This is a genomic window from Streptomyces sp. NPDC104831 (assembly GCF_055583025.1).
Window position 1 is genome coordinate 31,742 of record NZ_JBVJOT010000018.1, and the last position, 56,914, is coordinate 88,655.

Genomic DNA, 56,914 nt, shown 5'->3' on the forward strand with positions numbered 1-56,914 from the left:
GCGAGGGCGACTTGCGTGTCGGTGTGGTCGGCGGCTTCTACGGCGGCGCCACCCCCCCCCCCCCCCCCCCCCCCCGGCACATACCCGAGGGGTACTCGGGAGGTCTTCCGGGTTACGCGGTGACCTGTGCGGTCACCAGGTCCGAGAAGGTGGTCAGCCGGGTGTAGACACCCGGGTAACCGGCCTCCGCGCACCCCTCGCCCCAGGAAGTGATCCCTGCCAGGACGCCCCCGATGAGCAGGGGACCGCCGCTGTCGCCCTGGCAGGTGTCCACGCCGCCGGACGTGTATCCGGCGCACACCATGTCGGACTGGACGAAGTCCGCACCGTAGGAGGAACGGCAGCTGGAGTCGGACACGACCGGCACGGTCGCGGTCCGCAGCTGGTTGGAGGAGCTGCCGTTCTCCGAGGTGGTCCCCCAGCCGAGGATCCGGGCCGTGGTCCCGGCCGCGTAGACGCTCGTCTGGGCGGAGGTGACGTACTTGGCCGTGGTGTACGGCATCGACGTCGACAAGGTCAGCACGGCCACGTCGTCACCGTTGGTGGCGTCCGTGTAGCCGGGGTTGATCCAGATCCTGCTGACCCGGCTCACCGTGCCGTTGGTGCCGTTGAGATAGGTCCGGCCCCCGACCACGCGGACGCTGCCCGTGGTCTCGCCGACCATGCAGTGCGCGGCCGTCACGACCTTCGTGGGCGCCACCAGGGTGCCGCCGCAGAACTGGTTCTGGGACGCGTCCGTGATCTGCATCGTGAACGGGTACGCGGTCGTCGTGGTGGTCGTACCGCCGACGATGGGCTGGGGCGCGGCGCTCGCCGTGGGGGAGGCGAGCAGCGCGGTCGCCGCGGCGGCGGCGGTGGCCACCAGGGTCGCGGCGGTCTTTCTCACACGTCTGGGCCCGAACATGAGTCTCCTCAGTGGGGGTTGCACCGGTGGGGGGTCGCGCGGGTGTCGGTGGGCGGTGTGCACGGGGAGGTCGCAGGACCGACCCCGTGTGCCCGGGCGAGCGGCACGCCCTTTACGCTAGGACCCGGAACCCACGGCCCCCAATGAGGGAACCCCCTAAGGGGCTGGGTGAGGGAAAACCCTCGGTCCGGTTCAGTTAACTAGGGGCCCGCTCAGCGCGCCCGTCGAGCCGCCGCCAATCGGACGATGTCGACCCGCGACCGGATCCCCAGTTTGCGGTACACCCGGGTCAGGGTCGCCTCCACCGTCTTCACGCTGATGAACAGCCGGGCCGCGATCTCCCGGTTGGTGGCCCCCTCCATGACCAGCGCGGCGACCTGACGCTCCATCGCGGCCAGCACCTCCAGCGCGGCCGGTGCCTCCGGCCGGTCCGGCACCGGGTCCGGCTCGGGAGCGGCGAGCGTGTCCTCCACCTGGCGCAGCCAGGGCAGCGCCCGGCAGCGCCGGAACATCCGGCCGGCCTCGTCGAAGGCCGCCGCCCCGGGCCCCCGGCCGCGCAGCCGGGCCAGCGCGAACGCGGCCCGCGCCTCCTCCAGTCCGTAGCCGAGCTTGCCCAGCCGGTCCTGAGCGGACGTCAGCTGGGCGACGGCGGCCTCCCGGTCGCCCCGGGCGGCGCGCACCAGCGCCTCGGACCGGTCCAGCACGGCGAGCACGCTCTCCCGGCCGAGCCGGAGCGCGTGCTCCCGGCTCACGTCGATGACGTCCTGCGCCTCGGCCACCTCACCGGTGCGGACCAGCGCCTCGGCCAGGTCCCCCTGCCAGCGGCCCCGGGCCGGGTCGGTGATGCCGAGGCCCAGCTCCAGGCTGCGCACCCGGCGCAGCGCGCGCACGGTGCCCGCCGGGTCCCCGGCCACCAGCTGCGCGTACCCGAGGGCGCCCAGCGCCCGGGAGAGGTACATCTGGTCGCCGTCCTCCTCGGCGTGCTGCACCGCCTCCCGGGCCAGCACCAGCGCGCGGTCCACGTCACCGCCGGAGGCCTCCGCGAGGGAGGTGAGCATCGCGGAGGCGGTCTCGCCGATGCCCGAGTCCCGGGCCAGCCGCAGGCTGTCGCGGGCCAGGTCCAGGGCGCGCCCGCAGTGCCCGGCGCGCAGCTCGGTCTCGGCGAGGCCGCGCAGGAAGTGCACCTCGCTCTCCACCGAGCCGCGCCGGCGCACCTCGCGCAGCAGCGCCGTCACGGTGGCCCGGGCCTCGGCGAGCTGGTCGCCCATCACCAGCCAGCGGAACCGGGCGCTGCCCGCCCCGTTGTGATGGCACGCCACCCGGGGGTCCTGGGGCTCGCGCAGGGCCCGCTTGATGGTGCGGGGTGCCTCCGGATGGCCCATCAGGGTCTCGGTCTGCGCCTGGAAGGCGAGGGCGAGCAGCTCGGTGCGCCGGTCCCGGCCGCGCGCGGCCAGCCCGGCGGCGTGCGCGGCGGCCTGCCGGGCCTCGGTGAAGTCGCCCTCCACGATCAGCGCCCGCCAGGCCAGCTGGTAGTGGACCAGGGCCAGCAGCCGGGGATCGTCGCCGGCGTCGGCGAGGGCCTGCGGGAAGACGGCGTCGACCTCGGTCATGGTGTGGCCGGCGGTGTCGATGACGATGATCCAGGCCCGTACCCGGTCGGCGGGCACACTCGCCCGGGTGAGCACCTCCCGGGCGATGTCCCGGGCCAGGTCGACCTCGCCGGCGGTGATCGCGTCCTCGGCGGCGGCGAGCCGGCGCTCCTCCGGGCCGGGGCTGCCGTCGGCGGGGGTGTGCCGGGCGGCGAGCAGCCCGAGCTGGGCGGCGACCGAAGGCGCCCCCCGGTCCCGGGCGAGGGCCGCGGCCCCGGCGAGCCGGGCGGCGACCTGCGGATCGGTGCCGGTGGTGGCCAGGGCGAGGTGCCGGGCCCGCTCTATCGGGTCGGAGGCGGCGGTGGACAGCGCCGCGTGCGCCGCCCGCCGCTCGTGCGCGGGTGCCTCCGCGTACAGCGCGGCGGAGATCAGCGGGTGCGCGAACCGTACGGCGGGCGCGTCGGGCTCGGTGGCCAGCAGCCCGAGTTCGGCGGCCTGGGCGCACTCGGCCTCGGCGTTCTCCCGGCCGGCCGCGCGCAGCAGCGCCGGGGTGGGACGGGCGCCGGCACTGGCCACCAGCAGGGTGCGGCGGGCCTCGACCGAGAGCAGGTCCAGTCGGCTGAGGACCAGGGCGCGCAGCGAGGTCGGCACCGGCAGCGGCTCGCCGGGCCGGGGCGGGGTGGGGCTGTCGGCGAGGGCGCGGCCCAGTTCCAGCGCGAACAGCGGGTTGCCGCCGCTGGTGCGGTGGATCTCGCGGACCGTGGAGCGGGGCAGTCCGCCGTGGCCGCGGTGGTCGAGCAGCTGGGCGACCTGGGCGCGGGTGAGCGGGCCGAGCCGGACGGCCAGGGTGCCCGGCGGACAGGAGCGCAGCTGACGGTCGTACTCCTGGCTCTCCTGGCCCTCCGTGCGCACCGCGCACAGCAGTTGCACCGGCGTGCCCTCCAGGCGCCGGGCGGCGAAGCCGAGGAGTTCGGCGCTGGCCGGGTCCAGCCACTGCAGGTCGTCGGCGACTATCAGGACCGGGCCGTCGGCGGCGAGCGCGCGCAGCGCGGAGAGCACCGCCAGGCGCAGCGCGAGACCGTCGCGCTGGAGGCTGGACTCGCCGCGGCCGGTGAGCGCCGACTCCAGGGCGGTGCGCTGGGCGGCGGGCAGCCGGGGGGAGACCTCGTCGAGGACCAGTCCGAGCAGATCGGCGAGGGCGAGGAACGGAAGATGGGATTCGGACTCCGTCGCCGAGCACCGCAACACCGTGCGCGCGGTGGCGCCGTATTCCTCGGCCAATGCCCGCAGCGCGGTCGATTTCCCTATTCCGGCGGGACCGTGGAGCAGCACACTGCCCCCCGAGGCGAGTTGCCCGTGGGCGCCGGCGAACAGCTCCTCGCGGCCGATGACCAGGTCGGGGCGGCACCTGGCAGACTCCTGGAAGTCCCGTCGCACGGTCACCGCTCCCCTCCTGTGTCGTGTCCGGGCCAAATTCTAGGCAACGATCCCTGAAATTCGGACGGAAGCCGTGGTGAGGGAAATAACAAACGGTCAAGTGGAGGGAAATGCAAAGCGGCGCCGGAGGAATGGGCGGGTTTCCCCGCCGTCTTCGGGCTAGGGCAGCAGTCCCGCCCCGCGGGCCGCGCTCACCGCCTCTCCTCGTGTGTGGGCGCCCAGCTTCCGCATCGCCGAACGCAGATAGCTCTTGACGGTTTCCGGGCCGATGCCCAGCCGCTCGGCCACCGCCGCGTTGGTGGCTCCCGCCGCCACCCAGGACAGCACGTCCAGCTCGCGTGGCGCCAGGGTCACGCCCCCGGCTCGCGGCGGCGTGGTGAGCAGCCCGCAGGCGGCGAGCAGTTCGGCCCGCAGCGCCGGGTCGGGGATCCGGGGCGCCAGCGCCCGCAGCGCCGCGTGCGCCTCGCGCACCTGTTCCCCGGCGGCGCCCGGACCGGCCGGGGCGGGCCCGGTCCGGGCCGCGGCCAGCAGGCCGCGCGCCTCGTCCCGCACCACCAGCGCCTGCTCCACGTCCCGCGCCGCCGACACCGCCGCGTCCAGCGTCCGGTCGCCCAGCGGCCGGGGCGAGCGCAGCGCGCCGTAGAGCACCCCGCGCACCCGGCGCCGCACCACCACCGGCACCGCGAGCACCGCGCGGATGCCCTCGGCGGCCACCGGGGCGTCGTACTCGTGGCTGATCTGCCGGGAACGCGAGTAGTCCGGCACCGCGCACGGCCGGGCCAGCGCCACCGCCTTGCCGCCCAGCCCGGTGCCGGAGGTCACCGCGAGCGAGCGCAGCGCCGGCGTGGCCGTGCCGCTCAGCTCGCTGATGCGGATGTGCGGCCGGCCGGGCTCGACCAGGCCGCCGAAGGCGACGGGCAGCCCCGTGGCGCGCCGCAGCCGGGCCAGCGCGCCGTGTATCTCCGCCGCCGCCACGGCCTCTGCTGCCACCTCGTCGCTCCTTCGGTGCGGTCCACCCCGTTCGGGGGTAGTGAGACCCGCATCACGGATTAGACGATGCCGGGGAGCCGCCCGGCAATGGTCCGGTACCGAGGAGGACGTGGATGACGCAGACCGAGACGTTCCGCAGGGCCCGGGACTTCCTGCTGGAGCACCGCGAGGACTACGCCACCGCCTACGAGGGCTTCCGCTGGCCCCGGCCCGGACACTTCAACTGGGCGCTGGACTGGTTCGACGTCATCGCCGAGGGCAACGACCGCACGGCGCTGCACATCGTCGAGGAGGACGGCAGCGAGACCCGGCTCTCCTTCGCCGAACTGTCCGAGCGCTCGAGCCGGGTGGCCCGGTGGCTGCGCGAGCGCGGGGTCGCCGCGGAGGACCGGATCCTCGTCATGCTCGGCAACCAGGCGGAGCTGTGGGAGACCGCGCTGGCCGCGATGAAGCTGCGCGCGGTCGTCATCCCGGCCACCCCGCTGCTCGGCCCGGCCGATCTGCGCGACCGGGTGGAGCGGGGCCGGGTGCGGCACGTGATCGTCCGGGCGGAGGACACCGCCAAGTTCGACGGCGTGCCCGGCACCTACACCCGGATCAGCGTCGGGGGCCTGCCGGAGGAGGGCTGGGAGCCGTACGAGGACGCCCGCGCGGCCCCCGCCGACTTCGTCCCGGACGGCCCGACCCTGGCCGACGACCCGCTGATGCTGTATTTCACCTCGGGCACGACCGCCCGCCCCAAGCTGGTCGAGCACACCCACACCTCGTACCCGATCGGCCACCTGGCCACCATGTACTGGATCGGGCTCCGGCCCGGCGACGTGCACCTGAACATCTCCTCGCCCGGCTGGGCCAAGCACGCCTGGTCCAACCTGTTCGCCCCGTGGAACGCCGAGGCGACCGTCTTCGTCGTCAACTACACCCGCTTCGACGCCACCCGGCTGATGGCCGAGATGGACCGCGCCGGCGTCACCACCTTCTGCGCCCCGCCGACCGTGTGGCGGATGCTCATCCAGGCAGACCTCACCCGGCTGCAGAACCCGCCCCGCGAGGCCGTGGCCGCCGGTGAACCGCTCAACCCCGAGGTCATCGAGCGGGTCCGGGGGGCCTGGGGGGTGACCATCCGGGACGGCTTCGGCCAGACCGAGACCGCCGTACAGGTCGCCAACACCCCCGGCCAGCCGCTGAAGACCGGTTCCATGGGCCGCCCCAGCCCCGGCTTCCGGGTGGAGCTCCTCGACCCGGTCTCCGGCGCGCCCGGGGCCGCCGAGGGCGAGATCGCCCTGGACCTGGCCGAGCGCCCGGCCGGCCTGATGACCGGCTACCACGGCGACCCGGACCGCACGGCCGAGGCCATGGCGGGCGGCTACTACCGCACGGGGGACATCGCGACCCGGGACGAGGAGGGGTACCTCACGTACATCGGGCGCAGCGACGACGTGTTCAAGTCCTCCGACTACAAGGTGAGTCCGTTCGAGCTGGAGAGCGCGCTGCTGGAGCACGAGGCGGTGGCCGAGGCGGCCGTGGTGCCCGCCCCGGACGAGCTGCGGCTCGCCGTGCCCAAGGCGTACGTCGTGCTCGCCGAGGGCTGGGAGCCCGGTCCCGGCACCGCGAAGGCCCTCTTCGAGCACTCCCGCGAGGTGCTCGCCCCCTACAAGCGCATCCGCAGGCTGGAGTTCGGCGCCCTGCCCAAGACCGTCTCCGGCAAGATCCGCCGGATCGAGCTGCGCGAGGCCACGGCCGCGGGCTCGTCCGCCGAGTACCGCGAGGAGGACTTCCGGTGACCGCGCCCGCCCAGGCCCCCGGGGCCGGGTCCCCGCACACCCACGGGCCCCGGCTCTCGTACGCCCACGGGACGGGGACCACCCCGCTGCTCGGCGACACCATCGGCGCCAACCTGGACCGGGCCGTCGCCGCCTGGCCGGACCGCGAGGCGCTCGTCGACGTGCCGTCGGGCCGGCGCTGGACCTACGCCGAGTTCGGCGCCGACGTCGACCGGCTGGCGCACGCGCTGCGCGCGAGCGGGGTCGCCAAGGGGGACCGGGTGGGCATCTGGGCGGTCAACCGCCCGGAGTGGGTGCTGGTCCAGTACGCCACCGCGCGGCTCGGCGCGATCATGGTGAACATCAATCCCGCGTACCGCACCCACGAGGTCGCCTACGTCCTCGAACAGGCCGGTGTGTCCTTCCTGTTCGCCTCCCTCGCACACAAGACGAGCGACTACCGCGCGATGGTCGAGGAGGTGCGGCCCGGGCTGCCCGGGCTGCGGGAGACGGTCTACTTCGGCGACCCGGGCTGGGACGCGCTGCTCGCGCGCGCCACCCCCGGGGCCGCGGCGGAGCCGTTCGAGGAGCCGTCCTGCGACGACCCCGTCAACATCCAGTACACGTCGGGCACCACGGGCTTCCCCAAGGGGGCCACCCTCTCCCACCACAACATCCTCAACAACGGCTACTTCGTGGGGGAGATGATCGCGTACACCGAACGGGACAGGATCTGCGTCCCGGTCCCCTTCTACCACTGTTTCGGCATGGTCATGGCCAATCTGGCCGCCACCTCCCACGGCGCGTGCCTGGTCATCCCGGGCCCCTCCTTCGACGCGAGGGCCACGCTGGAGGCGGTCGAGCGGGAGCGGTGCACGTCCCTGTACGGCGTCCCGACCATGTTCATCGCCGAACTGAACCTGCCGGACTTCGCGGACCACGACCTGTCCTCCCTGCGCACCGGCATCATGGCGGGCTCGCCCTGCCCGGTGGAGGTGATGAAACGGGTGGTCGCCGAGATGCACATGGAGCAGGTCTCCATCTGCTACGGCATGACGGAGACGTCACCGGTGTCGCTGCAGACGCGGATCGAGGACGACCTGGAGCACCGCACCGCCACCGTCGGCCGGGTGCTGCCCCACCTGGAGGTCAAGGTCGTCGACCCCGCCACCGGGGTGACCCTGCCCCGGGGGGCGGCGGGGGAGCTGTGCACCCGCGGGTACAGCGTGATGCTCGGTTACTGGAACGCGCCGGAGAAGACGGCCGAGGCGGTCGACGCCGGCCGCTGGATGCACACGGGGGACCTCGCGGTGATGCGCGAGGACGGGTACGTGGAGATCGTCGGCCGGATCAAGGACCTGATCATCCGGGGCGGCGAGAACGTCTACCCGCGCGAGGTCGAGGAGTTCCTCCACGCCCACCCCGGGATCCGGGACGTCCAGGTGGTCGGGGTGCCGCACGAGCGGTACGGCGAGGAGGTCCTCGCCTGCGTCGTCCCGAGCGACCCCGCGCGGCCGCTCACCCTCGCCGAGCTGAGGGACTTCTGTGCGGGCCGCCTCGCCCACTACAAGATCCCCAGCCGGCTCGAACTGCTCGACTCCTTCCCGATGACGGTGTCCGGGAAGGTGCGCAAGGTCGAGCTGCGGGAGACCTACGGAACCTGAGACGCCCCGCACCCCTCGGAGGGCCGCCCGTGCCGCACGGGCGGCCCTCCCGTGCTTTCCGGTGGCCGGACCGCTCTTGACGACCTTCCTCCACCCCCTTACATTGCTTCCAGATAGTAGAAGTTATATTCCGCAATACGGAAAAGATTGCGGAGATCGACATTCGGGAGACTGTGCTCACCGCGGGGCGCGACGGGAGTACGCATCCGAGAGGCCGAAGCAGGAGTACTCGATGGCTCGTATGACCGCTGCCCGTGCGGCAGTTGAGATCCTCAAGCGCGAGGGCGTCACCGACGCCTTCGGTGTGCCGGGCGCGGCGATCAACCCGTTCTACAAGGCCCTCCAGCAGGGCGGCGGCATCCACCACACCCTCGCCCGCCACGTCGAGGGCGCCTCGCACATGGCCGAGGGCTACACCCGTACCAAGCCGGGCAACATCGGCGTGTGCATCGGCACCTCCGGTCCGGCCGGCACCGACATGATCACCGGCCTGTACTCGGCCATCGGCGACTCCATCCCGATCCTGTGCATCACGGGCCAGGCGCCGACCAGCGTGATCCACAAAGAGGACTTCCAGGCCGTCGACATCGCCTCGATCGCCAAGCCGGTCACGAAGATGGCGGTGACCGTCCTGGAGGCCGCCCAGGTCCCCGGCGTCTTCCAGCAGGCCTTCCACCTGATGCGCTCCGGCCGGCCCGGCCCGGTCCTGATCGACCTGCCGATCGACGTGCAGCTCACCGAGATCGAGTTCGACCCGGAGACCTACGAGCCGCTGCCGGTCTACAAGCCCACCGCGACCCGCGCCCAGATCGAGAAGGCCCTCACCTTCCTCCTGGAGTCCGAGCGCCCGGTCATCGTGGCCGGCGGCGGCATCATCGGCGCCGACGCCAGCGACCTCTTGGTCGAGTTCGCCGAACTGACCCAGACCCCGGTCGTGCCGACCCTGATGGGCTGGGGCACGCTGCCCGACGACCACGAGCTGAACGCCGGCATGGTCGGCGTGCAGACCTCGCACCGGTACGGGAACGCCAACTTCCTGGCGTCCGACTTCGTCCTCGGCATCGGCAACCGCTGGGCCAACCGCCACACCGGCTACAAGCTCGACGTCTACCGCGAGGGCCGCAAGTTCGTCCACGTCGACATCGAGCCCACCCAGATCGGCAAGATCTTCCCGCCGGACTACGGCGTCGTCTCCGACGCGAAGGCCGCCCTGGAGCTGTTCGTCGAGGTGGCCAAGGAGCTGAAGGCGGCCGGCAGGCTGCCCGACCGCGGCGACTGGGTGGCCTCCACCCAGGAGCGCAAGGCCACCCTGCTGCGCCGTACGCACTTCGACAACGTGCCGATGAAGCCGCAGCGCGTGTACGAGGAGATGAACAAGGCCTTCGGCCCCGACACGCGCTACGTCACCACCATCGGCCTGTCCCAGATCGCCGGCGCGCAGATGCTGCACGTGTACAAGCCGCGCCACTGGATCAACTGCGGCCAGGCCGGCCCGCTCGGCTGGACCATCCCGGCCGCGATCGGCGTCGCCAAGGCCGACCCGGACTCCCCGGTCGTCGCGCTCTCCGGCGACTACGACTTCCAGTTCCTGATCGAGGAGCTGGCGGTCGCCGCGCAGCACAGGATCCCCTACGTCCACGTCCTGGTGAACAACGCCTACCTGGGCCTGATCCGCCAGGCGCAGATCGGCCTGGACATCAACTTCCAGGTCAACCTGGAGTTCGAGAACATCAACACGCCCGAGATCGGCGTCTACGGCGTGGACCACGTCAAGGTCGCCGAGGGGCTCGGCTGCAAGGCGATCCGGGTCACCGAGCCGGACCAGCTGGGCGCCGCCTTCGAGCAGGCCAAGAAGCTGGCCGCCGAGTACCGGGTGCCGGTCGTCGTCGAGGCGATCCTGGAGCGGATCACCAACATCTCGATGAGCCGCACCATGGACATCAGCGACATCAGCGAGTTCGAGGACCTGGCCACCGAGCCGGGCCACGCGCCGACCTCGATCAAGACGCTGAAGGTCTGACGCACGCAGCCAGGGGCGGCCCGCCCGGGGGGACGGGCCGCCCCTTCGCCATGCCCTCAGTCGAATCCGCCGCCCCCGGATCCCCCGCCGTAGTCGTGGCCGCCGCCGTGTTCGTACTCGGTGGACGAACCGCCGCCCTGGCCCCGGTCGTCGTCGTCCCAGCCGACCGGGGCCTCGCCGTACACGCCGTAAGTGTCGTACTCGTCATCGAAGTACCGGCGGTGCCCGGGCGCCCGGCCGAACGGGAAGCGGCCTTCGTCGGCGAGCGCGCCGCGGCCGGTGAGTCCGCCCCGGCGGGCGAAGTCCGGTGCGAGGACGGTCAGGGCCCGTTCGCCGTACAGCGCGACGGCGAGCAGCAGCTCCTCCTCGGGCAGGTCCCCGGGGCCCTGCGGCAGCGGCCGGCGCTCGCGCAGGACCGCCAGGGCCCGGCGGGCGGCCCGGGTGCGGCGGGGTGGCAGCGGGCGCAGCAGCCCCTCGGCCGTCAGCCCGGCCCGCAGCCGGGCGAGGGCCCGGCGCACCACGGCCCGGCCGGGCAGCTCCGACGGTCCGGCCGGGCGGTACAGGCCGGTGCGGACCGCCTTCTCCAGCGGGTGCCGGTACGGCCCCGCGCCGCCCGCCGCGGTCTTGCGCAGCGTGCCGGGCCGGCCCGCCTCGACGGCGCCGCGCAGGTGCAGGGCGAACACGGCGACGCTCACGGCGGCGCGGTCGCCCCCGCGCAGCAGCGCGACCGCGTACGGATCGGACGGAACGGCGACCGGCGTCGTGCGGCCCATGAGACACCCCCGAACGGGGCCCGCCGCCCCCGTGCAGGCGGGCCCCGTGTGCCGATACTGTGCCCGTCGCGAGCGGCCGTCGCGACCTCGTCGGCGCTGTTCAGAGCTTGATTTGAGGGTTGCGTAGCCCGTCTACGCCCCCTGTCGTAGACGGCGTGGCTAGAAGTCGTGTCCACTCATCCCGGGCCAGTCGTCCGGGCCGCCGCCCTGCCATTCGACCAGGTCGCTCACCTCCACCTCGATCCGGTCCAGGTCGGCCAGCCGGAGGATCTCCACCACGTCGTCCAGGTGCGAGGCGATCCCCAGCGTCACGTCCCCCTCGGTGACCCGCCGGGAGCCGTCCAGGGCGGGGGAGTGGACCACGATGTGCGGGTGCTGTGTCGGGTTGCCCATGCCTTCAGCGTGCTGCGGACACCGGGGAGGCGCACGCCGGGGACCGGCCCCGGACAGCGCGAAGCGCCCCCTCCGGACCGGAGGGGGCGCTTCGTTCCACCACGTGGTGGCCGTCCGACGGCGCGAGGCTGGGCGCGACAGGTCGATCGCGCCGCCGGACGGGGCCTGGGTTCCTCCGGCGGTGCGGCCGGAGGATGGGGCTGGGACCGCGGTGACGGCGACGGAGGCGGGCGTCCCCTCCCTCTGGTCGAGAGGGGAGCCCGGGTCTCCTTCACCACCGCACTGGCTCGCACGCCACCGCGGTCCTCGCCCTGCCCGCCGTACCCGGGTGATCACCCCTCATCCGGATCACCCGGGGCGGCGGGGTCTTCGCGTCCGGGGCACGACCTCCCCGTCACGTCCCGGACGCAGCCTTGGGACTCAGTCCTCGCGCAGGGCGCGGACCGCCTCCGCCACGCGCTTGCCGTACTCGGGGTCGGCGGCGTGGAAGTGGGCCAGGTTCTTCTCGATCACGTCGTCGCGGGAGACCTGCGAGAGGCCGCCGGCGATGTTCGCGACCAGGCGGGACTTCTCCTCGTCCGACATCAGCCGGTACAGCTCGCCGGCCTGGAAGAAGTCGTCGTCCTTGGTGTGCAGCGGAGCCACGTGGTTGCCCGTGTGACCGGCCACCGCGAGCGGGGCGGACAGCGGGCGGCCGGTCTCCACCGGGCCGTCGTAGGAGTTCGGCTCGTAGTTCTTGGCGTGCCGGCCCTGGCCGTTGACCGCCATGAAGCCGTCGCGGCCGTAGTTCTGCGCACCGCCCGGAACCGCCTTCGGGGCGTTCACGGCGAGCAGGGTGTGGTTGACGCCGAGGCGGTAGCGGTGGGCGTCCGCGTAGGCGAACAGCCGGCCCTGGAGCATCTTGTCCGGGGACGGGCCGATGCCGGGCACGAAGTTGTTCGGGGAGAACGCGGCCTGCTCGACCTCGGCGAACACGTTGTCCGGGTTGCGGTCGAGGACCAGGCGGCCCACGCGCTGGAGCGGGTAGTCCTTGTGCGGCCAGACCTTGGTCAGGTCGAACGGGTTGAAGCGGTAGTCCGCCGCCTCGGCCGCCGGCATGATCTGCACGTGCAGCGTCCAGGACGGGTGCACGCCCCGCTCGATCGCCTGGAGCAGGTCGGTCTGGTGCGAGTTGGGGTCCTTGCCCGCCAGCTCCTGCGCCTGCTCGGCGGACAGGCAGCGGATGCCCTGGTTCGTCTTGAAGTGGTACTTGACGAAGAAGGCCTCGCCCTTGGCGTTCGTCCACTGGTAGGTGTGCGAGCCGAAGCCGTCCATGTGGCGGTACGACGCCGGGATGCCGCGGTCGCCCATCAGCCAGGTCACCTGGTGCGTGGCCTCGGGGGAGTGCGCCCAGAAGTCCCAGACGTTGTCCGGCTCCTGCTTGCCGGTGAACGGGTCGCGCTTCTGCGAGTGGATGAAGTCGGGGAACTTCAGCGGGTCCTTGATGAAGAACACCGGGGTGTTGTTGCCGACGAGGTCGTAGTTGCCCTCCTCGGTGTAGAACTTCACCGCGAAGCCGCGCGGGTCGCGGACCGCGTCGGCACCGCCGAGGGAGTCGGCGACCGTGGAGAAGCGCACGAACACCTCGGTGCGCTTGCCGATCTCGGCGAGGAAGTCGGCGTGGGTGAAGCCGGTGACGTCGTCGGTCACCTCGAAGTGGCCGTAGGCGCCGGAACCGCGGGCGTGCACGACACGCTCCGGGATCCGCTCGCGGTTGAAGCGCGCGAGCTTCTCCAGGAGGTGCTGGTCCTGGATCAGGAGCGGGCCGCCGACGCCGGCGGAGGCGGAATTCTGGTTGTCGGCGACCGGTGCGCCGGACTCTGTCGTGAGCACGCGCTTCGACATCGTGGACCTTCCGTGCGGGTGTCAGCGGAAAACTGTTTCCGCTTTGTGGAGCCTAGGAGTGGGGTGAACTGAGCGTCAACACTTTGTTGAATTCGATTCCGGGCCGCGGCGCCGCCTGGGCGCGACAGGACAGGTGTCGGCGGCGCCGCGGCCCGGAAGTGCGAGGGGTCGTCAGACCTGGGCGCCGGACAGGCGCTCGACGGCCCGCAGCAGGGCCGAGTGGTCCAGGCCGCCGTCGCCCTGGGCGCGCAGGCTGGCGACCAGCTGGGCGACCACGGCGCCGACCGGCAGGGCCGCGCCGACGTTGCGGGCGGCGTCGGTGACGATGCCCATGTCCTTGTGGTGCAGGTCGATGCGGAACCCGGGCTTGAAGTCGCGGTTGAGGAAGTTGTCCTTCTTGCGCGTCAGCACGGTGGAGCCGGCCAGGCCGCCGTTGAGGACGTCCAGGGCGGCCTGGAGGTCCACGCCCGACTTCTCCAGGAAGACCACGGCCTCGGCGCACGCCTGGATGTTCACGGCGACGATCAGCTGGTTGGCGGCCTTCACGGTCTGGCCCGAGCCGTGCGGACCGCACAGCACGATGGTCTTGCCGAGGGCCTCGAAGACCGGCTTGGCCTCGTCGAAGTCGGCCCGCTCGCCGCCGACCATGATGGACAGCACCGCTTCGACGGCGCCGGCCTCACCGCCGGACACCGGGGCGTCCAGCACCCGGATGCCCTTGTCCTTGGCGGCCTTGGCGAGGTCCACCGAGGTCTGCGGGGTGATCGAGGACATGTCGATCAGCAGGGTGCCGGGCCGGGCGTTCTCCAGGATGCCGTCCGGGCCGTAGGCGATGGCCTCGACCTGCGGGGAGGCGGGCACCATCGTGATGACCACGTCGGCGTCGCGCACGGCCTCGGCGATCGAGCCGGCCGCGGCGCCGCCGGCGGCGGCCAGGCGGTCCAGCTTCTCCTTCTCCAGGGTGTAGCCGGTGACCTGGTAACCCGCCTTGATCAGGTTCTCGGACATGGGGGAGCCCATGATGCCGAGGCCGATCCACGCGATCTTGGGAAGGTTGCTCATGTTCAGGGTGCCTCTCTTGCTGCGGCGTACGTCTGTGAAGGGCGGCCGGTGCCGGGGGCCGACGGCTCAGCGGGCCGCGCGGGCCTCGCGCGGGAGCCAGTCGAACGCCTCGGCGCTCGGGCGGTCGCCCGGCTTGTACTCCAGGCCGACCCAGCCGTCGTAACCGGCCTTCCGCAGCCGGCCGAGCAGCTCCTCCAGGGGGAGCGAGCCGGTGCCGGGGGCGCCGCGGCCGGGGTTGTCGGCGATCTGCACGTGCCCGGTCTTCGCCGCGTGGGCGTCGATGACCGCGGGCAGGTCCTCACCGTTCATGGACAGGTGGTACAGGTCCATCAGGAACTTGGCGTTGCCGAGACCCGTCGCCGCGTTCACCTTGTCGACGACCTCGATCGCGGCCGGCGCCGACACCAGCGGGTACAGCGGCGATTCGGGCTTGTTCAGCGCCTCGATCAGCAGGATCGCGCCGATCCGGTGGGCCGCCCGGGCCGCGAGGACCAGGTTCTCCAGGGCGAGCGCGTCCTGCTCGGCCGGGTCCACGCCCTCGACCCGGTTGCCGTACAGCGCGTTGAGCGCCGTGCAGCCGAGGGAGGCCGCGAAGTCGGCGGCCACGTCGATGTTGGCGCGGAACCTCTCCGACTCCTCGCCCGGCAGCGACAGGGCGCCGCGGTCGGGGCCCGGCAGCTGACCGGCGTAGAAGTTCAGGCCCGTGAGCTTGACCCCCGCGTCCTCGATCGCCTTCTTCAGGGCGTCCAGCTCGGACCGGGGCGGGGTGGGGGAGTCGATCCAGGGCCACCACAGCTCGACCGCGGTGAAGCCCGCCGCGGCGGCGGCCGCGGGGCGCTCCAGGAGCGGGAGTTCCGTGAAGAGGATCGACAGGTTGACGTTGAAGCGCTGGTCTGCGGCGGTGCTCCACTCGAAACCTGGCATTCGGGCCGCGCTCCCTTCCGTGGGTCGAGATTCCGTATTACGGAAGTTCGTTTCTGCGTAATGGAAGATTGCCGTCGTGTGTCGCCGCTTGTCAAGGGGGGTCCGCGAGAGCCGTCCCCCGCGGCCGCCCCGCGCGTTAGGTTGAGCGCGTGCGATTGAGAGTGGAGTTCACGACCGAGCCCTTCGACCTGGAGGAGGCACCCGCGCACGCCCTGGTGGCGCGCGAGGTCATAGAGACGGCCGAGCTGGACGCCGTGGACGTCGGGCCCTTCGGCAACACCGCCGAGGGTGGCGCCGACCGCGTGCTCGGCGCGGTGGACACGCTGCTGCGCAAGGCCCTGCAGGCCGGTGCCACCCGGGTCTCGCTCCAGGTCAACGTGATCGGTGACGGAACCGGGGAGGGTGATAGGTGACCGGGGACGAGCCCTTCATCGCGGCGGTGAAGCCGCTGGTCGACGCCATGGGCGGGACGATGCTCCCGCCCGACGAGGCGGGCCCCGAGGACGTCGTCCTCGCCTGGGAGGGTGCCGACGTCGTCGCCGTGCGCCTGCCGCAGCTCGCCGACTCCCTCGACCACATCCTGGCCGCCATGGAGCGCAAGGAGGGCCGGCCGCTGGCCGACCTGGACCGCAGGGCCAAGCAGGAGGTCGTCCGGATCCTGGAGGCGCGCGGCGCGTTCTCCGTGCGGCACGGCGTGGAGACCGTGGCGGGCGCGCTCGGCGTCAGCCGCTTCACGGTCTACAACTACCTCAACCGCGAGAAGGGCGTCTGACCGGCCCGAACCGGGGGCGCAAGGGCCGTTCGGACCCCAACCCGGCTTGTTACGCGGAATTTTCAACAAAGTGTTGACGTGATGTTTCCGAGGGCGTTAGCTATCCGCAGCCCGTTCAGCACAACGGCCCGAAGCGGCCACGGAGGCTCCCGTGACGACGACTTCCACGCCCCCGGGTCTGGCCCGGTTCAACGATCTGGAGGAGCGCGAGGCCCTCGCCGCCCTCCACGAGGCGTGCGCCTCCACGGAGTGGGCCCGGCGACTGCTCGCCACCCGCCCCTACGCCACCCCGGAGGACCTCTACACCGCCAGCGACGCCGCCATGGCCGAGCTGACCGCCGCCGATCTGGCGGAGGCGATGGCCGGGCACCCGCCGATCGGGCGGCCCAAGCCCGGCGACCCGACCTCCGCCCGCGAACAGCGCGGCATGGCCGGTGCCTCCGAGGAGCTCAAGGCGGAGATGCTCGAACTCAACCTGTCCTACCAGGAGAAGTTCGGGCATGTCTTCCTCATCTGCGCCACCGGCCGGACCGGCGAGCAGATGCGCGACGCGGTCAAGGAGCGGATCGGCAACTCGCCCGAGCAGGAGCGGGAGATCGTCCGCACCGAGCTGGGCAAGATCAACCGCATCCGACTGGCCCGACTCGTCGAAGAGGACGCCTGAGACCATGAGCACCAGCACCACCGCCTCCGTGTCCACGCACATCCTGGACACCTCGATCGGCCGCCCCGCCGAGGGCGTCGCCGTCCGCCTCTCCGCCCGCTCGGGGCGCGAGGCGGACTGGCAGGCGCTCGGCGGCTCGGCGACCGACGCCGACGGCCGGTGCAAGGACCTGCCGGCCCTGCCGGAAGGGACCACCCACGTACGGCTGGACTTCGCGGTCGAGCCGTACTTCGAAAATTCTGCGAACAAGCAAGCCGATGCGCAGCAGGACGCCCCCGCGAACCGGGACAGCGGTGCCGTGTTCTTCCCCGAGGTGGCGATCACCTTCGCCGTGGTGCCCGGGGAGCACTACCACGTACCGCTGCTGCTCAACCCGTTCGGCTACTCCGTTTACCGAGGGAGCTAGCTACATGCCGACCATCCTGGGACAGAACCAGTACGGCAAGGCCGAGAACCGAGTCGTCAAGATCACGCGGGACGGCGCCACCCATCACATCAAGGACCTCAACGTCTCCATCGCACTGAGCGGCGACATGGAGGAGGTCCACTACTCGGGCTCCAACGCCAACGTCCTGCCGACCGACACCACCAAGAACACGGTGTTCGCGTTCGCCAAGGAGTACGGCATCGAGTCCGCCGAGCAGTTCGGCATCCACCTCGCCCGGCACTTCGTCACCAGCCAGGAGCCGATCCACCGGGCGCGCATCCGCATCGAGGAGTACGCCTGGGAGCGGATCGAGACCTCCGACGCCAACAGCAAGTTCATCGGCGCCGACGACGTCAAGCACTCCTTCGTCCGCAAGGGCCAGGAGGTCCGCCTCACCCAGATCACCTTCGACGGTGAGCAGTGGGAGGTCATCTCCGGGCTGAAGGACCTGGTCGTGATGAACTCGACCAACTCCGAGTTCTGGGGCTACGTCAAGGACAAGTACACCACCCTCCAGGAGGCGTACGACCGCATCCTCGCCACCCAGGTCGCCGGCCGCTGGCGGTTCAACTGGACCGACGACGCGCAGAAGATGCCCAACTGGGAGAGGTCCTACGAGCAGGTGAAGAAGCACATGCTGCACGCCTTCGCCGAGACGTACTCCCTCTCGCTCCAGCAGACGATGTACCAGATGGGCTCGCGCATCATCAACAACCGCAGCGAGATCGACGAGGTCCGCTTCTCGCTGCCCAACAAGCACCACTTCCTCGTGGACCTGGAGCCGTTCGGTCTCAAGAACGACAACGAGGTCTACTTCGCCGCCGACCGTCCCTACGGCCTCATCGAGGCCACCATCCTGCGGGACGGCTGTGAGGCCCGTATCCCGGTCGACATGACCAACCTCTGACGCGGGACGCCCGCCCCCGGCCCGGCCTGACGGGCCGGGGGCGCGCTACACCGGAGGGAACAAAATGGCACAGCCTGCAAAGGGGCCGGCGAAAGCCCCGTGTTCCACCCCGCCGGTGCACATCGAGGACGCCGTCACGTCCGTGCACCCGGTGGACGAGAAGCTCCACCCCTCGCGGCTCGTCCCCGCCGCGCTCCAGCACATCGCCGCGATGTACGCAGGCGTTGTCACTCCTCCGCTCATCATCGGCCAGGCCTGCGGGCTCGACATCGCGGCCCGCACCCGGCTCATCGCCGCGAGCCTGCTCATCGCGGGCATCGCGACCATCCTGCAGACCATCGGCGTCAAGGGCTTCGTCGGCAACCGGCTGCCCTTCGTCAACGCCGCCTCCTCCGCCGGCATCGCCCCCATCCTCGCGATCGCCGAGACCAACGGCCAAGGGCACCAACTCCCCGCGATCTACGGCGCGGTAATGGTGGCGGGCGCCTTCTGCCTGGCCCTCGGCCCGTTCTTCGGCAGGCTGCTCCGCTTCTTCCCGCCCCTGGTCACCGGCGTGGTCATCACCCTGATCGGCGTCACGCTGATGCCCGTCCCGGTCGGCTGGGCCCAAGGCGGCGACAAGACCGCCGCCGACTTCGGCGACATGCGCTATCTGGCGCTCGCCGGGTTCACCCTCGTCGTCATCCTGCTGATCCAGCGCTTCGGCAGGGGCTTCGTCAAACAGGTCGCCCTGCTGTTCGGGCTGCTCATCGGCACCCTGGCCGCGATGCCCTTCGGCATGGCCGACTTCAGCGGCATCAAGTCCGCGCCCGTCGCCGCGCTGCCCGCCCCGTTCGCCTTCGGCGCACCGGAGTTCCAGCCCGCCGCCATCCTCTCGCTGTGCATCGTGATGCTGGTGCTGATGACCGAGTCCAGCGCCGGCATGCTCGCCCTCGGCGAGATCTGCGACCGCCGCGCCGACGCCCGGACCATCACCCGGGGCCTGCGCACCGACGGCCTCGCCACCCTGCTCGGGCCGGTCTTCGGCGGCTTCCCCACCTCCGCCTTCGCCCAGAACGTCGGCGTCGTCTCGCTCACCCGGGTACGCAGCCGGTACGTCGTCGCCGTCGCCGGCGGCAGCCTGATCGTCCTCGGCGCCTTCCCGGTCCTCGGCGCGGTCGTCTCCCTGGTCCCCATGCCGGTCCTCGGCGGCGCCGGCATCGTGCTCTTCGGCTCCATCGCCGTCAGCGGCATCCGGACGCTCTCCGAGGCGGGCCTGGACGACAGCTCCAACATCATCCTGGTGGCCGTGGCACTCGGCGCCGGCATCATCCCGCTGGCCGCGCCGACCTTCTACGCCGACTTCCCGGCCTGGGCGCAGACCGTCCTCGGCTCCGGCATCAGCGCGGGCGCGCTCGTCGCCGTCCTGCTGAACCTGTTCTTCCACCATCTCGGCACCCGGGGCCGGCAGCCGGCTCCGGCACTCAAATCCTCCTAGGGTCCTGCCGTGCCCTCCCCGTGGTACCCCCTGGGCCACGGGCCGCCACTGAAAGACAAGGAAGCACGATGGCACCATCGGCAGCCCAGCGCGTCGTCATCGAGAACTGTGCGATCGCCACCGTGGACGCGGGCGACACCGAGTACGCCTCCGGACACCTCGTCCTCGCCGGCAACCGGATCGAGGCGGTCGGTGCGGGCAAGGCCCCCGAGGGACTGGAGAACGTGGTGCGCCGGATCGACGGGCGCGGCCACCTGGCCACGCCCGGCCTGGTCAACACCCACCACCACTTCTACCAGTGGATCACCCGGGGCCTGGCCACCGACCACAACCTGTTCGACTGGCTGGTCGCGCTCTACCCGACCTGGGCGCGGATCGACGAGCGGATGACGTACGCGGCGGCGCGGGGATCGCTCGCCATGATGGCCCGCGGCGGGGTCACCACCGCCATGGACCACCACTACGTCTACCCGCACGGCTCCGGCGACCTGTCCGGGTCGATCATCCGGGCCGCCGCCGAGACCGGCGTGCGCTTCACGCTGGCCCGCGGCTCGATGGACCGCAGCGAGAAGGACGGCGGGCTGCCGCCGGACTTCGCCGTCGAGACCCTGGAGGGCGCGCTCGCCGCGACCGAGGAGACCGTCAAGAAGCACCACGACGCCTCCTTCGACGCGATGACCCAGGTGGCGGTCGCCCCCTGCTCCCCGTTCTCGGTGTCCACCGAACTCCTGCGCGAGGGCGCCGCACTGGCGCGCCGGCTGGGCGTACGGCTGCACACCCACGGCTCGGAGACGGTGGAGGAGGAGAAGTTCTGCCACGAGCTGTTCGGCATGGGCCCCACCGACTACTTCGAGTCCACCGGCTGGCTCGGCGAGGACGTGTGGATGGCGCACTGCGTCCACATGAACGACTCCGACATCGAGGCGTTCGCCCGCACCCGGACCGGTGTCGCCCACTGCCCGTCGTCCAACGCCCGCCTCGCCGCCGGCATCGCCCGCGTCCCCGACATGCTGAAGGCGGGCGTCCCCGTCGGCCTCGGCGTCGACGGCACCGCCTCCAACGAGTCCGGCGAACTCCACACCGAGCTGCGCAACGCCCTGCTGATCAACCGGCTCGGCGCGCACCGCGAGGCCGCGCTGAACGCCCGTCAGGCGCTGCGGCTCGGCACCCACGGCGGCGCCCGGGTCCTCGGCCGGGCCGACCAGATCGGCTCGCTGGAGCCCGGCAAGCTGGCCGACGTGGTGCTGTGGAAGATGGACACCCTCGCCCACGCCTCCATCGCCGACCCGGTGACCGCGCTGGTCTTCGGCGCGGCGGCCCCGGTCACCGCCTCCTTCGTCAACGGCCGGCAGATCGTCGAGGACGGCCGCCTGCTGACCGTCGACGAGGACGCCGTCGCCGTCAGCACCCGCGAAGAGGCCCAGCGCCTCGCCCGGATCGCCGCGCAGGGCTGACCGGCGCCTTCACCCAGGACTCCGGCCGGGAGGGACGGCTCCCGGCCGGGACCGTGGATCCGAGCGGGATCCACGGGACGCCGTCCCCGGGTCGCGTGCGCACGCGCGCCTCCCGGGGCCGGCCACCCCCACGCGCCCCTCGACGCTCCACCCACCCCCGCACCGCTCCACGCGCACACCGTCCACACGCGCACACCCCCACGTCGCCCCACACCCCACGCACTCGTCACCGCTCATCGAGCCACCCCCCGCGAGGTCCCGCACGACCGCCCGCACCACCTCCATGAAACCCACGTCGACGACGACGTGTCACCCGCCCGGAGGAGCCGCACGTGGCCGCCCATCCCGTAGACGAGAAACTCCCCGCCCTGAAAATGGCGACCAGCGGCCTGCAGCACGTGGCCGCCATGTACGCCGGTGTCGTCGCACCCCCGCTCATCGTCGGCGCGGCCATCGGCCTCAGCGCGACCGAGCTGACCTTCCTCACCGGTGCCTGCCTGTTCACCGCCGGCCTCGCCACCTTCCTCCAGACGCTCGGCATCTGGAAGATCGGCGCCCGGCTGCCCTTCGTCAACGGCGTCACCTTCGCCGGTGTCGCCCCCATGACCGCGATCGTGGCCTCCACGGAGGACAAATCCGACGCCCTGCCGGTCATCTTCGGCGCGGTCATCGTCGCCGGTCTCCTCGGCTTCGTCGCGGCACCCTTCTTCAGCAAGGCGATCCGCTTCTTCCCCCCGGTCGTCACCGGCTCCGTCATCACCCTGATCGGCGTCTCCCTGCTCCCCGTCGCCTTCGGCTGGGCCCAGGGCCCCAATCCGCAGGCCCACGACTACGGTTCGACCACCTACCTCACCCTGGCCGGCCTCACCCTGCTGATCGTGCTGCTGCTGCGCCGCTTCACGCGGGGCTTCGTCAAGCAGATCGCCGTGCTGATCGGCCTGGTCGCCGGCACGCTCCTCGCGATCCCGTTCGGCGTCACCGACTTCGGCCCGGTCGCCGACGCCGACGTGGTCGGCTTCCCCACCCCGTTCCACTTCGGCGCCCCGCAGTTCCAGCTCGCCGCGATCCTCTCGCTGTGCGTGGTCATGGTGGTCTCGATGACCGAGTCGACCGCCGACATGCTGGCCCTCGGCGAGATCGTCGAGCGCCCCGCCGACGAGAGGACCATCGCGGCCGGCCTGCGCGCCGACACCCTCGGCTCCGCGCTCAGCCCGCTGTTCAACGGCTTCATGTGCAGCGCCTTCGCCCAGAACATCGGCCTGGTCGCGATGACCCGGATCCGCAGCCGGTACGTCGTCGCGACCGGCGGCGGCTTCCTGGTCCTCATGGGCCTGTGTCCGATGGCCGCCTCGCTCATCGCGGTCGTGCCCCGGCCGGTCCTCGGCGGGGCCGGCATCGTGCTGTTCGGCTCGGTCGCCGCGAGCGGCATCCAGACCCTGGTCCGGGCCGGCCTGGACAAGGACAACAACGTGCTGATCGTGGCCGTGTCCCTCGCGGTCGGCATCATCCCGATCACCGCGCCGGAGTTCTACCACTCCTTCCCGGAGACCGCGAAGATCGTCCTGGACTCGGGCATCTCCACCGGCTGTGTCACGGCCGTGGTGCTCAACCTCCTCTTCAACCACCTCGGCAAGGGCCGCGAGGCCCAGGACGTCACCCATCCCATGGAGGCGGGGGAGGAGATCGCCGCCGTGCGCTGACCCCGGGCGCGGGGACCCGGCCGGCCGGGGGAGACGGGGCCACCGTCACCTCCGGCCCGGTCGTGTGCGCGGGTGGTCTACAGGCCGAACAGGGCGGGGTCCGCGGCCAGTTCCTTGAACACCGCGCGCGGGTCGGCGACCAGCTTGCGTTCCGTGAGGTTCATGAGGCCGCCCACCGCGGTGACCTCGGCGGCGAGCGTGCCGTCGGACTTGCGTATCTCCTGCCGCATCCGGAACGTCTTGCCCTCGCCCCACTCGAAGGCGCACGTCACGTCGACCTCGTCGCCGGCGAGCAGCTCCCGCCGGAAGCCGATGGTGGTCTCCAGTGCCACCGGGCCCACGCCCTGGCCCACGAGCCGGGCCTGGCTGATCCCGGCGGCCTGGAGCAGCGACCAGCGGGCGTGTTCGGCGTAGTTGAGGTATACCGCCTGGTTGAGGTGTCCCTGGGTGTCGGTCTCGTAGCCGCGGACGGTCACCCGGACGGAAAACGGTTCGGTCACTGCGCGTCCTTCTCGTGTGCGGTTCTGCGGACGACCGATCTTGACACGCCGGTCACACCCGGCGCGGCGAGGCCAGCAGATACCGGGCCCGCGTCCGGGGCTCGGTGTACTCGCCCGTCTGCCAGCCGGCCCCCTCCAGCGTCGCCGCGCAGGCCGCCAGCAGCGGGGCGTCCGGCGCGTACACCGCGACCGCCTCCGGCTGCGGGGTGGCCCGGACCCGGTACCCGTCCGCGTCCGCGCCCGCCGGAGGGTGTCCGGCCGCCTCCAGCGCGAGCGCGGCGGCCCGCACGAGATGCGTCCGCTCCCAGGCGCAGGGCCGGTCCACGGCGCCGTCCGGATGCGTCATCCGGCGCAGCTCCAGCAGCCCTTGCCAGGCGCTGTGCACCTCCCGCCGCCGGGCCGGGCCGGACACCGGCGGTTCCTCCTCGCCGCCGACCCGGGCCGTGAACACCCCGGTGTCCGGGGCGGCCTCCGCGGGCGGGCCGGGCTCCGCCTCCCGGACGCGATGCCCGGCCGGGGTGAGGAAGTGGTCGTGCGGCGGCCGGGGGTGCCGGAAGGCCAGGCCCCGCCTCACCAGCGCCGCGAGCTGGGCCGGCGTACCGCGCAGCCGCCCGGTCACCGGATCGGCCTCCTCGATCACCCGCCGCTGCGCGGCGGTCGGCGGTGGGGTCACGGGCTGCTCCTTCCGGCACCGCTCACTCGGGGGCCCCGCCCGCACGGACGGCCGCCCGGGCCCGTCACAGGCCCTGGCCGAAGCGTACGACCGGGGTCCGACAACGACCGGGGCGCGGCGGAACGTCACCCCGCCCGTACCGCGGCCCCGTTACTCCGGCGGCCGGATGTTCCAGCCCGCCACCACCGGGCGGCCGTGTTCCGTGCCGAGGCGGCACAGCGCGCCCGTGGCCAGCTGGAAGAGGGCACCGTGCCGGGGCGACAGGCCCAGTCGGCGGGCGGTGAGCACGCGGAGGAAGTGGCCGTGGGCGATCAGTACGACGACCCCCTCCGTGTTGCCGAGGGCGGCGTCGGCCTTGGCCAGCATCCGGTCGGCGCGCTCCCCGACCTGCTCCGGACTCTCGCCGGGACGGTCCGGGGGGCCCGGTGCCACACCGTCGGTGAAGAGGAACCAGCCGGGCCGGCTCCGCTGGATCTCCGGCGTGGTCACGCCCTCGTACCCGCCGTAGTCCCACTCGCACAGGTCGGCGTCGACCCGCGCGTCCGGGATGCCGATCAGCTCGGCGGTCTCCCGGGCCCGCTGGAGGGGGCTGACGAAGGCGGCCCCGATCCGGTGCGAGCGGATCAGCGGGACCAGCCGGCGCGCCTCGTCCCGCCCGTGCTCGGTCAGCGGTACGTCGGTCCGGCCGGTGTGCCGCCCGGACCGCGACCACTCGGTCTCCCCGTGCCGGACGATGAAGAGGTCACCCATGACGGCACGGTGTCACAGGGCCCCCGGCGCCCGCAGGACGGACTGCGCCAGACGGCGTTCCGCCGCGCCCGTCACCGTCAGCTCCCGGGCCCCGTGCGGTGCGGGGCGGCCATGGCGATGGTCTCCCCGCACGCGTCGAGCACGGCCGCCTTCCCGTGCGCGTCCGTGACCGGGACGACCGTGCCGCGGGTGTCGTGCGGCGCCCTGACGGCGGCCTCCCGCTGCCGTACGCACCAGGAGCTGTCCGCACCCGGTGTGCCGCGGCGGGTGTAGCGGAGGTCCACGGCGACGGCCGCGTCGCCGGGCAGCGCGACGGCCGCCGGGTGGCCGGCGCCGGCGCCCTCGACGCCGTCCGCCTTGCCGTGGTGGATCTCCAGGCTCGGGTACCCCGAGAACACACACGTGCCGGAGCCCTTGTTGACGGCGACGAGACGGGCCCCGGAGCGGTCGCCGCCCCGCCCCGTGCCGCCGTCGTCGTTGCCGTCGCCGTCGCCGTCGAGCAGCGACAGGGTCCAGGTGAGGGAGGCGGTGCGGCAGGGCGGTGCGGAGGCGTCCGGGCCGGCGGTCGTGGTGGTGCCGCAGGCCGTCAGCGCCAGGCCGGCCGCGAGCGTGAGAGCGGGGCCGGCCGTGCGTGCGGCGAGGCCGCCGGCCGGTCGGGTGGTGGCGGGCATCGTTCCCCCTGGAGGTGCGGTGGTGCGGTCAGGTGCCGGGCTGGACCAGCGTGTACTCGGTGCCGAGGGCCTTGGCGCGGGTGTCGGCGTACAGCGTGGTCTCCCCGTCGGACCAGCGCACGACGAGGTCGTCGGCCGGGCCGTCGTGGCGGAAGGCGCCGGCCGTCAGCACCCGGGCCCGCTGCCACAGACCGTTCGGGCCGCGCAATCGCGACCTGCTGCCGGGGCCCGCCGCCGACGTACCGGCGTACGCGTCGAGCGCGCCGTCGGACCAGCGCACCAGCAGGTCCCCGGCGGCCGTGCCGCCGAAGTCGCCGCCGGTCAGCAGGGCGGCCCGGCTCCACGTGCCGCCCGCCGGGGGCAGCCGGGCGGAGGTGCCGAGTCCGCCGGTGCCGGCCTCGGGATGGAGGGTGAGCCCGCCGTCGGCCCAGCGCACCAGCAGGGCGGTGCCGCCGTCGGCGCGGAACGCCCCGGTGGTGAACTGGACGGCGTTCTTCCAGGCCGAGCCCGGCGCCGCCATCCGGATCTCCCGGCCCAGCCCGGCGGGGCCGGGCTGCGGGTAGAGGGTGACCTCGCCGTCGGACCAGCGCACCAGCAGCCCCGCCCGGCCGCCGCCGGCGAAGGTGCCACCGGTCAGCGTCCGGGCGTGCGTGAAGATGGAGCCGGCCTGCCGCAGCCGCTTCTCGGCACCGAACCCGCCCCTGCCGTCGCCCGGGTGCAGGGTGACCGCGCCGTCGGACCAGACCACCAGCAGATCGCCGTGCCGGTCGCCGGTGTACTCGCCCGATGCCATGAGCGCGGCCTTGCGCCAGCGCCCGGCACCGCCCGGCAGCGCGCCCTCCAGTCCCCGGTACGGGGGCAGGTCGGCGGGCGGGGCCTGGTCGGCGACGGCGTACCCGAGCAGCCGCGCGGCGTCGGCGCCGAACGCGGTGGCGTAGCTGATGTAGTCCACGTCGGCGTCGTTGCCGCCGCCGTTGTAGCCGCCGAGGTTGCCGATGACGTGCCCGGTGCGGGCGTCGTCCTTGTAGTCGGTGATCCACGGGCTGCCGGACACCCCGCCGTAGTAGCCGCCGCAGGTCATCGACAACTGCCTGAAGCCGCGCAACTGCCGGGTCGGCACGGTGCACTTGACCGCGCGTCCGGAGCTGTTGTGCCGGTGGGAGGGGTAGCCGACGACGGTGACGCCCCGGTGGGCGTAGCCGGCGGGCCGGGTGAAGGCCAGTCCGCCGCCCACCGCGTCCTGGAGGGACCTGCCCCACTGGTTGGCCGAGACCCGGGCGAACGCGGTGTCCAGGTCGGACGCGGCCTTCTTGGTGGTGGTCGAGCCCCGGTCGGGCACGTACCGCGGGTCGGTGAAGATCCGCTTGACGGGGAAGATGCCGTACGGCTGCCGGTCGGGGGCCGCGCCCTTCACGAACTTCGGGACGAAGAGGTAGGCGCCCTTCATGCTCCGCGCGCAGTGGGCCGCGGTGAGCACGATGTTCCGGGCCTTGGTGTCGATGACGCTGCCGGTGCAGTGCCAGGTGGTGCCGCGCGGCCCGTCGGAGCCGAAGAACGTCCCGACCAGCCGGGTGCCCTTGAACAGGGTGCCCTTGGGCCGGGCCGCCGCGGCGGCCGACGCCGAAGGTTCCGTCGGCGCCGGCCGCGGCGCGTCGAGCGGCCGGGCCCCGGCCATGCGCTCGGCGGTCCAGAACCGCGCGGCCCGCCGCGCCTCCTGCCCCGCGGCCGGCGCGGGCGCGTCGGCCCGCGCGGCCGGTACCGCGACCGCGGTCAGCACCGCGCAGAGCAGGGCGAGCACCGTCCCGCGCCCGCCGCGTGCCGCCGGCCGTCCGGCCGAGGCCGGTCCTCCGTACGAGAACACCGCTGTCTCCCCCTGGTCGATGGAGCGGACCGGGGGCGCGGCGGTGCGGTGCGGCGCTGGTCGGGCGCGCACCGAGGGCCCGTCGCGAAGCCCCCCGATCATGCGCGGCGATCTTCGCACGAGCGAGCGAAACGGGCCAACCCGACTGCCGTGACCGGCTTCCGGTGCAGCCGTGACCGGTCTTGTGCGCCGTTCCGCCGTTCTGCCGCCCCGCCGCCGTGTCCGGTCCGGCCTACTGCCGGTACCCGGCGAGGAACCTGCCGATCCGGCCGATCGCCGCCTCCAGGTCCTCCGCGTGCGGCAGGGTCAGGATGCGGAAGTGGTCGGGGGCGGGCCAGTTGAAGCCGGTGCCCTGGACCACCTGGATCTTCTCGCGCAGCAGCAGGTCCAGGACGAACTTCTCGTCGTCGTGGATCGGGTGCACCTTGGGGTCGATGCGCGGGAAGGCGTACAGCGCGCCCCTGGGCTTGACGCAGGACACCCCGGGGATCTCGTTCAGCCTCTCCCAGGCCACGGTCCGCTGCTCGTGCAACCGTCCGCCGGGGCGGGTCAGTTCCCTGATGGACTGGCGTCCGCCGAGCGCGGCCTGGATGGCGTACTGCGCGGGCGCGTTGGCGCACAGCCGCATGGAGGCCAGCATGGTCAGGCCCTCCAGGTAGTCCTTGGCGTGCTGCCTCGGCCCGGTGACCACCAGCCAGCCGGAGCGGAAGCCCGCCACCCGGTAGGTCTTGGACAGCCCGCAGAAGGTGAGGACGACCAGGTCGGGGGCGAGCGCGGCGGCCGAGTGGTGGACGGCGTCGTCGTACAGGATCTGGTCGTAGATCTCGTCCGCGAACACCATCAGGCCGTGCCGGCGGGCGAGATCGAGGATGCCCTCGACGACCTCCTTCGGATACACGGCGCCCGTGGGGTTGTTGGGGTTGATGATGACCACGGCCTTGGTGCGGTCGGTGATCTTCGACGCGATGTCGGCCAGGTCCGGGTTCCAGTCGGCCTGTTCGTCGCACAGGTAGTGCACGGCCTTGCCGCCGGCCAGCGTGGTGACGGCCGTCCACAGCGGGAAGTCCGGTGCCGGGATGAGGATCTCGTCGCCGTCCTCGACCAGCGCCTGGACGGCCATGGAGACCAGCTCCGAGACTCCGTTGCCCAGGAAGACGTCGTCCACGTCGACGTCCAGGCCCAGGGTCTGGTAGCGCTGGGCGACGGCGCGGCGGGCGGAGAGCACACCTCGGGAGTCCGTGTAGCCGTGCGCCTGCGGCAGCATCCGGATCATGTCCTGGAGGATCTCCTCCGGTGCCTCGAAGCCGAAGGCCGCGGGATTGCCGGTGTTCAGGCGCAGCACGCTGTGCCCCGCCTCCTCCAGCGCGTTGGCGTGCTCGATCACCGGGCCGCGGATCTCGTAGCACACCTCGCTGAGCTTGTTGGACTGCCGGAACTCCATGGGCCCCTCCGGAAACTCGTGTTGCTTGGTTTTACCAAGTGGGAGCTTGGAAAGTCCAACAACGCGTCTACACTGCGTCGCATGTCACCTCGCCGAAGCTACGACCAGTACTGCTCCGCAGCCCGCGCCCTCGATCTCGTCGGCGACCGCTGGACCCTGCTGATCGTCCGGGAGCTGCTCGCCGGTCCCCGCCGGTACACGGATCTGCACGCGGACCTGCCCGGCGTGAGCACGGACGTACTCGCCTCCCGGCTGAAGGAGATGGAACGCGACGGCCTCACCACCCGCCGCCGGCTGCCCCCGCCGGGCGCCGCGTACGTGTACGAACTCACCGCCCGCGGACGCCGGTTGCTGCCGGTCCTCCAGGCGCTGGGCAGCTGGGGCGCGCGGGAGCTGGGCGAGCGCAGGCCCACCGACGCGGTGCGCGCGCACTGGTTCGCGCTGCCGCTGCTGCGGGCCCTGGAGGGCGAGGGCCTCGTCGAAGTGTGCCTGGAGGAGGGGGAGTTCCACCTCCACGCCGGCGCCGAGGAGGGGCCGGTCTACGGTGACGGACCCGCGCCCGGCACGGCCGACGCGCGCCTGGTGATGGACGCGGCGACCTGCGAGGCCGTCGCCCGCGGCGAACTGGCCCTGCCGGACGCCGTACGGGACGGACGGGTCACGGTGACCGGGGAGGGCACGCTCGCCAAGGCGCTGCGCGAGGCGTGACGGCGGTGTCGGGGCGGCTGCGGCGCACGCCGTCGGGGCTGCCGGCGTGACGGAAGCTGCCGCGGCGGGTGTGGTGAGCCGGTCCGTGGCGGGTGTGGTGAGCCGGTCCATGGCCGATGGGGAGAGCCGTGTCGTGGCCGGTGGGGAGAGCCGTGTCGTGGCCGCGCGGCAGAGGTGCAGGCCAAGGCCCGCCGGAGTGGCAGAGGCGAAGGCCCGCCGGAGTGGTCGGCGGGCCTTCGCTGGATCTCGCGAGGTGTACGGCTCAGACGCCCGGCGGCACCCGGGACGGCCGGCCCGACCCGCGCGTCAGCGCATAACCGCCGATGCCGGCGAGCGCGGCCAGCACACCGCCGATCCCGGTCCACACCCAGCGGTCCGACCACCAGCCGGACGACCAGCCGTCGTCCCGGCCGAAGCTGGACAGCACGGCCTCCTTGGAACCCTCGTCCTGCGCGGACTTGACGGCGATGCCCGGGACGAGCGGCTTGCCCAGCGAGCCGTCGACCGCCGCCGCGCCGCCGATGTCCTTGGAGTCGACGCGTACCTCGGCGCCGACCGGCTGTCCGAGGTCGGCGGCGGCGAGGTCCACCACCGTCAGCCGGACGTAGTACGTGCCCGGCAGCGGGTCGTTGGCCCACGCCTCCGACCAGCCGCGCACCGTACGCAGCACACAGGCCAGTTCGACGGTGCCGGCGTCCGGCGCGGCGGTGCGCGACTGCGCGCCGTACTGGCAGGCCTGGCGGCGCCGCAGCCCGTCGTACACGTCGAGCTGCCAGGTCTGCGAGCCGTGTGTGGCGGGGAGCTTCACCGTCGCCTCGACCGTGGGCCGCTGTCCGGTGTCCGCCGGGAAGGACCAGTACAGGTAGTCGCCGGTGGAGCCGGAGGCGGTGGCCCGCTCGCCCTGCTCGATCTCCGTCGCCGTACGGAACGAGGTGCCCGCCCGCGTGGGCGCGTCACCGTCGGCCGAGGCGCCGGGCGAGGGCGAGGAGTCGGCGGCGGCCGGTCCGGCGGCCAGCCCCAGCGTCAGCAGCGCGGCGCCCAGTACTCGTGTGATCCGCATCAGTTCGTCCTCCAGACCGCGAACCGCCAGCGTGACAGCCAGCCCCACAGCAGGCCCGCGAGGAAGCCGGCCAGCACGAGCGCGCCGAGCAGCCACCAGCCGCGGCCGAGGCCGAAGGAGGCCACGTCGTGGTGGCCCGAGGGGCCGTCCACCACGTCCACGGTCAGCTCCAGCGGCAGACCCGGGGTGGTCTTCACGCCCGAGGCCGCCGAGAAGGACTGGGTGACCTGGAGGCACACCGTCTCCGCGGGCGCCGAGTCGTCGTCGCTGTCCTGCTTCGGATAGCGCAGGCCGGTGGAGATGACGTCCGTACGGCCGGTGCCCGCGGCCTCGCCGCGCACGATCTCCCGTCCGTGCGTGGTCACCGCACGCAGCAGCACCCCGTAATGGGGGTTGACGGCCCGGTCGTCCGCCACGCTCACCGAGGCGCGCAGCTCCTGGCCGGGCTCGACGGCCACCTTGTACCAGCGCTGCTGACCGAACTCCTCGCGGTCGGTGTAGAGGCCGGAGGTGAGGACCGGGGCCTTCGCGCACCGGTCGGCGCCCTCGGTGGCGACCGGGGTCACCACCGGATCCGCCGCCCGGTCGACCAACTCGCCGACGCGGTCGCTCAGTTCCTCCTTGTGCCGGACGTCGGTGTAGGTACCGCCGGTGGCGTCCGCGATGCAGCTGAGCTGGGCGCGGGTCTTGGCGTCCGGCACCAGGCCGAGGGTGTCGATGGTCAGGCCGATGCCCTTGGCCGCTATCTCCCGGGCCACCTCGCACGGGTCGAGCGGCTGGCAGGTGTCCTCGCCGTCGCTGATCAGCACGATACGGCGGGTGCCGTTCCCGCCGTTCAGGTCGTCCGCCGCCTTCAGCAGCGCGGGCCCGATCGGGGTCCAGCCGGTGGGTGCCAGCGTGGCCACGGCCGTCTTCGCGTCGGTGCGGTTCAGCGGGCCGACCGGGTACAGCTGCGCGGTGTCCTTACAGCCTTCCCTGCGGTCGTCGCCGTGGTAGTTGGCGCCGAGCGTACGGATGCCGAGCCGGACCTCCTCGGGCGTCGCGTCCAGCACCTCGTTGAACGCCTGCTTCGCCGCGGCCATCCGGGTGCCGCCGTCGATGTCCCGGGTCCGCATGGAACCGCTGACGTCCAGCACGAGTTCGACCTTCGGAGCGTCCTGCCCCGTCTCGTCGGCGACCGCGCCGGAGGGGAACGCGATCCCGGCGCTCAGGGCGGCGAGCAGCGCACAGACCCCCACCGCCAGCCGTTGTCTTCTGATCATCGCCGGATCTTATTGATCAGACGGGCCGGACTCCAAAACGCCGAGGGAGGCTCGGTGGCCGGTGCTCAGCCGCCGCCCGGCGTCCCCGCGCCGAACAGGCCGGCCAGCCGGGCCCGGTACAGCGCGGCGATGGAGAAGCCGTCGGTGATCCGTCCGTCGGCCACCATCTCCTCCGCCTCGGCCGGCGGCACCGTGATCGCCCGGTGGATCGCCTCGCCCTTCTCCAGTTCCCCGAAGCCGTCCACGCGGGCCGCGTAGAGAAAGACCTTGTGGGCCAGCAAGCCGGTGTCGGGATGCACCTCGCCGAGGGGGATGACCTCCGACGGAGTGGCGGCGATCTCCTCCCGCAGTTCCCGGGTGACGTTCTCCACGGGCGTGGCACCCGGATCGCCGAAGCCGCGCACCAGCTCCCAGTGCCGGCTGCGGGTGGCGTGCCGGTGATGCTGGATCAGCACCACCCGCCCCTCCGGGCCCACCAGTGGCAGAACCACCACGCCGGGAGACGAGCCCGGAGGCGGCAGGATGCGGTCGTACAGACCGAGCCGGCCGTCGGGGAAGCGCACCGGATCGCGCAGATACCACAGGTACCTGTCGGCCGACACCACGCCCGCCCGGACCGGCCGCAGCACGGCCCGCAGCCGGGCCCACAGCGCCCCGAACGGGCCGCCGCGCCCGCTGCGCCGGGCCCAGGTGACCTGTCTGCGGGCGTCGCGGATCAGCGCCGGATCCGTGAGGATCCTGGTCCCCTCCGGATCATCGCGGAACCACTCCGGAGCGTCCCGGCGCAGGGCCTCGTACCGGTTCATCGGGGCCTCGGCGGGCAGTGCACGGGCGAACTCCGGCTCGTCGGTGACCGGTCGGCGGTCAGTATTCGGGCAGGTCTTCGTTGTCCTGGGTGGTCGCCGAGGCCGCGCCGGTCCGGGGCGGCCCCGCCGTGTCCCGGTAGCCGGGCAGGCGGCGCACCAGGTCGTGGAACTGCGACCATTCTCGCTCACTCGCCAGCCGCACGGTCGCGATCTCCCGGGCGAACCTCTGCTCCTGCCGGCCGGCCACGCGGTTGCGCAGCACCAGCTGCACCGAACCGGTCAGCGAGCCGCTCACCGTGAGCGGCAGGACCGAACCGGCCACTTCCCAGATGTCGTTGCCGCTGACGGCCGTGAACACGGCCGCGCCCACGGTGACGACGACCTCGACCACCGGCCGCCAGGCGGCCGGCCGGGCCTGCCGGCGCTCCCGTGCCAGCTTGAGGATCTCGGAGTTGAGCCGGACATAACAATCGAATACCTGCCCGACACGGTCGTGAAACGCCTCCGGAGCCGCGGTGAGCGCGCCGAACGCGTGGATGTAGGCGTTCCAGACCGGGGTGTCCCGCAACCGCACGATGTCCTGCAGGCTCAGCGCGTCGACCGCCTCGGGCGTGAGGTGGTCCTGCACGGTGGCGAAGGTCTGCCGCCGCAGGAACGTCAGCAACTGCTCCGGGTCCTCGACGGCACCGACGGCGGCGGCCCTGGCCTCACGGGCCTCCTGCAGCACCACGCGCCGCAGGCTGCCGACGGGCGTGAGGGGGTAACGCCCCAGGGCGTCGGCCAGGTTGACGTTGTAGATCAGGTCCAGCAGCTGCTTTATCTCCGCCGCGAACGGCTTGTCGCGGTCGTATCTGCCCTCCGCCACGTTCGTGCCGGGCACCGACACGAACTCCTCGTACAGGGTGTTGCGGACGACCTGCTGCCGGCGCACGCTGAGGCCGTTGCTGAAACCGACCACCTCGCCGAGTTGCCGACCGAACCGGTCGGCGTCCTCGCGGGCCACTCCGACCTGGGCGGCGAGGATGTCGATGTCCTTCGCGGTGAGCCCTTGGACCTTCTCGGCGAACGGCTGGTAGAGCCGCATCCGGGTGCGGTCCCGGTTCTCCTGGTCGCCCGGGGAGTCGTCCCACGACATGCGCACGCAGCGCACCCGGTCCCCGGACGGCATGCCCGCCAGCGTCTCCTGCCAGCCGGTGAATCCGTCGCTCCGCAGATGGAGATAGGCGGGCGGCTCCTCGGCGGGGTGCCGCTCGTTCAGCAGGAACGGGACGATCGCTCCCGAGGCGAGGAGCCGGCGGTGTGCCTCCCGCGCCTCCCCTTCCGTCACCAGGTCGCGGCTGATCGCGTCGTTGTTGTAGAAGTACGCGCGGTTGATCACGACCTGGCTGGCGTTGATGAGACTGCGGAAGTACTCGGCCCGCACCTCCCGGAGACGCCGGTGGCCGACCTGTTCCAGAGACTGACCGCGCTCGATCATGTCCTTGGTGAGCTGTGCGGGGACCCACTGGTTGTCCAGCGACTGCGCGATCACGGCCCCGGGTTCCAGTTGTTCGGGCTGGATCGGCGTCATCAGGCTGTCACTGCTGTCGACGTCAGTCATCTGCTGCTTCCGAGGCTCTCGTGTCCGGGCGTCCGGCCTTCAAAGGCACCGCCGGACGATCGAACGGGGCCAACGCGTCAGAGCACCTATTAAAGATGACGCCACATCAGTTTGTCGCCGAAAAGTGTGCCGTGCAGGGATGTGGCAGCTCCGTCCACAAGTCCCCCCCGCCGTCCGGTGTGAGGCGCATCAGGGTCAGGGCCTTGGCCGGGAGGGGGGAATCGCGCAGGGCGGGGAGGTCCGGGGTGGGGGGCAGGGACGGGAGGGTGGGTTCCAGGGCCGCGGCCAGGGCGCGGGCGGAGCCCGCCGTCGCGGCCAGGGCGCCGGCCAGCAGGGAGCCGAAGAGCTTGCGGCGCAGGGCCGTGGCGTCGTCGGTGATCAGGCGGCCCGTGAGGGCGGGCGGGGCGATGCCGTGCCCGGACAGCCGGGCGGGACTGATCCGGACGTCGGCCAGATCGCGGTAGACCAGCCTCAGCGGAGTGCCGTCCGCCGCCAGCACGACCAGGAGGTTCTGGCCGTGCGCCTCCAGGGCCACACCGAGGTCCAGCAGGCGCAGGCCCACCGTGAGCGCCAGCCGGGTGAACGCCGCCAGCCAGCCGGGGCGGCCGGGCAGCGGGGTGGTGGGGAGCGCGGCCACCGGCACCACCCGCTCGCCCGGCCCCGCGTACACCTGCGGCGACTCCCGCAGCAGCGCCGCCAGATCGGGCGAGTCGGCGGTCGCCGCAGCCAGCGTGCGGGTGAAGTGCAGCAGCCCGTCGGTACGCGCCGTCAGCTCCTCGGCGAAGGCCGTCAAAGGCACCGCCGCCCGCACCGAGTACGCGGAGATGTCCCGCACCGACGACGTCAGCCGGGCGCTCAGCGCGGTCTTCACGTGCGGGCCGCCGGGCAGTGCCAGCGTGCGCAGCGACATCAGCGGCCGGGCCGGGCGCCACACGTCGTACGGCCGCTTCAGCACCTGCGTGGCCTGCCAGGGGTGCACCGGCAGCAACACCCGTGCGCCGTCGCGGAGTTCGGCCGGCCACTGGCCGGCCACAAGGCACTCGGCCGCCGGTACCGGCACCGTGCCCAGCTCCACCACCGGCCCGTGCTCCGGGCCGTACGCCAGCTGGTCCGCCACCGAGAAACCGGGCCGGGACCGGCAGCCCGGGTGGTACGGGTGCCCGTCGGTCACCCGCCGCTCCCACTCCCAGTCCCCCTCCGAGCCTTCGGCGATCCTCACCGGCCACTCCTTCGGGTGATCGGCGTCGGCCCGGGACAGCGCCAGCGACGCCGCGCTGTGCGCCAGCTCCGCCGCGAAAGCGGCCGCGTGCGGCACCCCGAGGGCGCACATGAGCCGCGCCGGATCGGCGTACCGCTCCCCGTCCAGGTGCACGGCGGTGGCGTACGCGGCGGTGGCGTACGGGTCCGCGTGCGGCCCGCGCAGCCGCCGGCCGTCGGCCAGGCGCAGCGTGAGACCGTGCGCGCCGGACTCCCGGCCGGTGACGAACGGCAGCGGTTCGTGGACCAGCGCCCGCCACAGCCGGGTCAGCACGGCGGCCCGGGCGCCGGGCAGCTCCGCCGCGTACTGGGGCAGCAGGCCGGGCCGGACGGCGGCCAGCTCCTCCGCGATCACGGACTCGGCGGCGATGGCGGTGGCGGTGGCGTGGGCGGGGGCTGGACGCACGGTCGGCTCCTGGGGTAGGCGGGGCACGGCACGATTGTCGGGGACCGCGCGCGTACGACGGTCGCGGGGACGGCCGGGCACGGCGGTGTCGGGAACGGCCGGGCAGGGCAGGGTGGGGGACGGCCGGGCAGGGCACTGCCGGGGCCGGTCGGGTGCGGCGGTGTGCCGGGGGCGGCCGGGTTTGGCCGGGCGGGGGACCGGTCGGATGCGGCTGCGGCCTGGGCCGGTCGGTTCCGGAACTGCCCCGGGGCCGGTCGGGTGTGGGTGTGTCCCGGCGGCGGTCGGGCACGGCCCTCGCGGAACGCGGGCGCGTCCGGCCGGGTACGGCGGTGTGCGGGAACCGGTCGGATACGGCTGGGACGGCAGCCGTCGCGCACGGCTGTGGCGGGGGTCGCCCGGACGGCAGCCATACTGATCCTCTCCGGCTCCCCGCCGGCGCACCCGCGTGCGCCGGGACGACCACGGGCCCCTGGACGACGGAACGAATGGAACGCGTGGACCTCACACCCCCCACCGGCGAGGCGGCCCGCCTGGCCGACGCGTACGCGTCGGCCCCCCTGCTCAACTGCCTGCTGCGGGAGGTGGCCGAGCCGCTCCCGGACGCCGGGGACCGCCGGGTGCACCGGCTGCCGGACGGCCGGCTGCTGCGGGTGCGCGCCGGCCGGCGGCCCGCCGACCCCGAGGTGTACGCGGCGGGCACCTGGCACCGCATCGGCCACCCGGAACTGGTGAAACTGGTCGCGGAGGTGCTGCGCCGGCACACCGGGCTGCCCGGCGGCGACCTGCCCGCCGAGATGATCGACAGCCGGGACGCGGTCGCCGCCCTGCTCACCGCCCGCGCCCGGGCCACGCCGCCGCGGGACCCGTATCTGCGCTCCGAGCAGTCCCTGCTCACCGGCCACCCGTACCACCCCGCCCCCAAGGCGCGCGGCGGCGGCCCGGTCGCGTCCTGGCTGCCGTACGCGCCCGAGGCGCACGCGCGTTTCCCGCTGACGCTGCTCGGCGTGCGCGAGGACCAGGTGGCCGAGGAGGGCGACACCGGCGCCCTGGACGCCCTCGGCACGGCCCCGCCCGGCTACCGGCTGCTGCCCGCCCACCCCTGGCAGCTCGACCTGGCCGGCCGCGACCTCGCCCCCGCGTTCGCCGACGGCCGGCTGCTGCGGCTCGGCACCACCGCGTTCCCCGTCTGGCCGACGGCCGCCGTCCGCACGGTGTACGAGCCCCGCCGCGACCTGTTCCTCAAATTCAGCCTGGACGTCCGGATCACCAACGACATCCGCCGGCTGTGGCGCCACGACCTCGCCCGGCTGCGCCGTACCGACTCCGCCGCCGGGCGCGCCTTCGCGGCGCTGGGCCCGGCCGCGGCCTGGCTGAGCGACCGCGGCTACCGCACCGCCGCCTTCGCGTTCGAGGAACTGGCCGTGCTGGTCCGCGACGGGCTGCGCGGCCATCTGCGGCCCGGCGCCACCCCGCTGCTCGCGGCGGGCCTCGCCGAGGGGTTCGAGGGCAGCCCGCTGGCCGCCGCGCAGGACCCGGACGGCTGGTGGGAGGCGTACCTGCGGCAGGTCGTCCCGCCCGCCCTGACCGCGTTCGACGCCCACGGGGTCGTCCTGGAGGCGCACCTGCAGAACACCCTGGTCGCCGTGGACGCGTCCGGCACGCCCGTGCAGGCGCTGTTCCGCGACGCCGAGGGCGCCAAGCTGCTGCCGGACGTGAGCCGGGCGGCGGGCTGGGAACGGCTGGTGTACTGCCTGGTCGTCAACCACCTCACCGAGATCGCCGGCGCCCTCGCCGACCACCACCCCGGCCTCGACCCGTGGCCGGCCGTCCGCCGCGAACTCGCCCGGCACGACCTGCCCGAGATCCCCGCGCTGCTCACCGCGCCCACCCTGCCCGGCAAGACCAACCTGCTGCTGCGCTGGACGGCCGCGGACGGCGCGGCAGCCCGCTACCTGCCGCTGCCGAACCCCCTGCCGGGCCACTGACCGGCCACTGACCGTCCGCGACGGCACCGCGGCCGGCCGCCGGCCCGCCCGCGGCCGCCGGCCAAGCGTCTACGCTGGCCGGTGTGCTGCGCGAAGTGACTGCCGTTCGATACGTGACCCCCCTGCGCTCCGGCGGCTCCGTCCCCGGAGTCGTCGAGGCCGATGACCTCGGGACGTACGTGGTCAAGTTCACCGGTTCCGCGCAGGGGCACAAGGCGCTGGTGGCCGAGGTCGTCGTCGGGGAGCTGGCCCGCGCGCTCGGCCTGCGCTTCCCCGAGCTGGTGCTGGTCCACTTCGACCCCGCCATCGCCGCCGCCGAGCCGCACCAGGAGGTGCGCGAGCTGCACGGCGCGAGCGCGGGCGTGAACCTCGGCATGGACTATCTGCCGGGTGCCCGGGACTTCACCCCGGAGATCGCCCGGACCTTCCCGCTGGACCCGCTGGAGGCGGGCCGGATCGTCTGGCTGGACGCGCTGACCGTCAACGTCGACCGTACGGTCCACAGCTCGAACCTGATGGTGTGGCCCACCCTCGGCACCGCGCCGGCCCGGCTGTGGCTCATCGACCACGGCGCGGCCCTCGTCTTCCACCACCGCTGGGACACCACGGCCCCGGGCAGGCGCTACGACTTCCGGCACCACGCCCTCGGCCACTACGGCCCCGATGTGCGCGCCGCCGACGCCGAGCTGGCGCCCCGGGTGACCGAGGAGCTGCTGCGCGGGATCGTGGCCGAGGTGCCGGACGCCTGGCTCGCCGAGGACGCCGGGTTCGCCACGCCCGACGACGTCCGGGACGCCTACGTCGGTTATCTGCTGGAGCGGGTCCGGCTCTCGGCCGAGTGGCTGCCCACCGACTTTCCGAGCCGCGAGGAGCTGGCGGCCGAGGAGGCCGTCCGGGCGGCCCGGACCCAGGCGGGCCGCCCGGACTGGCTGAAGCGGGTCCCCGACCTGCACGGCAAGCCGGCGGCGGAACAGGACTGGTCGGCGCACCTGGGCTGAGCGGGGAAACGGCCGAGGGGCCCGGGGGATCCCCCGGGCCCCTCGGAGCGGAGCGGGCGGCGGTCAGCCGCGCAGCCGCTCGTACGCCGGCAGGGTGAGGAAGTCGGCGTAGTCCTCGTCCAGGGACACCTGGAGCAGCAGGTCGTGCGCCTCCTGCCAGTGGCCGGCCGCGAAGGCCTCCTCGCCGATCTCCGCGCGGATGGCGTCGAGTTCCTCGGCGGCGACCTTGCGGGCCAGCTCCGGGGTGGCCTGCTCGCCGTTGCCGAACTCGACCCCGGCGTTGATCCACTGCCAGATCTGCGAGCGGGAGATCTCGGCGGTGGCCGCGTCCTCCATCAGGTTGAAGATGGCGACCGCGCCGAGCCCGCGCAGCCAGGCCTCGATGTAACGGATGCCGACCTGGACGGCGTTGACCAGGCCCTCGTACGTCGGCCTGGCGTCGAGCGAGTCGATGGCGATGAGGTCGGCCGCCTCGACGTGGACGTCCTCGCGCAGCCGGTCCTTCTGGTTCGGGCGGTCGCCGAGGACCTTGTCGAAGGACTCCATCGCGATGGGCACCAGGTCGGGGTGGGCGACCCAGGAACCGTCGAAACCGTCGTTCGCCTCGCGGTCCTTGTCGGCGCGGACCTTCTCGAAGGCCACCTTGTTGACCTCCGCGTCCTTGCGGGACGGGATGAAGGCCGCCATGCCGCCGATGGCGTGCGCGCCGCGCTTGTGGCAGGTGCGGACCAGGAGTTCGGTGTAGGCCCGCATGAACGGGGCGGTCATCGTCACCGCGTTGCGGTCCGGCAGGACGAACTTGGCGCCGCCGTCACGGAAGTTCTTCACGATGGAGAACAGGTAGTCCCAGCGGCCGGCGTTCAGTCCGGAGGCGTGGTCGCGGAGTTCGTAGAGGATCTCCTCCATCTCGTACGCCGCCGTGATGGTCTCGATCAGGACGGTGGCGCGGATGGTGCCCTGCGGGATGCCGACGTACTCCTGGGCGAAGACGAACACCTCGTTCCACAGCCGGGCTTCGAGGTGCGACTCGGTCTTGGGCAGGTAGAAGTACGGGCCCTTGCCGAGGTCGAGCAGCCGCTGGGCGTTGTGGAAGAAGTACAGGCCGAAGTCGACGAGGGCGCCGGGGACCGGCGTGCCGTCGGCGTCGACGAGGTGCCGTTCGTTCAGGTGCCAGCCGCGCGGGCGCATGACGACGGTCGCCAGCTCCTCGTTCGGCCGCAGGGCGTACGACTTGCCGGTGCGCTCGTCGGTGAAGTCGATGCTGCGGGTGTAGGCGTCGATCAGGTTGAGCTGGCCGAGGACGACGTTCTCCCAGGTGGGCGCGGAGGCGTCCTCGAAGTCGGCGAGCCAGACCCTCGCGCCCGAGTTGAGCGCGTTGATGGTCATCTTCCGGTCGGTGGGCCCGGTGATCTCGACGCGCCGGTCGTTCAGCGCGGCCGGGGCCGGGGCGACCCGCCAGGAGTCGTCCGCGCGGACGGCGGCCGTCTCCGGCAGGAAGTCGAGCGTGGAGGTGCGGGCGATCTCGGCGCGGCGCTCGGCCCGGCGGGCGAGGAGTTCGTCACGGCGCGGGGTGAACCGCCGGTGCAGCTCCGCCACGAAGGCGAGCGCCGCGTCGGTGAGGACCTCCTCCTGCCGGGGCAGGGACTCGGCGTCGACGATGGCCAGCGGGGACGGCGCTGGTGCGGACATGAGCTGTCACTTCCTTCAGCGGTGGCACCGGGTGCCAAGTGGCACGAATAGGACAGACAGCGCCCACTGTGCGGTCGGACGCTTCTGAACAGTGGATAGTAGTTTCCTCATCGTGGAACTTCAATGGTGTGTTGACGTCGAGATTCTCTGAGTCGAGGCAAGGTGGCGCTCGGTGCCACCCCGTTCACTCAAGGTGGCCCAGGTCCGCCTCCGTGTCGATGTCGTACGGCTCCGCCACGTCCGCGCACTCCACCAGCCGCACCTCGGCCCGGTGCGCCCGCAGATAGGCCCGCGCCCCGCGATCGCCGGTGGCCGACTCGGCGATGCCCGCCCAGTGCCCCGCGCCGAACAGCACCGGGTGCCCGCGTACCCCGTCGTAGGCGGCCGAGACCAGCGACCGCTCGTCCCGGTACGCGCCCAGCACCCGGGCCACCGCGGCCGGCCCGATGCCGGGCTGGTCGACCAGGCAGGCCAGGGCCGCCCGCGTCCCCGTGCCGGCGAGCGACGCCAGCCCCGCGCGCAGCGAGGAGCCCATGCCCTCGGCCCAGTCCGGGTTGTCCACCAGCACGCAGCCGTCCAGCGCGGCGCGGGCCCGCACCTCGTCCGCCGCCGCGCCCAGCACCACGTGGATCCGCTCGCACCCGGCCGCGCGCAGCACCCCCACCGCGTGCTCGACCAGGGGGCGCCCCCGGTGTGTCAGCAGTGCCTTGGGGCGCCCGCCGAGCCGTCTGCCGCCGCCGGCGGCGAGCAGCAGGCCCGCGATCTCCCCGTGAGGTTCCCGGTTGTCCGTCATGGGTCCTGCATACCCGACGGTGGCGGGATCCGGCCGTGTGCGCGGCGACGGCGCCGTTGGGCTGAATTTCGGTCCGCGCTGTGGCGCGCGGGTCCGGAGGTGGCGTTTACTGGCCCGCGCACAAGGGCGTGCCGACGGGGAGGGCTGCGTTGCGGAGCTTGGGGCAGAGGCCGGTGACCGGCGTCGACGAGGATCCGAGAGTGGCGGAACTGCGCACCGCCGTGTCCCGGCTGCGCCGCCAACTCGCCGTGTTACGCGTGGACTTCCCCGACCGGCCGATAGCCGAGGAGGAGCTGGCCGCCCTCGCCGCGATGGCCGCCGGGGGCGTGCCGGAGATCCCGCGGCTGCGCGCCTCGCTGCTGCTCGTCGCCGGCGCGATCGGCTCGATGAGCGCGCTGACCAGGGGACTCGCCCAGGTGCGCGCCGCCGTCGACCTGTTCGGCGAGCCGCCGCGCGCCTAGCCGGCCGGCGGCAGGGGTGCGGGCGGCCCGGTGGCTGGTTGTGGTCGGCGCCGGCCGGGGCGTGGTCCGGCCGGATCGTGGCCGGCCCGACGGGGACGGTCGCCCCGGGGCGGGAACCACCGTCAGGGCGGCCGGTTCCGCGGACACCGGCCCGCGTCCGGCACCGATGCCGGCGTCCCGGCCGGCGCGACGGCGCGGTCCGGGGGCGCCGGCGGCGTCGTGGGCGGGCGGGTCCCCGCCCGTCCGCTGTCCGCGCGCACCCGGCGGGCGGATGGGTTCGGCTGCTCGGCCCGAGCAGGGGGAACGGCCGGGAAGCCGGGCCCCTCAGCCCTGGTTCTGGCTGGCCAGGGCGGCGGAGAGTTCGGTGGCGATCTGCTGGAGCACCGGCACGATCTTCTCCGTGGCCGTCTCCGTGACCCGGCCGGCCGGCCCGGAGATGGAGATGGCCGCGGCCGTGGGAGAGTCGGGCACGGACACCGCGAGGCAGCGCACCCCGATCTCCTGCTCGTTGTCGTCCACGGCGTACCCCAGCTGACGCACCTCCTCCAGCGCCGCGAGGAACCCGTCCGGCGTGGTGATGGTCTTCTCGGTGGCCGCGGGCATGCCGGTGCGGGCCAGCAGCGCCCGCACCTCGTCGTCCGGGACCCCGGCGAGCAGCGCCTTGCCGACGCCGGTGGAGTGCGGCAGGACCCGCCGGCCCACCTCGGTGAACATCCGCATCGAGTGCTTCGACGGCACCTGGGCGACGTACACGATCTCGTCGCCGTCGAGCAGCGCCATGTTGGCCGTCTCGCCGGTCTCCTCCACCAGCCGGGCCAGGTACGGCCGCGCCCAGGTGCCGAGCAGCCGGGACGCGGACTCGCCGAGGCGGATCAGGCGGGGGCCGAGCGCGTACCGCCGGTTGGCCTGCTGGCGCACGTAGCCGCAGGCGACCAGCGTGCGCATCAGCCGGTGGATGGTCGGCAGCGGCAGGCCGCTGGCCGCGGACAGCTCGCTCAGGCCCACCTCGCCGCCCGCGTCCGCCATCCGCTCGAGCAGGTCGAAGGCGCGCTCCAGGGACTGCACCCCGCCTGCGGCGGAGGGCTTGGCGGAGTCGGTGGTGCTGGCGCTGGACGTCGGCACGGCGCGTTCCTTTCGGGACTGGCGGGAGAGCAGAAGCCTACCCGGCAGTCGGTTGACTCCCCGCTTGTACGTAGCTACGTTCTGCTTGCTGGAATTCTAATTCCGCTTTGTGGAAACGTCTAGAGCGGGCGTCGCCCTCGTGCTGCCCCGAAGTGTGCCTCTTGACGGCGGAGTAGCGGGAGTGAAGACTCCTTCAACAGAACGTTGAAATCCGTTACGTGGGCGTAAATCCCGTTTCCTGGATGTAAAGACGGCGGTATAGAGAGGGGTTCGGGTGTCCGACGCTGAACTGGTGCTGCGCTCGACGCGCGTGATCACTCCGGAGGGGACGCGGGCCGCCACGGTCACCGTCTCCGGCGGGAAGATCACGGCCGTCCTGCCGTACGACGCCGAGGTTCCGGCCGCGGCCCGGCTGGAGGACGTCGGCGACCACGTGCTGCTGCCCGGCCTGGTCGACACCCACGTGCACGTGAACGACCCGGGCCGCACCGAGTGGGAGGGCTTCTGGACCGCCACCCGCGCGGCCGCGGCCGGCGGCATCACCACCCTGATCGACATGCCGCTCAACTCCCTGCCGCCCACGACCACGGTCGAGCACCTGCGGATCAAGCAGGACGTGGCCCGGGACAAGGCCCACATCGACGTCGGCTTCTGGGGCGGCGCCCTGCCCGACAACGTCAAGGACCTGCGCCCGCTGCACGACGCCGGCGTCTTCGGTTTCAAGGCCTTCCTCTCCCCGTCCGGCGTGGACGAGTTCCCGCACCTCGACCAGGACCAGCTCGCCCGGTCGATGGCCGAGGTCGCCGGGTTCGACGGCCTGCTCATCGTGCACGCCGAAGACCCGCACCACCTGGCCGGCGCCCCCCAGCACGGCGGCCCGAAGTACGCCGACTTCCTCGCCTCCCGCCCGCACGACGCCGAGGACACCGCCATCGCGAACCTCGTCGCGCAGGCCCGGCGCCTGAACGCCCGTGTGCACGTGCTGCACCTGTCCTCCGCCGACGCCCTGCCGCTGATCCGCGCCGCCCGCGCCGAGGGCGTGCGCGTCACCGTGGAGACCTGCCCGCACTACCTCACCCTGACCGCCGAGGAAGTCCCCGACGGCGCCAGCGAGTTCAAGTGCTGCCCGCCCATCCGCGAGTCCGCCAACCAGGACCTGCTGTGGCAGGCCCTCGCCGACGGCACCATCGACTGCGTCGTCACCGACCACTCGCCCTCCACCGCCGACCTGAAGACCGACGACTTCGCCACCGCCTGGGGCGGCATCGCCGGCCTCCAGGTGAGCCTGCCGGCGGTGTGGACCGAGGCCCGCAAGCGCGGGCACACCCTGGAGGACGTCGTCCGCTGGATGTCCGCCCGGACCGCGGACCTGGCCGGCCTGACGCAGAAGGGGGCCATCGAGGCCGGCCGCGACGCCGACTTCGCCGTCCTCGCCCCCGACGAGACCTTCACCGTCGACCCGGCCGGCCTCCAGCACCGCAACCGGGTCACCGCCTACGCCGGCAAGACCCTGTCCGGCGTCGTCAAGTCCACCTGGCTGCGCGGCGAACGCATCGTCGCCGACGGCGAGTTCACCGAGCCGAAGGGCACGCTGCTGAGCCGCACCCGCTGAAACCCATCCACCTTGCCCCGAAAGGAAGAACTGATCACCGTGACGGCGACACCCAGCTTCACCGGCGACGCGAACCCCTACGGAGGCGGCGACCCGTACGCGGACTACCGCACCGCCGACTTCCCCTTCACCCAGTACGCCAACCTCGCCGACCGGCAGCTCGGAGCCGGTGTCATCGCCGCCAACGACGAGTTCTTCGCCCAGCGGGAGAACCTGCTGGTGCCGGAGCGGGCCGAGTTCGACCCCGAGCACTTCGGCCACAAGGGCAAGGTCATGGACGGCTGGGAGACCCGCCGCCGGCGCGGTGTCTCCGCCGAGCACCCCTGGCCCACCGCCGAGGACCACGACTGGGCGCTGGTCCGGCTCGGCGCGCCCGGGGTGATCCGCGGCATCGTCGTCGACACCGCCCACTTCCGCGGCAACTACCCGCAGGCCGTCTCCGTCGAGGGCGCCTGCGTACCCGGCTCGCCCTCGCCCGAGGAACTGCTCGGCGCCGACGTGAAGTGGACCACCCTCGTCCCGCGCACCGCGGTCGGCGGCCACGCGGCCAACGGCTTCGAGGTCACCGCCGAGCAGCGCTTCACCCACCTGCGGGTCAACCAGCACCCCGACGGCGGCATCGCCCGGCTGCGGGTGTACGGCGAGGTCGTCCCGGACCCGGAGTGGCTGGCGGCGCTCGGCACCTTCGACGTGGTCGCGCTGGAGAACGGCGGCCGGGTCGAGGACGCCTCCAACCTCTTCTACTCCCCGGCCACCAACACCATCCAGCCGGGCCGCTCCCGCAAGATGGACGACGGCTGGGAGACCCGCCGCCGCCGCGACCAGGGCAACGACTGGATCAGCTACCGGCTCGCCGCCCAGTCCGCCGTCCGCGCCGTGGAGATCGACACCGCCTACCTGAAGGGCAACAGCGCCGGCTGGGCGTCGGTGTCCGTCCGGGACGGCGAGGACGGCGAGTGGACCGAGGTCCTGCCGCGCACCCGGCTCCAGCCCGACACCAACCACCGCTTCGTCCTGCCCGAGGCGGCCGTCGGCACGCACGCGCGGATCGACATCTTCCCCGACGGCGGCATCTCCCGGCTGCGCCTGTTCGGCTCCCTGACCGAGCGGGGCGCCGGCGCCCTCGCCGCCCGCCACCAGGAACTGGGCGGCTGATCCCCCGTCCGCACGCTCGTGCGGGGCGCCCCGGCCGGACAGCACCGGGGCGCCTCGCGCGTCACCCGCACGGCCCCTCCCGCCGCCGGTGCGGAACTCTTCCGTCCGTCTGACGCGTTGTCCCTCACGTGACACTTCAGCAAGAGATCGTCGGCAACGCCATGCAGATGGCGGTCGTCAGCCTGCGCCCCGGCCAGACCGTGTACTGCGAGGCCGGGAAGTTCCTGTTCAAGACGGCGAACGTGACCATGGAGACCCGGTTGTCCGGCCCCTCGGGCGGCGGCGGACAGCAGCAGGGCGGCTCCGGCGGCATGGGCGGACTGCTGCGCCAGGCCATGGGCACCGCCATGCAGGTCGGGCAGCGCGTGCTCGCCGGCGAGTCGCTGGCCTTCCAGCACTTCACCGCCCAGGGCGGCGAGGGCACGGTGGGCTTCGCGGGCGTGCTGCCCGGGGAGATGCGGGCCCTGGAACTGGACGGCACGCGCGCGTGGTTCGCCGAGAAGGACGCCTTCGTGGCCGCCGAGTCCAGCGTCGAGTTCGGCATCGCCTTCACCGGCGGGCGCACCGGCATGAGCGGCGGCGAGGGCTTCGTCCTGGAGAAGTTCACCGGACGGGGCACGGTGATCATCGCCGGCGCGGGCAACTTCATCGACCTGAACCCGGCCGACTTCGGCGGCCGCATCGAGGTCGACACCGGCTGCGTGGTCGCCTTCGAGGAGGGCATCCAGTACGGCGTCCAGCGCGTCGGCGGCCTCAACCGCCAGGGGATCATGAACGCCGTCTTCGGCGGCGAGGGCCTGTCCCTGGCCACCCTGGAGGGCGACGGCCGGGTGATCCTCCAGTCCCTCACCATCGAGGGCCTGGCCAACGCGCTGAAGAAGGCCCAGGGCGGGGACAAGCAGGGCCCGACCGGCGGGCTGTTCTCCACCCACGCCGGCTGACCGGGACCCGCGGCGAGGACCGGGGCCCGGCCGGAGCGGGCCGGGCCCCGGGGGTGCTGCGCCGTGCCTCGGGCCGGCCCCCTGGGGGAGGGGCTCAGCAGCCGTAGTCGATCAGGTCGAACGAGGCGTAGTGGTCCGCCGTGTAGTAGTCCTCCCGGTACTTCTCACCGGTGACGATGCGCCGCGCACCGCGGGTGGGGGAGCCGGGAGTGATCACGGTGTACTCGTGGTAGTAGCCGGCCGTGTGGCTGGGCAGGACGCCTTCCCGGTTCTGGAAGACGCTCCCGTCCTGGGAGTACGGATACGGACCGCCCTGTTCGATCAGCTCCAGGGTGTCGTACGCCTGGGCGGGAAGATCGCCGTAACAGACGCTGCCGACCGACTGTGCCGAGGCGTCCGCCGCGGTGGCCGTGACGGTGCCGCCCACCAGGAGGGCGGACAGGAGGGCGGCTGCCGTGCCGATGCGCGTCGCGCGTGGGGGGAATCTCATGCCCTCATGATGACGCGCGTAGATCATGGCATGTCAATGTCAAGCACGGAGAGCTTCCCGGTACGCCCGATGATTTTTCCGGGGGTTAACCTACGGCCGCTTCCGGCCGTCCGCCGCCGCCCACAGCGCGAGCGCCAGCACCACGAGCGCGACGCTCGCGTAGACCTCGTGACCGTCGAGGAAGCCGAGGCGCTGCACCAGGCCCACCCGCCAGCCGGTGAACTCGTGCACCAGGCCCATGACGCCCTGCACCAGCGCGAGAAATCCGAGAAGTTCCAGTAGCTGTTTCACCCGGCGACTCTCGCCCGGCGGCATCCCCGCGCGCATCGGCCGCGCGGCGAGCGTCCGCCGCCGAAGGACCGCCTCCCGCCCCGGCGGGCCGGGCCGGAAGTCTCCCGGCGGTGCGACTTCGGTCGACCGCCGCCGGTCACGAGGTCGCCGATCCCCGGCACGGAGCGGCGGCGGGACCCCGGCCGTGCGTAGATTTGCCGACCGTGAGCGACGACGAGCAGGCGCGGGCGCCGAGGGACTTCACGGGGCGCCGGTGGCTGTTCCCGTCCGCGCTGGTCCACGAGCTGGACCCGGACGCCGGGCCCCCGGGCCGCCGGCCACGGCGCACCGCGCGCGACTGGGTCGTCGACTTCTCCTGCTTCCTCCTGGCCGTCCTCATCGGCCTGGCGGCGGCCCGGTCGGTGGCCGAGGAGACCGGCCTGCCGCACTCCCTCGCCGTCCTCGACCAGATGCTGGGCGCCCTGTCCTGCGGCGCGCTCTGGCTGCGCCGCCGGTGGCCGGTGGGGCTCGCCGTCGCGATGGTCCCGGTCGGCCTGCTGTCCAACACCTCGGGCGGCGCGGCGACGGTCGTCCTGTTCACGCTCGCCGTGCACCGGCCCTTCCGTTACGTCGCCTGGATCGGCGGCGCCGGCCTCGCCCTGGCCCCGCTCCTGTACTGGATGCGGCCCGACCCCGATCTCCCCTACGTCGGCGTCGTCGCCTTCACCACGCTGCTCACCGTGTCGATCACCGGCTGGGGCATGTTCGTCCGCTCCAAGAGGATGCTGATGCTCAGCCTGCGGGACCGGGCGCACCGGGCGGAGACCGAGGCCCGGCTGCGCGCCGAGCAGGCCCAGCGGCTGGCCCGGGAGGCCATCGCCCGCGAGATGCACGACGTGCTCGCCCACCGGCTCACCCTGCTCAGCGTGCACGCGGGCGCGCTGGAGTTCCGGCCGGACGCGCCCCGAGAGGAGATCGCGCGGGCCGCCGGGGTGATCCGGGAGAGCGCCCACGAGGCCCTGCAGGACCTGCGGGAGATCATCGGCGTGCTGCGGGCCGGCGACTCCGAGGAGCCTCCCGGCGGGCGGCCCCAGCCGACGCTGGCCGCGCTGGACGCCCTGGTCGCCGAGTGCCGGGAGGCCGGGATGGAGGTCACCCTCGACCACCGCGTCGCCGATCCCGCCGCCGTTCCCGCCTCCGTCGGCCGCACGGCCTACCGCATCGCCCAGGAGGCCCTGACCAACGCCCGCAAGCACGCCCCCGGCACGGCGGTCACGGTCAGCCTGACCGGCACCCCCGGCGACGGCCTGACGGTGACCGTCACGCACCCGGCGCCGCCCGCCGAGGTCCCGCCCGTCCCCGGCTCCGGGCAGGGCCTGATCGGCCTCACGGAACGGGCCACCCTGGCGGGCGGCCACCTGCGGCACGGCGCCCGGTCCGACGGCGGCTTCGAGGTACGGGGGTGGCTGCCGTGGTCACGGGCATGAGGGCCGCCGCGGGTGGCCTCGGCGCCGTCCGCGCGCGAGCCGGGCGCAGGCGCGTGCCGCGTCCCGGTGCGGACACCGGCCCGGGGACCCCGCCCGCGCCCGGCGCCGGCGGGGCGACGGGTACGGCGCCCGACCCCTCACGGTCGCGTTCCACCGCCTGCCGCCTCAAGTCCCCGTGACCGGCCGGCGCGTTGCCCGATCGGCCGCCCCCGCCGCCCCGGTCCGCCGGGCGTGATTACGTAACCCCATGACTGCGACGCCGATCAGACTCCTCCTCGTCGACGACGACCCCCTCGTCCGTGCCGGGCTGGCACTGATGATCGGCGGGGCCGGGGACATCGAGGTCGTCGGGGAGGCCGCCGACGGCGGGGAAGCGGAGGAACTGGTGCGGCGGACCCGGCCGGACGTCGTCCTCATGGACATCCGGATGCCGGCGGTGGACGGGATCACCGCGACCCGACGGCTGCGCGCGCGACCGGACGCGCCGCAGGTCGTGGTGCTGACCACCTTCCACGCCGACGAACAGGTACTGCACGCGATGCGCGCCGGCGCCGCCGGCTTCGTGCTGAAGGACACCCCGCCCGCCGAGATCGTCGACGCCGTGCGCCGGGTCGCCGCCGGCGTCCCGGTCCTGTCGCCCGCGGTCACCCGGCAGCTGATGCGGCACGCGGCCGGCTCCGCCGCCGACGCCCGGCGGACCCGGGCGCGCGAACGGCTCGCCGTCCTCAACGACCGTGAGCGCGAGGTCGCCGTCGCCGTCGGACGCGGACTCGCCAACGCGCGGATCGCCGCCGAACTCTTCCTCAGTGTGGCCACCGTCAAGGCGCACGTCTCCCGCGCGCTCGCCAAGCTCGGCCTCGACAACCGGGTGCAGATCGCGCTGCTGGTCTACGACGCGGGGCTGCTGGACGGCGACGGCGGCGAGGGACTCTAGGAGGCCACCGGGACCACGACCGGAGCCGGACCGCACCGCACCGCACCGCCCCGGCGGTTCGCGGTGCGGCCCCCCGGGAGCGCCATGAACAGACCGGTCCCACATATGTCCGGACAACCTGACGACACGACTTCCCGTCCCTCGGGCGCGGGACTACGCTCGGCCCCGTGCCGAAACCAGATGTGGACTCCTCCGTGGCGCTCGACCTCCGCGTGGACCGTGGCTCCCCGGTGCCGTTGTACTTCCAGCTCTCCCAGCAGCTGGAGTCCGCCATCGAACACGGCAGCCTCACCCCGGGCAGCCTGCTGGGCAACGAGATCGAGCTGGCCGCGCGGCTCGGACTGTCCCGGCCGACCGTCCGCCAGGCCATCCAGTCCCTCGTCGACAAGGGGCTCCTCGTCCGGCGCCGGGGCGTGGGCACCCAGGTCGTGCACAGCCAGGTCAAGCGCCCGCTGGAACTGAGCAGCCTCTACGACGACCTGGCGGCGGCCGGCCAGCGCCCCGCCACCAAGGTGCTGGTCAACACGGTCGTGCCGGCCCCCGCCGAGGTCGCCGCCGCGCTCGGCGTCCCGGAGGGCGGCGAGGTGCACCGCGTCGAGCGGCTCCGCCTCGCCCACGGGGAACCCATCGCCTATCTGGTCAACCACCTCCCGCCCGGCCTGCTCGACCTGGACACCGACCGGCTGGAGGCCACCGGCCTGTACCGCATGATGCGCTCCGCCGGGATCACCCTGCACAGCGCCCGCCAGTCCATCGGCGCCCGGGGTGCCACCGCCGCCGAGGCCGAGCGGCTGACCGAGGCCGAGGGCGCCCCGCTGCTGACCATGCGGCGCACCACGTACGACGACACCGGCCGCGCGGTGGAACTCGGCGACCACACCTACCGCCCGAGCCGCTACTCCTTCGAGTTCCAGCTCCTGGTGCGACCGTGACCACACCCAGTCATTCCTTGCGATATTCGGACAAAACGGCCGTTCCGTGGTCCCCGGTCGTGCCGGCCGCGTGCGGCATGTCCGATACTGAAGTGTTTGGGGCAGGTGAGTCACCGCCGGGACGCGCCCACGGTGAGGTCGCCCGCCCCTTATGCACGTCGGAGCAGAGCAAGAGCGGCAACAAGAAGGGCACGGCCTCGTGGCACGGTTTCGGACCTGGGTAGGCATAGCGCTGGCGGGGGCACTCTCCGTGTCCCTCGCGGCATGCAGCAGCACCGGAGGGAAGCGGGCGGAGGACGCCCGCAAGGCCGCCGCGGCCCAGGGCAGGGCGGCGGTGAACACCCCCCGCTGGACCTTCGCGATGATCACCCACTCGGGGGACGGTGACACCTTCTGGGACATCGTCCAGAGCGGCGCCAAGCAGGCCGCCGTCAAGGACAACATCAACTTCCTGTACTCCCACGACGACGAGGCCCAGCAGCAGGCCCAGCTGGTGGACGCGGCCGTGGACAAGAAGGTCGACGGCATCATCGTCACCCTCGCCAAGCCGGACGCCATGAAGGCCGCCGTGGCCCGCGCCGAGAAGGCCGGCATCCCCGTGATCACGGTGAACTCCGGCTCCGAGCAGTCCAAGGCCTTCGGCGCCCTCACCCACATCGGCCAGGACGAGACCGTCGCCGGCGAGGCCGTCGGCGACGAGCTGAACAAGCGCGGCAGGAAGAAGGCCCTGTGCGTGCTGCACGAGCAGGGCAACGTCGGCCACGAGCAGCGCTGCGACGGCGTCGGCAAGACCTTCCGCGGAACCCTGCGCAAGCTCTACGTCAACGGCACCAACATGCCCGACGTGCAGTCCGCCATCGGGGCCAAGCTCCAGGCCGACAAGTCCATCGACGCCGTCGTCACCCTCGGCGCGCCCTTCGCCGACACCGCCGTGAAGGCCCGGACGGACGCGGGCAGCAAGGCCGAGATCGACACCTTCGACCTCAACCCCAAGGTCGCGGCGGAGCTGGAGGACGGCACCCTCGGCTTCGCCGTGGACCAGCAGCCCTACCTCCAGGGCTACCAGGCCGTCGACCTGCTGTGGCTGTACAAGTACAACGCCGACGTCCTCGGCGGCGGCAAGCCGGTGCTGACCGGCCCGCAGATCGTCACCAAGGACCAGGCGGCCGAGCTGGCGGAGTACACCGAGCGGGGCACCCGATGAGCGCGGTCCTCGACGAGAAGCCGGCCGACGAGCGGCTGCTGCCCGGCTCCCCGCTGCGCAAGCTGCTCGCCCGTCCGGAGCTGGGCTCGGTCGTCGGCGCCCTCGCCGTCTTCGTCTTCTTCGCCTTCGTCGCCGACGGCTTCCTGCGCGCCTCCAGCCTCAGCACGGTGCTGTACGCCTCGTCGACCATCGGCATCATGGCCGTACCCGTCGCCCTGCTGATGATCGGCGGCGAGTTCGACCTCTCGGCGGGCGTCATGGTGACGTCGTCCGCGCTGGTCTCCTCGATGTTCAGCTACCAGATGACGGCGAACACCTGGGTCGGCGTGGGCGTGTCCCTGCTGGTCACGCTGGCCGTCGGCGCCTTCAACGGCTTCATGCTCACCCGCACCAGGCTGCCCAGCTTCATCATCACCCTCGGCACCTTCCTGATGCTGACCGGCATGAACCTCGGCTTCACCAAGCTGATCGACGACACGGTCTCCACCAAGACCATCGGCGACATGGAGGGCTTCGACAGCGCCCGCGCCGTCTTCGCCTCCACCCTCACCGTCGGCGGCGTCGACGTGAAGGTCACCATCCTGTGGTGGCTGGGCCTGGTCGTCCTCGCCTCCTGGATCCTGCTGCGTACCCGCACCGGCAACTGGATCTTCGCCGTCGGCGGCAACGAGGAGGCGGCCCGCGCGGTCGGCGTCCCGGTCACCCGCACCAAGATCGGCCTCTACATGGGCGTCGCCTTCGGCGCCTGGATCTCCGGCCAGCACCTGCTCTTCTCCTTCGACGCCGTCCAGTCCGGCGAGGGCGTCGGCAACGAACTGATCTACATCATCGCGGCCGTCATCGGCGGCTGCCTGATCACCGGCGGCTACGGCAGCGCGGTCGGCTCGGCCGTGGGCGCGCTGCTGTTCGGCATGACCAGCAAGGGCATCGTCTTCGCCGAGTGGAACCCCGACTGGTTCAAGTTCTTCCTCGGAGCGATGCTGCTCCTCGCGACCCTGCTCAACGCCTGGGTCCGCAAGCGCGCGGAGGCGACCACATGACCCTCGTCGAACTGACCGACGTCAGCAAGCACTACGGCACCGTCCGCGCCCTGGAGGGCGTCTCCCTGGAGGTCCACGCGGGCCAGATCACCTGCGTCCTCGGCGACAACGGCGCGGGCAAGTCGACGCTGATCAAGATGATCGCGGGTCTGCACCGCCACGACGACGGCACACTGCGCATCGAGGGCGAGGAGACCACCCTCTCCTCCCCGCGCGAGGCCCTGGACCGGGGCATCGCCACGGTCTACCAGGACCTGGCCGTCGTCCCGCTCATGCCGGTCTGGCGCAACTTCTTCCTCGGCTCCGAGCCCCGCAAGGGCGCCGGCCCCTTCAAGCGCCTGGACATCGAGCTGATGCGCCGCACCACCCGCGAGGCGCTGCTGCGCATGGGCATCGACCTCAGGGACGTCGACCAGCCCATCGGCACCCTCTCCGGCGGCGAGCGCCAGTGCGTCGCGATCGCCCGCGCGGTGCACTTCGGCGCGAAGGTCCTCGTCCTGGACGAGCCGACGGCCGCCTTGGGCGTCAAGCAGTCCGGTGTGGTCCTGAAATATGTGGCCGCGGCACGTGACGAGGGCCTGGGCGTCGTCTTGATCACCCACAACCCGCATCACGCGTACCTCGTGGGCGACCGGTTCGTGCTCCTGAGGAGGGGCACGATGGTGGGCAATTACACACGCGACGAGATCACCCTGGACGAGCTGACCAAGCAGATGGCGGGCGGCGCCGACCTGGACGCCCTGGTACACGAACTGCAGCGGGGCTGAGGACGCGGGGCCGTGCCGGCGTACGGCCGCGCCGCGGAGGCGCGGGAGACCACGACGGACCCGCCGCCGACACCGGACGCGCACCCCCCGCCTCCCCGCCCCGTACGGCACCGAGCGTGAGCGTGCGGCAGAATCGTCCAACGATGAGCACCTACCGCGACCTCACCGCCCCCATCGGTTCCCGCCGCGCCCCGGTCCTGCGCACCGTCGGCACACGAGAGCGCCGGTCCCACCTGACCGCCCCCCGCGTGCCCACGGTCGGCATCGACATCGGCGGCACCAAGGTCATGGCGGGCGTCGTGGACGCCGACGGCAACATCCTGGAGAAGCTCCGCACGGAGACCCCGGACAAGTCCAAGAGCCCGAAGGTCGTCGAGGACACCATCGTCGAGCTGGTCCTGGACCTGTCCGACCGGCACGACGTGCACGCGGTGGGCATCGGCGCCGCCGGCTGGGTGGACGCCGACCGCAACCGCGTCCTGTTCGCCCCCCACCTGTCCTGGCGCAACGAACCGCTGCGCGACCGCCTCGCCAGCCGGCTCTCCGTGCCGGTCCTGGTGGACAACGACGCCAACACCGCCGCCTGGGCGGAGTGGCGCTTCGGCGCCGGCCACGGCGAGGACCACCTCGTGATGATCACCCTCGGCACCGGCATCGGCGGCGCCATCCTGGAGGACGGCCAGGTCAAGCGCGGCAAGTTCGGCGTCGCCGGCGAGTTCGGCCACATGCAGGTCGTGCCCGGCGGCCACCGCTGCCCGTGCGGCAACCGCGGCTGCTGGGAGCAGTACAGCTCCGGCAACGCGCTCGTCCGCGAGGCCAAGGAGCTGGCCGCCGCCGACTCCCCGGTGGCCTACGGCATCATCGAGCACGTCAAGGGCAACATCGACGACATCACCGGCCCGATGATCACCGAGCTGGCCCGCGAGGGCGACGCGATGTGCGTGGAGCTGCTCCAGGACATCGGCCAGTGGCTCGGTGTCGGCATCGCCAACCTCGCCGCCGCCCTGGACCCCTCCTGCTTCGTCATCGGCGGCGGCGTCTCGGCCGCCGACGACCTGCTCATCGGCCCGGCCCGGGAGGCGTTCAAGCGCCACCTCACCGGCCGCGGCTACCGCCCCGAGGCCCGCATCACCCGCGCCCAGCTCGGGCCCGAGGCCGGCATGGTGGGCGCCGCCGACCTCGCCCGGCTGGTCGCCCGCCGGTTCCGCCGGGCCAAGCGGCGCAGGGTGGAGCGCTACGAGCGGTACGAGCGGTACGCCGAGGCGCGCCGCGCCCAGGACACCGCATGACGCCCTCGCTGCCCCACCAGGGCGGTCCGCCACCGGAGCCGGACCGGCCCGCCGAGCACCCCCGGCGCCGGGCCCGGCGCCGGGCGCTCACCCTGCTGATCATCGTCCTGCTCATCGGCGTCCCGGCCGGCTATCTGGTGATCTCCGCCAACCAGAGCCGCGACAGCGGCAAGGACAAGGAGGCCAAGTACTCCGCGACCGGCCTCACCGCCGGCTGGCCGTCCAAGGTGCAGCGCCGCCTCTACCAGGTGTCCGTCCCGCACCCCGCCGAAGACATCGCCTACTACGAGACGAACAACTGGAAGACCAGCCGCCTCTACGTCCAGTTCCGCACCAACCCCGCGGGCCTCGACAGCTTCCTCGGCGCCATGCGCGCGCGCCCGGAACAACTGCGCGAGGACGACATCACGATCGGCGAGCGCGACCGCGAGGTCAGCGGCTGGACCTTCACCGGCCCCGGCCCCTGGCGGGGACTGACCCACGAGCAGAAGAACCCCGCCCCCACCCAGGACGTCGTCGTCAACCTGTCCGACCCCCAGCACCCGATGGTGTACGTGGTCTCCCGCACGGTCCCGTGACCCGGGGCCCCGCCCGGGCCCCGGAGCCGATTGTCAGACCCCGCCCGTAGAGTCGAAGACGACTGGTCCGACGCGCGGGCGGGAGGTGGCAGGACGTATGACGAGCGGCACGGCCGTGGTGGCCGGGCACACGGAGGGCTCCCCGGAGACCGGGACCGGGCACCCGGCGTGGGCACGCCTCGCGTGCGTCTACCTGCCCGCGCCCCTGCCCCGCGACGGCCGCCTCGCCTTCTGGGACCCCACGGGCGAGCCCCTGCCCGCGGACCCCGGGGACACGCCCGCCGAGCTGGTGGTCGTACGCCGCCACGGCAGCGGAGTGCGCCGCCGCCGGGTGCCCGCGCTGACCCTCCCGCTCGCCCGGGCCCTGCCGCTGCTGGTGCGCGCCCGCCGCGACCCGGCCGCCCACCCGGCCACCGCCTGCTGGGGCGCCGCCGCCCTGCACGCGCTGCGGCTCGTCGCCTCGGGCCGGCTGCTGCCCGGCCTGACCCCGGCCGGCCACGACGCCTGGCGGGCCGGCCCGCTGGAACCCGGTGACCTCGCCCACCTGCGGGCGATCGCCGCCGCCCTGCCCCCCGAGGGCCACGCCGTGCCCCTCCCCGGCCCCGGCGCGCTGACGCTGCCCGAGCCCGAGGTCCTCGTCCGCTCCTTCCTCGACGCGGTCGCCGACACCCTCCCGCGCACCCCGGCCGCCCCCCACACCTCCGGCCGGCCCTTCGCCGCCCAGGCACCCCAGAGCCTGCCCGCCGCCCACGAGTGGGCGGCCGAGGTCGCCGCCGGCATGGACGCGGGCGTCCGCGTCTCGCTGCGCCTGGACCTGTCGGCGTACGACGTCTTCGAGACCGGTGCGAGCGAGGGCGCCCGTGCCGCCGGCGCCGCCGTCGTCCAGGTCCACAGCCTCGCCGACCCCACCCTGGTGGCCGACGCGGCGGCCCTGTGGGCGGGGGAGGCCGACCCGGCGTTCGGCCCCCGCGCACGCGTGGACGCCGCCCTCGCCATCCGGCGCGCCGCCCGAGTATGGCCGCCGCTGGACCGCCTCGCCGAGCAGGACGTGCCCGACGTCCTCGCCCTGTCCGAGGAGGAGCTGAGCGACCTGCTCGGCGTCGCGGCGGGCCGGCTGGCCGCCGCCGGGGTCGCCGTCCACTGGCCCCGGGACCTCGCCCGCGACCTGACCGCCACCGCCGTGATCCGCCCGGCCCCCGGCTCCGCCACCGACGGCACCGGCTTCTTCGACAGCGCCGACCTGCTGGCCTTCCGCTGGCAGCTCGCGCTCGGCGGCGAACCGCTCGACGAGGCCGAGATGGACGCCCTCGCCGAGGCCCACCGCCCCGTCGTACGGCTGCGGGACCGCTGGGTGCTGGTCGACCCCGC

General features: G+C 73.1%; 51 protein-coding genes (1 of these 51 only partly in view). 27 read left to right on the forward strand and 24 right to left on the reverse strand.

The genetic code is table 11. From position 1 onward, the window contains the following. Positions 1 to 112: 112 nt before the first annotated feature. The 3 genes from ACZ63H_RS14935 to ACZ63H_RS14945 form a co-directional block, all read right to left on the reverse strand. Complete coding sequence (locus ACZ63H_RS14935) at positions 113 to 904, reverse strand: S1 family peptidase (RefSeq protein WP_469864955.1); 792 nt, start codon at positions 902 to 904, stop codon at positions 113 to 115. A 212-nt stretch (positions 905 to 1,116) separates the two neighbouring features. Then, complete coding sequence (locus tag ACZ63H_RS14940; protein WP_469864957.1) at positions 1,117 to 3,936, reverse strand: helix-turn-helix transcriptional regulator; 2,820 nt, start codon at positions 3,934 to 3,936, stop codon at positions 1,117 to 1,119. Positions 3,937 to 4,089: 153 nt separating this feature from the next. Further along, complete coding sequence (locus ACZ63H_RS14945; RefSeq protein ID WP_469864959.1) at positions 4,090 to 4,920, reverse strand: helix-turn-helix transcriptional regulator; 831 nt, start codon at positions 4,918 to 4,920, stop codon at positions 4,090 to 4,092. 113 nt (positions 4,921 to 5,033) lie between these two features. Here ACZ63H_RS14945 and ACZ63H_RS14950 point away from each other — a divergent pair, with 113 nt between their 5' ends. From ACZ63H_RS14950 to gcl, 3 genes are all read left to right on the forward strand, one after another. Next, a complete protein-coding gene (locus ACZ63H_RS14950) occupies positions 5,034 to 6,704 on the forward strand; it encodes an AMP-binding protein (protein ID WP_469864961.1) in 1,671 nt (556 codons plus the stop codon). Beyond that, on the forward strand, positions 6,701 to 8,347 hold the full coding sequence (locus ACZ63H_RS14955) for an AMP-binding protein (RefSeq protein WP_469864963.1): 1,647 nt from the start codon (positions 6,701 to 6,703) through the stop codon (positions 8,345 to 8,347). The genes ACZ63H_RS14950 and ACZ63H_RS14955 overlap by 4 nt, the downstream gene beginning before the upstream one ends. Before the next feature lie 232 nt (positions 8,348 to 8,579). Further along, positions 8,580 to 10,367 (forward strand): glyoxylate carboligase, encoded by a 1,788-nt coding sequence (gene gcl, locus ACZ63H_RS14960; RefSeq protein ID WP_469864965.1) that lies wholly within the window; start codon positions 8,580 to 8,582, stop codon positions 10,365 to 10,367. Positions 10,368 to 10,423: 56 nt separating this feature from the next. Here the strand turns inward: gcl and ACZ63H_RS14965 are convergent, their stop codons facing one another. The 5 genes from ACZ63H_RS14965 to ACZ63H_RS14985 all read right to left on the reverse strand — a co-directional run bounded on the left by ACZ63H_RS14965 (position 10,424) and on the right by ACZ63H_RS14985 (position 15,403). Beyond that, on the reverse strand, positions 10,424 to 11,140 hold the full coding sequence (locus tag ACZ63H_RS14965; RefSeq protein WP_469864967.1) for a TIGR04222 domain-containing membrane protein: 717 nt from the start codon (positions 11,138 to 11,140) through the stop codon (positions 10,424 to 10,426). Positions 11,141 to 11,299: 159 nt separating this feature from the next. After that, positions 11,300 to 11,533, reverse strand: coding sequence for a hypothetical protein (locus tag ACZ63H_RS14970; protein WP_467939815.1), 234 nt, complete (start codon positions 11,531 to 11,533; stop codon positions 11,300 to 11,302). 420 nt (positions 11,534 to 11,953) lie between these two features. After that, entirely contained in the window at positions 11,954 to 13,417 is a 1,464-nt protein-coding gene (locus ACZ63H_RS14975) for a catalase (RefSeq protein ID WP_469864969.1), read from the reverse strand. 171 nt (positions 13,418 to 13,588) lie between these two features. Then, positions 13,589 to 14,479, reverse strand: coding sequence for a 2-hydroxy-3-oxopropionate reductase (locus ACZ63H_RS14980; RefSeq protein ID WP_469864971.1), 891 nt, complete (start codon positions 14,477 to 14,479; stop codon positions 13,589 to 13,591). Between the two features lie 66 nt (positions 14,480 to 14,545). Then, on the reverse strand, positions 14,546 to 15,403 hold the full coding sequence (locus ACZ63H_RS14985) for a TIM barrel protein (protein ID WP_469864973.1): 858 nt from the start codon (positions 15,401 to 15,403) through the stop codon (positions 14,546 to 14,548). A gap of 149 nt (positions 15,404 to 15,552) precedes the next feature. On the opposite strand from ACZ63H_RS14985, the gene ACZ63H_RS14990 reads away from it, so the two are divergent. The 8 genes from ACZ63H_RS14990 (at position 15,553) to ACZ63H_RS15025 (ending at position 22,804) form a co-directional block, all read left to right on the forward strand. Beyond that, positions 15,553 to 15,816 carry a YkoF family thiamine-binding protein gene (locus tag ACZ63H_RS14990; RefSeq protein ID WP_469864975.1) on the forward strand — a complete coding sequence of 88 codons (264 nt, stop codon included), beginning with the start codon at positions 15,553 to 15,555 and terminating at the stop codon, positions 15,814 to 15,816. Positions 15,817 to 15,863: 47 nt separating this feature from the next. Then, a complete protein-coding gene (locus ACZ63H_RS14995; RefSeq protein WP_469865119.1) occupies positions 15,864 to 16,175 on the forward strand; it encodes a helix-turn-helix domain-containing protein in 312 nt (103 codons plus the stop codon). Positions 16,176 to 16,326: 151 nt separating this feature from the next. Further along, a complete protein-coding gene (gene uraD, locus ACZ63H_RS15000; RefSeq protein ID WP_469864977.1) occupies positions 16,327 to 16,839 on the forward strand; it encodes a 2-oxo-4-hydroxy-4-carboxy-5-ureidoimidazoline decarboxylase in 513 nt (170 codons plus the stop codon). Between the two features lie 4 nt (positions 16,840 to 16,843). Further along, the gene (uraH, locus tag ACZ63H_RS15005; RefSeq protein ID WP_469864979.1) at positions 16,844 to 17,245 is read left to right on the forward strand and encodes a hydroxyisourate hydrolase; all 402 of its coding nucleotides are present in this window, start codon (positions 16,844 to 16,846) and stop codon (positions 17,243 to 17,245) included. A gap of 4 nt (positions 17,246 to 17,249) precedes the next feature. Next, positions 17,250 to 18,173 (forward strand): factor-independent urate hydroxylase, encoded by a 924-nt coding sequence (gene pucL, locus ACZ63H_RS15010; RefSeq protein ID WP_469864981.1) that lies wholly within the window; start codon positions 17,250 to 17,252, stop codon positions 18,171 to 18,173. Positions 18,174 to 18,237: 64 nt separating this feature from the next. Then, positions 18,238 to 19,650 carry a nucleobase:cation symporter-2 family protein gene (locus tag ACZ63H_RS15015; RefSeq protein ID WP_469864983.1) on the forward strand — a complete coding sequence of 471 codons (1,413 nt, stop codon included), beginning with the start codon at positions 18,238 to 18,240 and terminating at the stop codon, positions 19,648 to 19,650. Between the two features lie 68 nt (positions 19,651 to 19,718). Further along, entirely contained in the window at positions 19,719 to 21,104 is a 1,386-nt protein-coding gene (locus tag ACZ63H_RS15020; protein ID WP_469864985.1) for an 8-oxoguanine deaminase, read from the forward strand. 332 nt (positions 21,105 to 21,436) lie between these two features. Next, positions 21,437 to 22,804, forward strand: coding sequence for a nucleobase:cation symporter-2 family protein (locus ACZ63H_RS15025; RefSeq protein WP_469864987.1), 1,368 nt, complete (start codon positions 21,437 to 21,439; stop codon positions 22,802 to 22,804). A gap of 77 nt (positions 22,805 to 22,881) precedes the next feature. On the opposite strand, the gene ACZ63H_RS15030 is transcribed toward ACZ63H_RS15025, so the two are convergent. From ACZ63H_RS15030 to ACZ63H_RS15055, 6 genes are all read right to left on the reverse strand, one after another. After that, complete coding sequence (locus ACZ63H_RS15030; RefSeq protein WP_469864989.1) at positions 22,882 to 23,304, reverse strand: acyl-CoA thioesterase; 423 nt, start codon at positions 23,302 to 23,304, stop codon at positions 22,882 to 22,884. A 52-nt stretch (positions 23,305 to 23,356) separates the two neighbouring features. Beyond that, positions 23,357 to 23,977 (reverse strand): hypothetical protein, encoded by a 621-nt coding sequence (locus ACZ63H_RS15035; RefSeq protein ID WP_469864991.1) that lies wholly within the window; start codon positions 23,975 to 23,977, stop codon positions 23,357 to 23,359. 150 nt (positions 23,978 to 24,127) lie between these two features. Further along, a complete protein-coding gene (locus ACZ63H_RS15040; RefSeq protein WP_469864993.1) occupies positions 24,128 to 24,727 on the reverse strand; it encodes a histidine phosphatase family protein in 600 nt (199 codons plus the stop codon). A 77-nt stretch (positions 24,728 to 24,804) separates the two neighbouring features. After that, the gene (locus ACZ63H_RS15045; protein WP_469864995.1) at positions 24,805 to 25,398 is read right to left on the reverse strand and encodes a DUF4232 domain-containing protein; all 594 of its coding nucleotides are present in this window, start codon (positions 25,396 to 25,398) and stop codon (positions 24,805 to 24,807) included. A 28-nt stretch (positions 25,399 to 25,426) separates the two neighbouring features. Next, positions 25,427 to 27,361: a trypsin-like serine peptidase gene (locus tag ACZ63H_RS15050; RefSeq protein WP_469864997.1), complete on the reverse strand. Its 1,935-nt coding sequence runs from the start codon at positions 27,359 to 27,361 to the stop codon at positions 25,427 to 25,429. Positions 27,362 to 27,491: 130 nt separating this feature from the next. Beyond that, a complete protein-coding gene (locus ACZ63H_RS15055) occupies positions 27,492 to 28,700 on the reverse strand; it encodes a pyridoxal phosphate-dependent aminotransferase (protein WP_469864999.1) in 1,209 nt (402 codons plus the stop codon). An 81-nt stretch (positions 28,701 to 28,781) separates the two neighbouring features. Between ACZ63H_RS15055 and ACZ63H_RS15060 the strand changes: the two genes are divergently transcribed. Beyond that, positions 28,782 to 29,408: a winged helix-turn-helix transcriptional regulator gene (locus ACZ63H_RS15060; protein ID WP_469865001.1), complete on the forward strand. Its 627-nt coding sequence runs from the start codon at positions 28,782 to 28,784 to the stop codon at positions 29,406 to 29,408. Between the two features lie 262 nt (positions 29,409 to 29,670). Here the strand turns inward: ACZ63H_RS15060 and ACZ63H_RS15065 are convergent, their stop codons facing one another. From ACZ63H_RS15065 to ACZ63H_RS15085, 5 genes are all read right to left on the reverse strand, one after another. After that, entirely contained in the window at positions 29,671 to 30,468 is a 798-nt protein-coding gene (locus tag ACZ63H_RS15065) for a hypothetical protein (protein WP_469865003.1), read from the reverse strand. Beyond that, on the reverse strand, positions 30,468 to 31,730 hold the full coding sequence (locus tag ACZ63H_RS15070) for a VWA domain-containing protein (RefSeq protein ID WP_469865005.1): 1,263 nt from the start codon (positions 31,728 to 31,730) through the stop codon (positions 30,468 to 30,470). The genes ACZ63H_RS15065 and ACZ63H_RS15070 overlap by 1 nt, the downstream gene beginning before the upstream one ends. Before the next feature lie 65 nt (positions 31,731 to 31,795). After that, positions 31,796 to 32,536: an NUDIX hydrolase gene (locus tag ACZ63H_RS15075; RefSeq protein WP_469865007.1), complete on the reverse strand. Its 741-nt coding sequence runs from the start codon at positions 32,534 to 32,536 to the stop codon at positions 31,796 to 31,798. Between the two features lie 58 nt (positions 32,537 to 32,594). Next, complete coding sequence (locus tag ACZ63H_RS15080) at positions 32,595 to 34,136, reverse strand: hypothetical protein (RefSeq protein WP_469865009.1); 1,542 nt, start codon at positions 34,134 to 34,136, stop codon at positions 32,595 to 32,597. Between the two features lie 106 nt (positions 34,137 to 34,242). Continuing rightward, positions 34,243 to 35,799 (reverse strand): IucA/IucC family protein, encoded by a 1,557-nt coding sequence (locus tag ACZ63H_RS15085; protein WP_469865011.1) that lies wholly within the window; start codon positions 35,797 to 35,799, stop codon positions 34,243 to 34,245. A 485-nt stretch (positions 35,800 to 36,284) separates the two neighbouring features. Here ACZ63H_RS15085 and ACZ63H_RS15090 point away from each other — a divergent pair, with 485 nt between their 5' ends. Together ACZ63H_RS15090 and ACZ63H_RS15095 are read left to right on the forward strand one after the other, a co-directional pair. After that, positions 36,285 to 37,784, forward strand: coding sequence for an IucA/IucC family protein (locus ACZ63H_RS15090; protein ID WP_469865013.1), 1,500 nt, complete (start codon positions 36,285 to 36,287; stop codon positions 37,782 to 37,784). A gap of 83 nt (positions 37,785 to 37,867) precedes the next feature. Then, positions 37,868 to 38,782, forward strand: coding sequence for a HipA family kinase (locus ACZ63H_RS15095; RefSeq protein WP_469865015.1), 915 nt, complete (start codon positions 37,868 to 37,870; stop codon positions 38,780 to 38,782). Between the two features lie 63 nt (positions 38,783 to 38,845). Here ACZ63H_RS15095 and aceB read toward each other — a convergent pair whose 3' ends face one another. Next, a complete protein-coding gene (gene aceB, locus ACZ63H_RS15100) occupies positions 38,846 to 40,471 on the reverse strand; it encodes a malate synthase A (RefSeq protein WP_469865017.1) in 1,626 nt (541 codons plus the stop codon). 184 nt (positions 40,472 to 40,655) lie between these two features. Next, entirely contained in the window at positions 40,656 to 41,264 is a 609-nt protein-coding gene (locus ACZ63H_RS15105; protein ID WP_469865019.1) for a nucleotidyltransferase family protein, read from the reverse strand. A 158-nt stretch (positions 41,265 to 41,422) separates the two neighbouring features. On the opposite strand from ACZ63H_RS15105, the gene ACZ63H_RS15110 reads away from it, so the two are divergent. After that, positions 41,423 to 41,725 (forward strand): DUF5955 family protein, encoded by a 303-nt coding sequence (locus tag ACZ63H_RS15110; protein WP_469865020.1) that lies wholly within the window; start codon positions 41,423 to 41,425, stop codon positions 41,723 to 41,725. Between the two features lie 324 nt (positions 41,726 to 42,049). Here ACZ63H_RS15110 and ACZ63H_RS15115 read toward each other — a convergent pair whose 3' ends face one another. Next, positions 42,050 to 42,847 carry an IclR family transcriptional regulator gene (locus tag ACZ63H_RS15115; protein ID WP_358690581.1) on the reverse strand — a complete coding sequence of 266 codons (798 nt, stop codon included), beginning with the start codon at positions 42,845 to 42,847 and terminating at the stop codon, positions 42,050 to 42,052. Between the two features lie 274 nt (positions 42,848 to 43,121). On the opposite strand from ACZ63H_RS15115, the gene allB reads away from it, so the two are divergent. The 3 genes from allB (at position 43,122) to ACZ63H_RS15130 (ending at position 46,555) form a co-directional block, all read left to right on the forward strand. Beyond that, positions 43,122 to 44,459, forward strand: coding sequence for an allantoinase AllB (gene allB / locus ACZ63H_RS15120; protein ID WP_469865023.1), 1,338 nt, complete (start codon positions 43,122 to 43,124; stop codon positions 44,457 to 44,459). 39 nt (positions 44,460 to 44,498) lie between these two features. Then, complete coding sequence (alc, locus tag ACZ63H_RS15125) at positions 44,499 to 45,614, forward strand: allantoicase (protein WP_469865025.1); 1,116 nt, start codon at positions 44,499 to 44,501, stop codon at positions 45,612 to 45,614. Positions 45,615 to 45,742: 128 nt separating this feature from the next. Then, on the forward strand, positions 45,743 to 46,555 hold the full coding sequence (locus ACZ63H_RS15130) for an AIM24 family protein (protein WP_469865026.1): 813 nt from the start codon (positions 45,743 to 45,745) through the stop codon (positions 46,553 to 46,555). A 94-nt stretch (positions 46,556 to 46,649) separates the two neighbouring features. Here ACZ63H_RS15130 and ACZ63H_RS15135 read toward each other — a convergent pair whose 3' ends face one another. Beyond that, positions 46,650 to 47,045, reverse strand: a complete 396-nt coding sequence (locus ACZ63H_RS15135; protein ID WP_469865028.1) for a guanyl-specific ribonuclease — start codon at positions 47,043 to 47,045, stop codon at positions 46,650 to 46,652. 90 nt (positions 47,046 to 47,135) lie between these two features. Then, the gene (locus ACZ63H_RS15140; protein ID WP_469865030.1) at positions 47,136 to 47,336 is read right to left on the reverse strand and encodes a hypothetical protein; all 201 of its coding nucleotides are present in this window, start codon (positions 47,334 to 47,336) and stop codon (positions 47,136 to 47,138) included. 203 nt (positions 47,337 to 47,539) lie between these two features. Between ACZ63H_RS15140 and ACZ63H_RS15145 the strand changes: the two genes are divergently transcribed. From ACZ63H_RS15145 to ACZ63H_RS15185, 9 genes are all read left to right on the forward strand, one after another. Next, on the forward strand, positions 47,540 to 48,802 hold the full coding sequence (locus tag ACZ63H_RS15145) for a sensor histidine kinase (protein ID WP_469865032.1): 1,263 nt from the start codon (positions 47,540 to 47,542) through the stop codon (positions 48,800 to 48,802). A 247-nt stretch (positions 48,803 to 49,049) separates the two neighbouring features. Continuing rightward, positions 49,050 to 49,736, forward strand: coding sequence for a response regulator transcription factor (locus ACZ63H_RS15150; RefSeq protein WP_469865033.1), 687 nt, complete (start codon positions 49,050 to 49,052; stop codon positions 49,734 to 49,736). 194 nt (positions 49,737 to 49,930) lie between these two features. Next, entirely contained in the window at positions 49,931 to 50,668 is a 738-nt protein-coding gene (locus ACZ63H_RS15155; protein ID WP_469865121.1) for a GntR family transcriptional regulator, read from the forward strand. Positions 50,669 to 50,867: 199 nt separating this feature from the next. Beyond that, positions 50,868 to 51,872, forward strand: a complete 1,005-nt coding sequence (locus tag ACZ63H_RS15160; RefSeq protein WP_469865035.1) for a sugar ABC transporter substrate-binding protein — start codon at positions 50,868 to 50,870, stop codon at positions 51,870 to 51,872. Next, positions 51,869 to 52,912 carry an ABC transporter permease gene (locus ACZ63H_RS15165; protein ID WP_469865037.1) on the forward strand — a complete coding sequence of 348 codons (1,044 nt, stop codon included), beginning with the start codon at positions 51,869 to 51,871 and terminating at the stop codon, positions 52,910 to 52,912. Before ACZ63H_RS15160 ends, ACZ63H_RS15165 begins: the two co-directional genes overlap by 4 nt. Then, entirely contained in the window at positions 52,909 to 53,679 is a 771-nt protein-coding gene (locus tag ACZ63H_RS15170) for an ATP-binding cassette domain-containing protein (RefSeq protein ID WP_469865039.1), read from the forward strand. Before ACZ63H_RS15165 ends, ACZ63H_RS15170 begins: the two co-directional genes overlap by 4 nt. Before the next feature lie 143 nt (positions 53,680 to 53,822). Continuing rightward, positions 53,823 to 54,968, forward strand: a complete 1,146-nt coding sequence (locus ACZ63H_RS15175) for an ROK family glucokinase (RefSeq protein ID WP_467939708.1) — start codon at positions 53,823 to 53,825, stop codon at positions 54,966 to 54,968. Then, the gene (locus ACZ63H_RS15180) at positions 54,965 to 55,546 is read left to right on the forward strand and encodes a sugar kinase (protein WP_469865041.1); all 582 of its coding nucleotides are present in this window, start codon (positions 54,965 to 54,967) and stop codon (positions 55,544 to 55,546) included. Before ACZ63H_RS15175 ends, ACZ63H_RS15180 begins: the two co-directional genes overlap by 4 nt. 97 nt (positions 55,547 to 55,643) lie before the next feature. Next, positions 55,644 to 56,914, forward strand: the beginning of a protein-coding gene (locus tag ACZ63H_RS15185; RefSeq protein WP_469865043.1) for a DEAD/DEAH box helicase. Its footprint extends 1,588 nt past the window's final position; only the first 1,271 of its 2,859 coding nucleotides appear in the window; it begins with the start codon at positions 55,644 to 55,646; its stop codon lies off the right edge, out of view.

What these genes read in the sequence shown, in the direction of transcription:
- ACZ63H_RS15090 (WP_469865013.1), top strand. Translation starts at nt 36,285, where the DNA reads ATGGAACGCGTGGACCTCACACCCCCCACCGGCGAGGCGGCCCGCCTG.
- ACZ63H_RS15180 (WP_469865041.1), top strand. Translation starts at nt 54,965, where the DNA reads ATGACGCCCTCGCTGCCCCACCAGGGCGGTCCGCCACCGGAGCCGGAC.
- ACZ63H_RS15150 (WP_469865033.1), top strand. Translation starts at nt 49,050, where the DNA reads ATGACTGCGACGCCGATCAGACTCCTCCTCGTCGACGACGACCCCCTC.
- ACZ63H_RS14970 (WP_467939815.1), bottom strand. Translation starts at nt 11,533, where the DNA reads ATGGGCAACCCGACACAGCACCCGCACATCGTGGTCCACTCCCCCGCC.
- ACZ63H_RS15165 (WP_469865037.1), top strand. Translation starts at nt 51,869, where the DNA reads ATGAGCGCGGTCCTCGACGAGAAGCCGGCCGACGAGCGGCTGCTGCCC.
- ACZ63H_RS14980 (WP_469864971.1), bottom strand. Translation starts at nt 14,479, where the DNA reads ATGAGCAACCTTCCCAAGATCGCGTGGATCGGCCTCGGCATCATGGGC.
- ACZ63H_RS15050 (WP_469864997.1), bottom strand. Translation starts at nt 27,361, where the DNA reads ATGATCGGGGGGCTTCGCGACGGGCCCTCGGTGCGCGCCCGACCAGCG.
- ACZ63H_RS15170 (WP_469865039.1), top strand. Translation starts at nt 52,909, where the DNA reads ATGACCCTCGTCGAACTGACCGACGTCAGCAAGCACTACGGCACCGTC.
- ACZ63H_RS15135 (WP_469865028.1), bottom strand. Translation starts at nt 47,045, where the DNA reads ATGAGATTCCCCCCACGCGCGACGCGCATCGGCACGGCAGCCGCCCTC.
- ACZ63H_RS15065 (WP_469865003.1), bottom strand. Translation starts at nt 30,468, where the DNA reads ATGCGGATCACACGAGTACTGGGCGCCGCGCTGCTGACGCTGGGGCTG.
- ACZ63H_RS14935 (WP_469864955.1), bottom strand. Translation starts at nt 904, where the DNA reads ATGTTCGGGCCCAGACGTGTGAGAAAGACCGCCGCGACCCTGGTGGCC.
- ACZ63H_RS14975 (WP_469864969.1), bottom strand. Translation starts at nt 13,417, where the DNA reads ATGTCGAAGCGCGTGCTCACGACAGAGTCCGGCGCACCGGTCGCCGAC.
- aceB (WP_469865017.1), bottom strand. Translation starts at nt 40,471, where the DNA reads ATGTCCGCACCAGCGCCGTCCCCGCTGGCCATCGTCGACGCCGAGTCC.
- uraH (WP_469864979.1), top strand. Translation starts at nt 16,844, where the DNA reads ATGAGCACCAGCACCACCGCCTCCGTGTCCACGCACATCCTGGACACC.
- ACZ63H_RS14965 (WP_469864967.1), bottom strand. Translation starts at nt 11,140, where the DNA reads ATGGGCCGCACGACGCCGGTCGCCGTTCCGTCCGATCCGTACGCGGTC.
- ACZ63H_RS14985 (WP_469864973.1), bottom strand. Translation starts at nt 15,403, where the DNA reads ATGCCAGGTTTCGAGTGGAGCACCGCCGCAGACCAGCGCTTCAACGTC.
- ACZ63H_RS15060 (WP_469865001.1), top strand. Translation starts at nt 28,782, where the DNA reads ATGTCACCTCGCCGAAGCTACGACCAGTACTGCTCCGCAGCCCGCGCC.
- ACZ63H_RS15045 (WP_469864995.1), bottom strand. Translation starts at nt 25,398, where the DNA reads ATGCCCGCCACCACCCGACCGGCCGGCGGCCTCGCCGCACGCACGGCC.
- gcl (WP_469864965.1), top strand. Translation starts at nt 8,580, where the DNA reads ATGGCTCGTATGACCGCTGCCCGTGCGGCAGTTGAGATCCTCAAGCGC.
- ACZ63H_RS15015 (WP_469864983.1), top strand. Translation starts at nt 18,238, where the DNA reads ATGGCACAGCCTGCAAAGGGGCCGGCGAAAGCCCCGTGTTCCACCCCG.
- ACZ63H_RS15020 (WP_469864985.1), top strand. Translation starts at nt 19,719, where the DNA reads ATGGCACCATCGGCAGCCCAGCGCGTCGTCATCGAGAACTGTGCGATC.
- ACZ63H_RS15070 (WP_469865005.1), bottom strand. Translation starts at nt 31,730, where the DNA reads ATGATCAGAAGACAACGGCTGGCGGTGGGGGTCTGTGCGCTGCTCGCC.
- ACZ63H_RS14995 (WP_469865119.1), top strand. Translation starts at nt 15,864, where the DNA reads ATGGGCGGGACGATGCTCCCGCCCGACGAGGCGGGCCCCGAGGACGTC.
- ACZ63H_RS14950 (WP_469864961.1), top strand. Translation starts at nt 5,034, where the DNA reads ATGACGCAGACCGAGACGTTCCGCAGGGCCCGGGACTTCCTGCTGGAG.
- ACZ63H_RS15055 (WP_469864999.1), bottom strand. Translation starts at nt 28,700, where the DNA reads ATGGAGTTCCGGCAGTCCAACAAGCTCAGCGAGGTGTGCTACGAGATC.
- ACZ63H_RS15175 (WP_467939708.1), top strand. Translation starts at nt 53,823, where the DNA reads ATGAGCACCTACCGCGACCTCACCGCCCCCATCGGTTCCCGCCGCGCC.
- ACZ63H_RS15040 (WP_469864993.1), bottom strand. Translation starts at nt 24,727, where the DNA reads ATGGGTGACCTCTTCATCGTCCGGCACGGGGAGACCGAGTGGTCGCGG.
- ACZ63H_RS15105 (WP_469865019.1), bottom strand. Translation starts at nt 41,264, where the DNA reads ATGACGGACAACCGGGAACCTCACGGGGAGATCGCGGGCCTGCTGCTC.
- ACZ63H_RS15080 (WP_469865009.1), bottom strand. Translation starts at nt 34,136, where the DNA reads ATGACTGACGTCGACAGCAGTGACAGCCTGATGACGCCGATCCAGCCC.
- pucL (WP_469864981.1), top strand. Translation starts at nt 17,250, where the DNA reads ATGCCGACCATCCTGGGACAGAACCAGTACGGCAAGGCCGAGAACCGA.
- ACZ63H_RS15075 (WP_469865007.1), bottom strand. Translation starts at nt 32,536, where the DNA reads ATGAACCGGTACGAGGCCCTGCGCCGGGACGCTCCGGAGTGGTTCCGC.